The 55,674-nt window shown below is 73.4% G+C and carries 53 protein-coding genes and 4 pseudogenes (1 of these 57 only partly in view); 27 read left to right on the forward strand and 30 right to left on the reverse strand.

The window, feature by feature from the left end; translation table 11 throughout:
• From FXF50_RS27415 to FXF50_RS27430, 4 genes are all read right to left on the reverse strand, one after another.
• A partial coding sequence (locus tag FXF50_RS27415) for an ABC transporter ATP-binding protein (RefSeq protein WP_148431820.1) occupies positions 1 to 828 on the reverse strand: 828 nt, incomplete at its 3' end.
• 14 nt (positions 829 to 842) lie between these two features.
• Positions 843 to 1,832: an ABC transporter permease gene (locus FXF50_RS27420; RefSeq protein ID WP_148431821.1), complete on the reverse strand. Its 990-nt coding sequence runs from the start codon at positions 1,830 to 1,832 to the stop codon at positions 843 to 845.
• A 62-nt stretch (positions 1,833 to 1,894) separates the two neighbouring features.
• Positions 1,895 to 3,640, reverse strand: a complete 1,746-nt coding sequence (locus FXF50_RS27425) for an ABC transporter substrate-binding protein (protein WP_148431822.1) — start codon at positions 3,638 to 3,640, stop codon at positions 1,895 to 1,897.
• A 61-nt stretch (positions 3,641 to 3,701) separates the two neighbouring features.
• On the reverse strand, positions 3,702 to 4,733 hold the full coding sequence (locus FXF50_RS27430; RefSeq protein ID WP_255510218.1) for an ABC transporter permease: 1,032 nt from the start codon (positions 4,731 to 4,733) through the stop codon (positions 3,702 to 3,704).
• 407 nt (positions 4,734 to 5,140) lie between these two features.
• Here FXF50_RS27430 and FXF50_RS27435 point away from each other — a divergent pair, with 407 nt between their 5' ends.
• Entirely contained in the window at positions 5,141 to 5,551 is a 411-nt protein-coding gene (locus FXF50_RS27435) for an SSI family serine proteinase inhibitor (protein WP_148431823.1), read from the forward strand.
• 45 nt (positions 5,552 to 5,596) lie between these two features.
• On the opposite strand, the gene FXF50_RS27440 is transcribed toward FXF50_RS27435, so the two are convergent.
• A complete protein-coding gene (locus tag FXF50_RS27440) occupies positions 5,597 to 6,205 on the reverse strand; it encodes a hypothetical protein (RefSeq protein ID WP_148431824.1) in 609 nt (202 codons plus the stop codon).
• Between the two features lie 179 nt (positions 6,206 to 6,384).
• On the opposite strand from FXF50_RS27440, the gene FXF50_RS27445 reads away from it, so the two are divergent.
• From FXF50_RS27445 to FXF50_RS27455, 3 genes are all read left to right on the forward strand, one after another.
• Positions 6,385 to 7,353, forward strand: a complete 969-nt coding sequence (locus FXF50_RS27445; RefSeq protein WP_370464165.1) for a pentapeptide repeat-containing protein — start codon at positions 6,385 to 6,387, stop codon at positions 7,351 to 7,353.
• 86 nt (positions 7,354 to 7,439) lie between these two features.
• Positions 7,440 to 7,676, forward strand: a complete 237-nt coding sequence (locus FXF50_RS27450; RefSeq protein WP_148431826.1) for a preprotein translocase YidC — start codon at positions 7,440 to 7,442, stop codon at positions 7,674 to 7,676.
• Positions 7,677 to 7,712: 36 nt separating this feature from the next.
• Positions 7,713 to 7,973 carry a hypothetical protein gene (locus FXF50_RS27455; RefSeq protein ID WP_148431827.1) on the forward strand — a complete coding sequence of 87 codons (261 nt, stop codon included), beginning with the start codon at positions 7,713 to 7,715 and terminating at the stop codon, positions 7,971 to 7,973.
• Between the two features lie 12 nt (positions 7,974 to 7,985).
• Here the strand turns inward: FXF50_RS27455 and FXF50_RS29485 are convergent, their stop codons facing one another.
• From FXF50_RS29485 to FXF50_RS27460, 4 genes and pseudogenes are all read right to left on the reverse strand, one after another.
• Positions 7,986 to 8,228 carry a ferredoxin gene (locus FXF50_RS29485; protein ID WP_187399855.1) on the reverse strand — a complete coding sequence of 81 codons (243 nt, stop codon included), beginning with the start codon at positions 8,226 to 8,228 and terminating at the stop codon, positions 7,986 to 7,988.
• A complete protein-coding gene (locus tag FXF50_RS29490; RefSeq protein WP_222866117.1) occupies positions 8,186 to 8,398 on the reverse strand; it encodes a cytochrome P450 in 213 nt (70 codons plus the stop codon). The genes FXF50_RS29485 and FXF50_RS29490 overlap by 43 nt, the downstream gene beginning before the upstream one ends.
• 136 nt (positions 8,399 to 8,534) lie before the next feature.
• A pseudogene (locus tag FXF50_RS30330) lies at positions 8,535 to 8,660 on the reverse strand (zinc ribbon domain-containing protein); the annotation flags it as partial.
• Between the two features lie 17 nt (positions 8,661 to 8,677).
• A pseudogene (locus tag FXF50_RS27460) lies at positions 8,678 to 9,625 on the reverse strand (RNA-guided endonuclease InsQ/TnpB family protein); the annotation flags it as partial.
• Here FXF50_RS27460 and FXF50_RS27465 point away from each other — a divergent pair.
• Positions 9,624 to 9,755 (forward strand): annotated as a pseudogene (locus tag FXF50_RS27465) (transposase); the annotation flags it as partial. The pseudogenes FXF50_RS27460 and FXF50_RS27465 overlap by 2 nt on opposite strands.
• A gap of 20 nt (positions 9,756 to 9,775) precedes the next feature.
• Here FXF50_RS27465 and FXF50_RS27470 read toward each other — a convergent pair.
• Both FXF50_RS27470 and rnhA read right to left on the reverse strand, forming a co-directional pair.
• Positions 9,776 to 10,051 carry a hypothetical protein gene (locus FXF50_RS27470; protein ID WP_187399849.1) on the reverse strand — a complete coding sequence of 92 codons (276 nt, stop codon included), beginning with the start codon at positions 10,049 to 10,051 and terminating at the stop codon, positions 9,776 to 9,778.
• Positions 10,052 to 10,139: 88 nt separating this feature from the next.
• Positions 10,140 to 10,616 (reverse strand): ribonuclease HI, encoded by a 477-nt coding sequence (rnhA, locus tag FXF50_RS27475; RefSeq protein ID WP_148431828.1) that lies wholly within the window; start codon positions 10,614 to 10,616, stop codon positions 10,140 to 10,142.
• Positions 10,617 to 11,428: 812 nt separating this feature from the next.
• Here rnhA and FXF50_RS27480 point away from each other — a divergent pair.
• The 7 genes from FXF50_RS27480 to FXF50_RS27510 all read left to right on the forward strand — a co-directional run bounded on the left by FXF50_RS27480 (position 11,429) and on the right by FXF50_RS27510 (position 24,137).
• A complete protein-coding gene (locus tag FXF50_RS27480; protein WP_187399850.1) occupies positions 11,429 to 13,939 on the forward strand; it encodes a glycosyltransferase in 2,511 nt (836 codons plus the stop codon).
• A gap of 83 nt (positions 13,940 to 14,022) precedes the next feature.
• Positions 14,023 to 15,591: a glycosyltransferase family 39 protein gene (locus tag FXF50_RS27485; RefSeq protein ID WP_187399851.1), complete on the forward strand. Its 1,569-nt coding sequence runs from the start codon at positions 14,023 to 14,025 to the stop codon at positions 15,589 to 15,591.
• Positions 15,588 to 16,961, forward strand: coding sequence for an alkaline phosphatase family protein (locus tag FXF50_RS27490; protein ID WP_187399852.1), 1,374 nt, complete (start codon positions 15,588 to 15,590; stop codon positions 16,959 to 16,961). Before FXF50_RS27485 ends, FXF50_RS27490 begins: the two co-directional genes overlap by 4 nt.
• Positions 16,958 to 19,222 (forward strand): hypothetical protein, encoded by a 2,265-nt coding sequence (locus tag FXF50_RS27495; protein WP_187399853.1) that lies wholly within the window; start codon positions 16,958 to 16,960, stop codon positions 19,220 to 19,222. Before FXF50_RS27490 ends, FXF50_RS27495 begins: the two co-directional genes overlap by 4 nt.
• Before the next feature lie 159 nt (positions 19,223 to 19,381).
• Positions 19,382 to 22,222 carry a DNRLRE domain-containing protein gene (locus FXF50_RS27500; RefSeq protein WP_148431833.1) on the forward strand — a complete coding sequence of 947 codons (2,841 nt, stop codon included), beginning with the start codon at positions 19,382 to 19,384 and terminating at the stop codon, positions 22,220 to 22,222.
• 138 nt (positions 22,223 to 22,360) lie between these two features.
• Complete coding sequence (locus tag FXF50_RS27505) at positions 22,361 to 23,473, forward strand: serine hydrolase domain-containing protein (protein WP_148431834.1); 1,113 nt, start codon at positions 22,361 to 22,363, stop codon at positions 23,471 to 23,473.
• An 82-nt stretch (positions 23,474 to 23,555) separates the two neighbouring features.
• Positions 23,556 to 24,137 carry a dihydrofolate reductase family protein gene (locus tag FXF50_RS27510; protein WP_148431835.1) on the forward strand — a complete coding sequence of 194 codons (582 nt, stop codon included), beginning with the start codon at positions 23,556 to 23,558 and terminating at the stop codon, positions 24,135 to 24,137.
• On the opposite strand, the gene FXF50_RS27515 is transcribed toward FXF50_RS27510, so the two are convergent.
• Complete coding sequence (locus FXF50_RS27515) at positions 24,122 to 25,381, reverse strand: lycopene cyclase family protein (protein ID WP_148431867.1); 1,260 nt, start codon at positions 25,379 to 25,381, stop codon at positions 24,122 to 24,124. The genes FXF50_RS27510 and FXF50_RS27515 overlap by 16 nt on opposite strands.
• A gap of 91 nt (positions 25,382 to 25,472) precedes the next feature.
• Here FXF50_RS27515 and FXF50_RS27520 point away from each other — a divergent pair, with 91 nt between their 5' ends.
• A complete protein-coding gene (locus tag FXF50_RS27520; RefSeq protein ID WP_148431836.1) occupies positions 25,473 to 26,540 on the forward strand; it encodes a Gfo/Idh/MocA family oxidoreductase in 1,068 nt (355 codons plus the stop codon).
• Positions 26,541 to 26,546: 6 nt separating this feature from the next.
• Here FXF50_RS27520 and FXF50_RS27525 read toward each other — a convergent pair whose 3' ends face one another.
• Positions 26,547 to 27,812, reverse strand: a complete 1,266-nt coding sequence (locus FXF50_RS27525) for an MFS transporter (RefSeq protein ID WP_255510219.1) — start codon at positions 27,810 to 27,812, stop codon at positions 26,547 to 26,549.
• Positions 27,813 to 27,890: 78 nt separating this feature from the next.
• On the opposite strand from FXF50_RS27525, the gene FXF50_RS27530 reads away from it, so the two are divergent.
• Both FXF50_RS27530 and FXF50_RS27535 read left to right on the forward strand, forming a co-directional pair.
• Positions 27,891 to 28,412: a pyridoxamine 5'-phosphate oxidase family protein gene (locus FXF50_RS27530; protein WP_148431838.1), complete on the forward strand. Its 522-nt coding sequence runs from the start codon at positions 27,891 to 27,893 to the stop codon at positions 28,410 to 28,412.
• A 90-nt stretch (positions 28,413 to 28,502) separates the two neighbouring features.
• On the forward strand, positions 28,503 to 29,843 hold the full coding sequence (locus FXF50_RS27535; RefSeq protein WP_148431839.1) for a nicotinate phosphoribosyltransferase: 1,341 nt from the start codon (positions 28,503 to 28,505) through the stop codon (positions 29,841 to 29,843).
• Positions 29,844 to 29,846: 3 nt separating this feature from the next.
• Here the strand turns inward: FXF50_RS27535 and FXF50_RS27540 are convergent, their stop codons facing one another.
• Both FXF50_RS27540 and FXF50_RS27545 read right to left on the reverse strand, forming a co-directional pair.
• Entirely contained in the window at positions 29,847 to 31,454 is a 1,608-nt protein-coding gene (locus FXF50_RS27540; protein ID WP_148431840.1) for an AMP-binding protein, read from the reverse strand.
• Entirely contained in the window at positions 31,451 to 33,142 is a 1,692-nt protein-coding gene (locus FXF50_RS27545) for an AMP-binding protein (RefSeq protein ID WP_148431841.1), read from the reverse strand. The genes FXF50_RS27540 and FXF50_RS27545 overlap by 4 nt, the downstream gene beginning before the upstream one ends.
• A 129-nt stretch (positions 33,143 to 33,271) precedes the next feature.
• On the opposite strand from FXF50_RS27545, the gene FXF50_RS27550 reads away from it, so the two are divergent.
• Positions 33,272 to 34,126 carry a helix-turn-helix transcriptional regulator gene (locus FXF50_RS27550; RefSeq protein WP_148431842.1) on the forward strand — a complete coding sequence of 285 codons (855 nt, stop codon included), beginning with the start codon at positions 33,272 to 33,274 and terminating at the stop codon, positions 34,124 to 34,126.
• 120 nt (positions 34,127 to 34,246) lie between these two features.
• A pseudogene (locus tag FXF50_RS27555) lies at positions 34,247 to 34,451 on the forward strand (response regulator transcription factor); the annotation flags it as partial.
• Here FXF50_RS27555 and FXF50_RS27560 read toward each other — a convergent pair.
• The gene (locus FXF50_RS27560) at positions 34,409 to 34,633 is read right to left on the reverse strand and encodes a DUF6767 domain-containing protein (RefSeq protein ID WP_148431843.1); all 225 of its coding nucleotides are present in this window, start codon (positions 34,631 to 34,633) and stop codon (positions 34,409 to 34,411) included. The pseudogene FXF50_RS27555 and the gene FXF50_RS27560 sit on opposite strands and share 43 nt — an antisense overlap.
• Positions 34,634 to 34,999: 366 nt before the next feature.
• Between FXF50_RS27560 and FXF50_RS27565 the strand changes: the two genes are divergently transcribed.
• The 3 genes from FXF50_RS27565 (at position 35,000) to FXF50_RS27575 (ending at position 37,411) form a co-directional block, all read left to right on the forward strand.
• Entirely contained in the window at positions 35,000 to 35,488 is a 489-nt protein-coding gene (locus FXF50_RS27565) for a hypothetical protein (RefSeq protein ID WP_148431844.1), read from the forward strand.
• An 85-nt stretch (positions 35,489 to 35,573) separates the two neighbouring features.
• Positions 35,574 to 36,224 carry a class F sortase gene (locus FXF50_RS27570; RefSeq protein WP_148431845.1) on the forward strand — a complete coding sequence of 217 codons (651 nt, stop codon included), beginning with the start codon at positions 35,574 to 35,576 and terminating at the stop codon, positions 36,222 to 36,224.
• Between the two features lie 74 nt (positions 36,225 to 36,298).
• The gene (locus FXF50_RS27575) at positions 36,299 to 37,411 is read left to right on the forward strand and encodes a magnesium and cobalt transport protein CorA (protein WP_148431846.1); all 1,113 of its coding nucleotides are present in this window, start codon (positions 36,299 to 36,301) and stop codon (positions 37,409 to 37,411) included.
• 4 nt (positions 37,412 to 37,415) lie between these two features.
• Here FXF50_RS27575 and FXF50_RS27580 read toward each other — a convergent pair whose 3' ends face one another.
• On the reverse strand, positions 37,416 to 38,414 hold the full coding sequence (locus FXF50_RS27580) for a phosphotransferase family protein (protein WP_148431847.1): 999 nt from the start codon (positions 38,412 to 38,414) through the stop codon (positions 37,416 to 37,418).
• A 78-nt stretch (positions 38,415 to 38,492) separates the two neighbouring features.
• Here FXF50_RS27580 and FXF50_RS27585 point away from each other — a divergent pair, with 78 nt between their 5' ends.
• Both FXF50_RS27585 and FXF50_RS27590 read left to right on the forward strand, forming a co-directional pair.
• Complete coding sequence (locus tag FXF50_RS27585; RefSeq protein ID WP_148431848.1) at positions 38,493 to 39,269, forward strand: SGNH/GDSL hydrolase family protein; 777 nt, start codon at positions 38,493 to 38,495, stop codon at positions 39,267 to 39,269.
• A gap of 146 nt (positions 39,270 to 39,415) precedes the next feature.
• Positions 39,416 to 40,891 (forward strand): PhoX family phosphatase, encoded by a 1,476-nt coding sequence (locus FXF50_RS27590; protein WP_148431849.1) that lies wholly within the window; start codon positions 39,416 to 39,418, stop codon positions 40,889 to 40,891.
• A 51-nt stretch (positions 40,892 to 40,942) separates the two neighbouring features.
• Here the strand turns inward: FXF50_RS27590 and FXF50_RS27595 are convergent, their stop codons facing one another.
• Together FXF50_RS27595 and FXF50_RS27600 are read right to left on the reverse strand one after the other, a co-directional pair.
• Positions 40,943 to 41,563, reverse strand: a complete 621-nt coding sequence (locus FXF50_RS27595) for a disulfide bond formation protein DsbA (RefSeq protein ID WP_148431850.1) — start codon at positions 41,561 to 41,563, stop codon at positions 40,943 to 40,945.
• A gap of 110 nt (positions 41,564 to 41,673) precedes the next feature.
• On the reverse strand, positions 41,674 to 42,618 hold the full coding sequence (locus tag FXF50_RS27600; RefSeq protein WP_148431851.1) for a hypothetical protein: 945 nt from the start codon (positions 42,616 to 42,618) through the stop codon (positions 41,674 to 41,676).
• A gap of 165 nt (positions 42,619 to 42,783) precedes the next feature.
• Between FXF50_RS27600 and FXF50_RS29495 the strand changes: the two genes are divergently transcribed.
• Both FXF50_RS29495 and FXF50_RS27610 read left to right on the forward strand, forming a co-directional pair.
• Positions 42,784 to 43,335, forward strand: a complete 552-nt coding sequence (locus FXF50_RS29495; protein ID WP_187399854.1) for a histone — start codon at positions 42,784 to 42,786, stop codon at positions 43,333 to 43,335.
• A gap of 21 nt (positions 43,336 to 43,356) precedes the next feature.
• Positions 43,357 to 43,776, forward strand: coding sequence for a YchJ family protein (locus FXF50_RS27610; RefSeq protein WP_148431852.1), 420 nt, complete (start codon positions 43,357 to 43,359; stop codon positions 43,774 to 43,776).
• A gap of 43 nt (positions 43,777 to 43,819) precedes the next feature.
• Here the strand turns inward: FXF50_RS27610 and FXF50_RS27615 are convergent, their stop codons facing one another.
• The 8 genes from FXF50_RS27615 to FXF50_RS27650 form a co-directional block, all read right to left on the reverse strand.
• Entirely contained in the window at positions 43,820 to 44,365 is a 546-nt protein-coding gene (locus FXF50_RS27615) for a gluconokinase (RefSeq protein ID WP_148431853.1), read from the reverse strand.
• On the reverse strand, positions 44,355 to 45,584 hold the full coding sequence (gene manD / locus FXF50_RS27620) for a D-mannonate dehydratase ManD (protein WP_148431854.1): 1,230 nt from the start codon (positions 45,582 to 45,584) through the stop codon (positions 44,355 to 44,357). Before manD ends, FXF50_RS27615 begins: the two co-directional genes overlap by 11 nt.
• A gap of 22 nt (positions 45,585 to 45,606) precedes the next feature.
• The gene (locus tag FXF50_RS27625) at positions 45,607 to 46,560 is read right to left on the reverse strand and encodes a sugar kinase (RefSeq protein WP_148431855.1); all 954 of its coding nucleotides are present in this window, start codon (positions 46,558 to 46,560) and stop codon (positions 45,607 to 45,609) included.
• 34 nt (positions 46,561 to 46,594) lie between these two features.
• Complete coding sequence (locus tag FXF50_RS27630; protein ID WP_255510220.1) at positions 46,595 to 47,218, reverse strand: bifunctional 4-hydroxy-2-oxoglutarate aldolase/2-dehydro-3-deoxy-phosphogluconate aldolase; 624 nt, start codon at positions 47,216 to 47,218, stop codon at positions 46,595 to 46,597.
• Between the two features lie 2 nt (positions 47,219 to 47,220).
• Entirely contained in the window at positions 47,221 to 48,369 is a 1,149-nt protein-coding gene (dgoD, locus tag FXF50_RS27635) for a galactonate dehydratase (protein WP_148431857.1), read from the reverse strand.
• A gap of 5 nt (positions 48,370 to 48,374) precedes the next feature.
• On the reverse strand, positions 48,375 to 49,190 hold the full coding sequence (locus FXF50_RS27640; protein ID WP_148431858.1) for a carbohydrate ABC transporter permease: 816 nt from the start codon (positions 49,188 to 49,190) through the stop codon (positions 48,375 to 48,377).
• Positions 49,187 to 50,134 (reverse strand): carbohydrate ABC transporter permease, encoded by a 948-nt coding sequence (locus FXF50_RS27645; RefSeq protein ID WP_255510221.1) that lies wholly within the window; start codon positions 50,132 to 50,134, stop codon positions 49,187 to 49,189. Before FXF50_RS27645 ends, FXF50_RS27640 begins: the two co-directional genes overlap by 4 nt.
• A 74-nt stretch (positions 50,135 to 50,208) precedes the next feature.
• Positions 50,209 to 51,462: a sugar ABC transporter substrate-binding protein gene (locus tag FXF50_RS27650; protein WP_222866115.1), complete on the reverse strand. Its 1,254-nt coding sequence runs from the start codon at positions 51,460 to 51,462 to the stop codon at positions 50,209 to 50,211.
• A 173-nt stretch (positions 51,463 to 51,635) separates the two neighbouring features.
• Here FXF50_RS27650 and FXF50_RS27655 point away from each other — a divergent pair, with 173 nt between their 5' ends.
• The 3 genes from FXF50_RS27655 to FXF50_RS27665 all read left to right on the forward strand — a co-directional run bounded on the left by FXF50_RS27655 (position 51,636) and on the right by FXF50_RS27665 (position 53,673).
• Positions 51,636 to 52,361, forward strand: a complete 726-nt coding sequence (locus FXF50_RS27655; RefSeq protein ID WP_255510222.1) for a FadR/GntR family transcriptional regulator — start codon at positions 51,636 to 51,638, stop codon at positions 52,359 to 52,361.
• A 224-nt stretch (positions 52,362 to 52,585) separates the two neighbouring features.
• Positions 52,586 to 53,287 carry a hypothetical protein gene (locus FXF50_RS27660; RefSeq protein WP_255510223.1) on the forward strand — a complete coding sequence of 234 codons (702 nt, stop codon included), beginning with the start codon at positions 52,586 to 52,588 and terminating at the stop codon, positions 53,285 to 53,287.
• On the forward strand, positions 53,284 to 53,673 hold the full coding sequence (locus FXF50_RS27665) for a VOC family protein (RefSeq protein WP_148431860.1): 390 nt from the start codon (positions 53,284 to 53,286) through the stop codon (positions 53,671 to 53,673). Before FXF50_RS27660 ends, FXF50_RS27665 begins: the two co-directional genes overlap by 4 nt.
• A 43-nt stretch (positions 53,674 to 53,716) precedes the next feature.
• Here the strand turns inward: FXF50_RS27665 and FXF50_RS27670 are convergent, their stop codons facing one another.
• The 3 genes from FXF50_RS27670 to FXF50_RS27680 form a co-directional block, all read right to left on the reverse strand.
• Positions 53,717 to 54,511 (reverse strand): maleylpyruvate isomerase family mycothiol-dependent enzyme, encoded by a 795-nt coding sequence (locus FXF50_RS27670; protein WP_148431861.1) that lies wholly within the window; start codon positions 54,509 to 54,511, stop codon positions 53,717 to 53,719.
• A gap of 75 nt (positions 54,512 to 54,586) precedes the next feature.
• Positions 54,587 to 54,976 carry a DUF2267 domain-containing protein gene (locus FXF50_RS27675; protein WP_148431862.1) on the reverse strand — a complete coding sequence of 130 codons (390 nt, stop codon included), beginning with the start codon at positions 54,974 to 54,976 and terminating at the stop codon, positions 54,587 to 54,589.
• 124 nt (positions 54,977 to 55,100) lie between these two features.
• Positions 55,101 to 55,674 carry the 3' portion of an anti-sigma factor RsbA family regulatory protein gene (locus tag FXF50_RS27680; protein ID WP_148431863.1) on the reverse strand. 365 nt of this gene lie beyond the right edge of the window, so the window shows 574 of its 939 coding nt (coding positions 366-939); its start codon lies off the right edge, out of view; its stop codon occupies positions 55,101 to 55,103.

Here is a 55,674-nt window from a genome sequence, read left to right on the forward strand (position 1 = left end):
CGCGTCACCGTGCAACGACGGCACACTCGACAACAACCCCCACGTGTACGGATGCTGCGGCCGCCGCAACACCTGCTCCACACTCCCGTGCTCGACCCCCCGCCCCCCATACATCACCAGCACGTCATCAGCCACCTGGCTGACCACACCCAGGTCATGGGTGATCAGGATGATCGCCGACCGGAACTCCGCCTGAAGATCACTGAGCAGATCCAGGATCTGCGCCTGCACCGTCACATCCAACGCCGTGGTCGGCTCGTCCGCGATCAACAGATCCGGATCGTTCACCAGCGCCATCGCGATCATCGCCCGCTGCCGCATACCCCCGGAGAACTCATGCGGATACTGGTCGAACCGCTTCCCCGGCTGCGGGATCCCCACCCGACCCAACATGTCCACCGCCCGGGTCCGCGCCTCCCGCTTCCCCGCCCGCGGATGATGCACCCGGTACGCCTCGGCGATCTGCTTCCCCACCGTGTAGTACGGGTGCAGGGCCGACAACGGGTCCTGGAAGATCATCGCCATGTCCCGACCCCGCAGCCGCCGCACCTCCTCCTCCGACAACCCCACCACCTGACGACCACCCACCGAGATCTCCCCCGAGATCGTGGTCCGCTTCGCGTTGTGCAAACCCAGGATCGCCAGCGACGTGACGCTCTTGCCCGACCCCGACTCCCCCACGATCCCCAGCGTTCGACCCCGCTCGACGGCGAACGACACCCCGTCCACCGCGCGGACCACGCCGTCCTCGGTGTCGAACCGCACCCGCAGGTCCATGACCTCGAGATAGGGGCCCTCGCCTCGGCGCGGCGCCGGAAGCTCCACCATGTCGATACCTCCCGTCAACTCAGCCGGACCCGCGGGTCGATGACCGCGTAGAGCACGTCGACCACGATGTTGGCGACCACGATGAACACCGCCGCCAGCAGCACGGTCGCCATGACCACCGGCAGGTTGAGGAACTGCACCGCCTCCACGGTGGCCTTGCCCAGCCCCTGGAGGCCGAAGATCGTCTCGGTGATGAAGGTGCCGCCGAGGCTCGTGCCGATGTCCAGGCCGGCGATCGTGACGATCGGCGTGACCGCGGCGCGCAGCGCGTGCCGGGTGTGCACCTGCCGGGCGGACAGCCCCTTGGCCCGGGCGGTCCGGACGAAATCCTCGGACAGGGTCTCCAGCATCTGGGCCCGGGCCAGCCGGGCGTAGAGCGCCGAGTTGAGGAAGCCGAGCGTCATCCAGGGCAGCAACAGCCCCACCGCCCAGCGGGCCGGGTTCTCGGTCAACGGGGTGTAGCTGGGGAACGGCAGCAGCCCGGTGGCGTAGACCAGCAGGTAGAGCAGGATCAGGCCGAAGAAGTAGACCTGCATGGACGCCCCGGCCAGGGTCACCCCGATGGCGGCCCGGTCGAGGGCCGTGCCCCGGCGCAACGCCGACACCATGCCCAGCGAGACGCCCAGGGTCAGCCACAGCACCGCGCCGCCGAGGACGATGCTGAAGGTCACCGGGGCGCGCTGGACGATGATCTCGGTGACCGGCTGGTTGTTGCGGAACGAGTAGCCCAGGCAGGGCGCCGGGCAGTCCTGGCGGAAGTCCCCCTCGCCGTACGTGCGGCCGGCGAAGACGCCCTTGACGAATTCCGTGTACTGGCGCGGCAGCGGCTGGTCGATGCCGAGGCGCCGCTCGACCTGGGCGATGTCCGCGGCTGTGCAGTTCTTGCCGCACATCACCTTGGCCGGGCTGCTCGGCACCGCGAAGAAGAGACCGAAGGTGACGAGGCTGATCACGGCGAGGGTCACCGCGGCGACGAGCAGCCGCCGGACGACGAATCGGAGCACGGGAGCACCTCCCCCGGTGGACGGGTGGGGGCGGTCCGGAGTGGACCGCCCCCACGGGACGGTCACTGCTTCACGTGGATGCCGTTGAGCGAGATGATGCCGAAGGCGTCGCTGAGGAACGCGTTGCCGACCTTCGAGCCGTGCAGCTCGTAGGTGGCGTCGTAGTAGCAGGGCACGACCGGGGCGTACTCCCGCATGATCTTCTCGTCCAGGGCCATCCAGGCGGCGTCCTGCTGGGCGGCGGGCAGGTTGCGGACCCGGTCGACCTCCGCGCTGACCGACGGCTCGTTGAGGTACGAGACGTTGTTGTTGCCCTCGTCGACGATCTCCCGGCCGTCGTAGACCGGCGGGATGATGGTGGAGCCGGTCGGCCAGTCCGAGCCCCAGCCGCTGAGGTAGAGGTCGTACGGGTTGTTCTTGCGGCCGATCTCGTCGTAGTAGCTGGTGCTGTCGATGGGCTTCATGACGATGTCGAAGCCCATGTCGGTGAGGTTCTTCCGGATCGCCTCGGCCTGCTGGGTGCGCAGTTCGGTGTTGGAGTGGGCGAGCACCAGCTTCGGCTTCTTCCCGGCCAGCAGCTCGGTGACCTTCGCCTTGTCCCCGGTGACCGGGGCGTTGAACACGTCGTACTTCTGCCAGCCGGCGGTGGTCGGCGACATGAGCGTGGTGGCCGGGCTGCCGGCGGCCTGCCCGCCGATCGCCTTCAGCGCCGCGTCCTTGTCCACGGCGTAGTTCAGCGCCCGGCGGACGGTCAGGTCGGTGACCCGCTGGGTGTTGATGCTGAGCACCCAGGTGTACTGGGTCGGGCCCTTGACCACCCGCTCGGCCACCCCGGCCGTGGTGGTCCGGGGCAGCACGGCCGGCGGCACGTCGGTCCAGCTCAGCGCCGCCTGGTCGGCCGGGGCGTCGGCGACCAGCCGCTCGGCGATCTGCGCCTGCTCCAGGCCGAAGGTGACCCGGATGGCGTCCGGGTACGCGTTGCGGATCGGGTCGGTCTTCGGGTCCCAGTTGGGGTTGCGCGTAAGCTCCAGCGCCACGTCCCGCTCGTACGACTTCACCTTGTACGGGCCGGACGAGAACGGCCGCAGGTCGTAGTTGGCCCGGGTGTCCTTGGCGGCGGGCACCGGGGCGGTGGTGGGCAGCGCCGCGGCGTACGGCAGGTCGCAGTGCGGCTGCGGGAAGGTGAACCGGATGGTCCGGTCGTCGGGCGTCTCGACGCCGTCCGGCGTCGCCTTGCCACCGTCGTACGGCCCCTTGTAGGTGGCGTTGTACGCGCCGTCCGGGTAGAGCCACTGCTGGATGTAGTGCGGCCCCTCGTTGAGGTTCGCGGCGAACGAGCGGGCCAGGCCGTACGCGACGTCCTTGCTGGTCACCGGGGAGCCGTCCTCGTACTTCACCCCGTCGCGCAGGGTGAACTCCCAGACCTTGCAGTCGTTGTTGACGTCCTTGCCGGGATTGGTGGCCAGGTCGCCGACGAGCAGCAGCTTGCCGCTGCCGTCCTCCTTGTAGCCGTTGAGCGCCCGGTAGAGCAGCCCGCCGGTCACCTGCTGCGTGTTGACGTAGTTGCGGGCCGGGTCGAGGTGCTCGAAGTCGGTGTTCTGCATGACGGTGAGCGTGCCGCCGGCCTTGGCGCCGTCGACCGCCTTCGCCGGCCCCTGGTTGTCGGCCGCCTCGTAGGAGATCGAGCCGGTCTGGGTCTTCGCCTTCTCGTCGCTGCCGCCTCCGCCGTCGGTGGTGGGGCTGCAACCGGCGGCGACGAGCGCCGCCGCGGCCAGGACACCGGTCAGTGTCCGGGTTCGTGTACGCACGGGTGTACTCCCTTCCCGCCCGGCGGCCCCCGCCGGCCGGGCGTGTCGATGGCCGTGGGGGTTACCGGGTGGAGCGGGGATCCAGCGAGTCGCGCAGCGCGTCACCGAAGAGGTTGAACGCCAGGACCAGCAGGAAGATCGTCAACCCGGGGAACAGGGTGTACCAGGGGTCGCTCGCGACGTAGCCGATGCTGTTGTAGATCATGCGGCCGAGGTCGGGCGTGGGTTCGGTGACGCCGATGTTGACGAAGGCCAGCGCCGCCTCGATGGCGATGAACTGCGGCACGTTGAGCGAGACGGTGACCAGGATGGGCGCCCAGATGTTCGGCAGCAGTTGCCGGAACAGCAGGTGCCCGGTGCCGGCGCCGGCGGCCCGGGCGGCCTCGACGAACTCCCGCTCGCGCAGCGAGATCACCTGGCCCCGGACCAGCCGCGCCGTGTAGGTCCAGCTGAACAGGCCGAACGTGGCGATGATCAGGGCGACCCGGAAGGCCGGCGGCGGCGCCTCCCGTTCGGTGTAGAAGCGGTCCTGGAGGATCGGGATCACGGCGAGGGCGAAAATGAGGAACGGGAACGCCAGGGTGAGGTCGATCAACCAGTTGACCGCGCTGTCCAGCCAGCCCCGTGCCCAGCCGGCCAGCACGCCGACCGCGACCCCGATGAACGACGCCAGCAGAGCCGAGGCGAAGGCGATGAACAATGACGTGCGCAGGCCGTACACCAACTGGAGCAGGATGTCCCGGCCGCTGCCGGGTTCGAGCCCGAGCCAGTGGTCGGCGCTGATGCCGCCGGCGTAGCCGATCGGCATTCCGAAATCGTTGAGCCGGCCGACGAACTTGTCGGTGGGGTCGATTCCGGTGAGCCGGCCGAGCAGCGGCGCGCCGAGCGCCACGAGGCCGGCGACGGCCAGCGTCAGGGCGCTGACCCGGGCCGTCCGGTCCCGCTTGAGACGCAGCCAGGCGAGCTGGTTGGGCGATCGGCCGACGATCTCCCGGCGATCGTCGCCGGGCGGCGCGGTGGCGCTGACGGCCGGGTCCGGCGCGGCCGGATCGCCGGGTGCGGTCAACGACGGTGGGTGGGACAGGTCGCTCATGAGGAGTCCTCCCGACGGCGACGAGAAACGTCCTGCCACTCGACGGTAAACCGCTTCGGAACAGCACTTCGAATCGTTCCGGTAACGGCCGGATCGGTTGTCAGGAATCGACAACGATACGGTTTACGGAAAGCGTCGTCGCAATAACGGCCGACTTCGGTTGTCATCCGTTCGGCCATTCGCCGCGACAGTTCGCAATCGTGTTCCGCGAGGCCCGACACCGGTTGTCAACCGATCGGACATTTCCCGGCGCCGATGTCACCCGCGCCGTCGGCGAACGCCGGGGGGTGTAACACTTCGTGACGCTTCGCGTTCACACCGTCCACCTAGGGTTCTCGTCGGCCCGGTCGCACGACGCCCGGGCCGACACCCGGCCCCGACCCGGGGCCCCGACGGAAGGACGACCCATGCCCTTCGCCCGACGTACCGCGGCCCTGGCCCTGGCCGCCGCGCTCGGCTGCCTCGCCGCGACGGCCGCACCGGCGGCCGTCGGCGCGGCGCCGCGCTCCGGCCCGGAGACCCCCTCGGCGCTGCTGCTCACCGTCGAGGGCGGCGGCGACGACCCCCGCGCCACCGTGCTGGTCTGCGGCCCCGCCGGCGGGCTGCACCCCGACCCGACGACCGCGTGCCGGCTCGTCGCCCGCGTCGACGGCCGCCTCGACGCGCTCGACGTGCGGCCGGGCCCGTGCACCCGCGAGTACGCCCCGGTCACCGCCCGCGCGGTGGGCTTCTGGCAGGGCCGGCCGGTCGCGTACACCCGGACCTTCGACAACCGGTGCGAGCTGCGCCGCGGCACCGACGCGCTGTTCGACTTCTGAGCAGGACCCGGGCGGCGCCCGCCGTGCGCGGGCGCCGCGCCCCGCTCAGTGGGTCATCGAGATCGAGGCCCGGTTGATGTACGCGAACTGTGCCGCGAAGGCCACCAGCGCGACCGGCACGCCCACCAGCACGGCCGGGCCGGTCGACAGGCCGGCCAGCCCGGCCAGCAGGGCGGCGCCGAGGCCGAGCAGCAGCGCGTTGACCGCGCCGACCAGCGCGGCGGCGGTCAGCAGCAGCTGCCACCGGCCGGGCCGGGCGCCCACCGCCGTCCAGGCGGACCGCATCTCGCCCCCGGACGTCGCCGCGTCGGCGAAGAAGTCCTGGTCGCCGGCGAGCCGCTGGTGGTACCAGGCCCGGATCCGCTGCATCCGTTGCAGGTCCAGGGAGTTCTCCACCATGTTCTGCACCAGCCGGCCGAAGGTGAGCAGCCCGGTGACCACCAGGGTGGGCAGCACCGCACCCAGGTACGGCCGGAGCAGCGAGCCGTTGCCGGAGACGAAGCCCAGCCCGATGAGCGCGGCGGAGAGCAGCGACAGGAAGACGGTGGTCCGGCCCACCGACTCGGCGACCGTGGCGCTGCGGCCGGTCTGGAGCACGAAGTGCTCGGTGGTGAGGGCGGTGAGCAGCGCCTGCTCCCGCGCGTCGTCGTCCATCCCTCCGCCCTCCGGTGCCGGTCACCGCCACCATACGAAGAGCCACCGCGCTGCCGGGCCGGAACCGGGCGGCCCCGTCACACTCCCGCGGCCCGCCGGCCGTTCCGGGTGGTCCGGGCGGAGAATGGCGGCGGGCGCGACGGTCGCGGCCGATGGTGACGGGCGGGAGGCCGGGCGGCGTGTCCGAGACGGAGGACCAGCGGCGCGGGCCCGCGGCTCAGCCCGACGCGGCTCGCCGCGCGGGCGGCGGCGACCGGGAGCTGCGCGCCGACTGCGCACGCTGCTTCGGCATCTGCTGCGTCGCGCCGGCGTTCGCCGCCTCTGCCGACTTCGCGCTCGACAAGCCCGCCGGGCAGCCCTGCCCGAACCTGCGCGCCGACTCCCGCTGCGGCATCCACCGGGACCTGCGGCAGCGCGGCTTCCCCGGCTGCACCGTCTTCGACTGCTTCGGGGCCGGCCAGCACGTCGCGCAGGGCACCTTCGGCGGGCGCGACTGGCGGGCCGACCCGGCGACCGCGCGGCGGATGTTCGACACCTTCGCCGTCATGCGGCCCCTGCACGAGCTGCTCTGGTATCTGACCGAGGCACTGGCGCTGACCCCGGCCGGGCCGCTGCGGGACGGGCTGGCCACCGCCCTCACCGAGACCGGGCGGCTCACCGACGGCACCCCGGAGGAGCTGCTCGCCGTCGACGTCGACGCGCAGCGGGACCGGGTCAACCGGCTGCTGTCCCGGGCCGGCGAGCAGGCGCGGGCCGGCCGGGCCGGTGTGGACCGGCGCGGCGCCGTCCTGATCGGCGTGGACCTGCGCCGGGCCGACCTGGCGGGCGCGAACCTGCGCGGCGCCTGCCTCATCGGCGCGGACCTGCGCGGGGTGGACCTCGGCGCGGCCGACCTGACCGGGGCGGACCTGCGCGGCGCGGACCTGCGCGGGACCGATCTCGGTGACTGCCTGTTCGTGCACCAGTCCCAGCTCGACGCGGCCCGCGGCGACCACCGGACGGTCCTGCCCGGGGGCCTGCGCCGGCCGGCGCACTGGTCTCTGACCGTCACCCCGGCCCGGTCGCCGGGCGGCCCACGCCCCTCCGGTGGGCGGTCGGCGGACCGGCGCCCGAGCGGCGGACCAGCCGGGGGCCGACGCCGCCGCTGACCGCAGGGCGCCGCGAGTGGCCGGGGTTTCGCCGGGAACGGGCCGGGTAGGCGGCGTCACCGTGGCGACGGACGGGAGGCGGACCGGTGAAGTACGAGACACGGCAGGGCAGGCAGCCGGTCGATCCGGAGCACGCGGAGGACGAGGCGGGCCAGGCCCGGCTGGTCCAGGTCGAGGCGGACACCGAGGTGCCGGCGCCGGAGCCGGGCGCGCCGAAACCGGACGAGGTGACCGAGGACGACGGTTCCGGCGTGGCGGGCGGCTCCTCGGGCAGCAGTTCCGGCGGCTCCTCGATGCCGACGCACCCGGACGCGACCCGCTGAGCGTTTGCCTCCGGACGGGAGGGGCAGGAGTGCCACATGACGAGTGAAGAGTCCTTCGGCCGCGCCACCACCGACGAGCCCGACGGCGCGACCGCGTACGAGGCGTCGCTGCGCCCGCCGGGCCAGTCCCTGCACAGCACCGACGACACCGGCGACGACTTCGCCGACCTGCCGGCCGAGGAGCGCCGCTCCGCCCGGGAGGTCAGCCGGGCCGGCTACGACGTGGCCGAGGTCTCCGGCACCGCGGACCCGGCGAACGAGCCGGAGGAGATCGAGGAGGGCCGCCCGGAGCGGTGAGCGGCCCGGCGGTCACGGCGTCGCCGACGTCTCCGGCGCCGGGGCGCCGGCCGCCGCGCGGTGCTCCGGCCGGGGCGGCGCGACGCTGATCGCCCCGGCCGGGCAGAGCTCGACGGCGAGCCGCACCCGGTCGACCGCGTCGGCCGGCGGCTCGGCCCGGCGCAGCAGCACGAGGCCGTCCTCGTCGTCCTGGTCGAAGACGTCCGGCGCGGTCACCACGCAGTTGCCCGCGCCGCAGCAGCGGTCCCGATGCACTGGTGCACCCCGAAGCCGAACGCCACGTGCTGCTGCGCCGCCCGGTACCGGTCGAACTCGTCGGGCCGGTCGAAGGCGGCCCGGTCCCGGTTGGCCAGGGAGAGCACCGCGATGGCCCCCTCCCCGGCCCGGATCAGCCGCCCGCCGATCTCGACATCCTCGGTGGCCAGGCGGGGTCGGCGCCGCCGGCACGAGTGCCGGTCCTACGTGCGCTCCACGGGCGTTGAGGTCCGCCTGTCCAGCGGCCCTGACGTTCCTGGCGGCGTTCACGTCCCGGTCGTGGGCTGCTCCGCACGGGCAGTCCCACGATCGGACGTTGAGCGCCATCTTCTCGTTGATCCGGCCACACGCCGAGCACATGCGGGTGGACGGGAAGAACCGGTCCACCCGGCCGAAGGTGCGCCCGTACCGGGCGGCCTTGTACTCCAGCATGCCGTGAACGACGCCCAACCGGCATCGTGTACCGACTTGGCGAGCCGGGTCCGGCCGAGACCGACGACGCACAGATCCTCGACGTATACCGCTTGGTTCTCGCGGATGATCTGCGTCGAGAGCTTGTGCTGCCAGTCCCGCCGGGTGTCGGCCACCCGGGCGTGCGCCCGCGCGACCTTGACGACGGCCGTCTTGCGCCTGTTCGAGCCCTTCTGCTTGCGCGAGAGGTCCTGCTGCAACCACTTGAGCTTGCGGGCGGCGCGGCGCAGAAACTTCGGCGCGGCTACCTTCGTACCGTCCGACAGCACCGCGAAATGCGTCAGGCCCAGGTCGATGCCAACCTCGGAATCGACCGGCGGCAACGTCTCGTCCGTGCCGAGGGTGACGACGAACGAGGCGAAATACCGCCCGGCCGCGTCCCGAATGATCGCCACGGACGACGGGTCCGACGGCAGTGCCCGGGACCAGCGCACCTCCAGGTCGCCGATCTTCGGCAGCCGCAGCCGGCCGTTGTCGAGGACCTTGAAACGGCTGTTCTTGGTGAACCGGATGCTCTGCCGGTTGTCCTTGCGGGACCGGAACCGGGGCGGGGCGACCTTGCGGCCCTTGCGCTTACCCGTGACCGAGGCGAAGAAGTTGCGGTACGCGGTGTTCAGGTCCGCCAGGGCTTGTTGCAGCACGACCGCCGACACCTCGCCCAGCCAGGCGCGGGTCTCGGTCTTCTTCGCCTCCGTGATAACCCGTTTGGACAACTCGCCGTCGGAGACATACGGCTGTCCGGCCTCGCGGGCTTCCTGCCGTGCGCGCAGCCCGTCGTTGAACACCACCCGCGCGCACCCGAACGCCCGAGCCAGTTCGATCTGCTGGCCTGGCGTCGGATAGACGCGGAACTGGTAACGGAGCTGCACGAAGTTCCGACACAAGGTGTTCGGCGACCGGCACCTGTCCCGGATGGAACAGATCATGCGAGACGTACGCCGCGACTCCGAGGGCGAGCTGGTCGGGTTCAACGGCGAGAACAACCACCTGCACCTGCTGGTCAACCACCCGCCCAAGGTGGCCGTGGCCCGGCCGGTCAACAGCCTCAAGGGCGTGTCGTCGCGCCGCCTGCGCCACTACCACCGGGCCAACAAACCCTGGACGGGCTCGTACTTGCGCAGCAGCGGGAAGCCCGGTCGGGTCAGGTCGGCGCTGAAGGCCGGGTGGCGCAGCATCTGCTTGACGTCGGCGTGCCGGGTGACGAGCCAGGCCGTCGCGTCGGTGGGGAGCCGGACCCGGGTGACCGGGCCGGCGAACCGCCGCCGCTCCCCCGCGTCGAGCGGGACGAGCGGGTCACGGTCGAGGTTGGTCGGGGGCCAGAGCGGCAGGTCGGTGAGGGGCGCAACGGTCACGCGGACACCTCCGGGAGGGCGACTGTCCGTGACGGCATCGATCCGCTACGTTACCCATCGACAGGGGTCGACACAACCCGCCCAGGGCTCAGCGGCCGGCCGGCGCCGCCGCCCGCGCCTCGGCCATCCCCCGGTTGGCCAGGGCGTCGGCCCGCTCGTTCTCCGGGTGCCCGTTGTGGCCCTTCACCCAGAGCCAGGTCACGTCGTGCCGGGCGCAGGCCGACTCCAGCCGCTGCCACAGATCGGCGTTCTTCACCGGCTGCTTCGCCGCGGTCAGCCAGCCGTTGCGCTTCCACGAGGCCAGCCAGCCGGTGATGCCGTTGCGCACGTACGTGCTGTCGGTGTGCAGCCGCACGGTCACCGGGCGGGTCAGGCTCTCCAGCGCCCGGATCGCGGCGGTCAACTCCATCCGGTTGTTCGTGGTCGGAGTGGCCTCGCCGCCGCACAGCTCGCGCTCGTGCCCGCCCCAGCGCAGCAGCACGCCCCAGCCGCCGGGGCCGGGATTGCCGCTGCACGCTCCGTCGGTCCAGATCTCCACGACCCCGCCGGTCGTCGCCTCCGCCATGCCGGCAACCTACCCGGTACGCCCCCGCGGGCGACCACCCGACCCGGACCGCGGCGCCACCATCCCGATCAGGGAACCGCCACCCGGCCCGACCCCCGTCCCGCACCGGCACACGGGCCCGGATGCAGGCTTCCGTCGTCGACACGGACGGGTCGGCACGCCGGACAAGGCGGCCTGTCCCACCAATCAGGTGCCACGAGCCCTCCGATTGGTCCGGCCGGTGCTGGTCTGCTCGGCCATCACGGCCGACGGCGAACCGGTAAACCCGCGACTCCGTTCGGAGAATTCCCCGGTGGCCCGGTGGACACCGGCCGATACTTTACGAAGCAAACACTCAGCCGAATGGTCACCGCAACGTCATCCTAAACAATTCAGGTTGGTAGCTGTAGGTGAAGTCCAATCGCGACCCCGCCGCATCGACCCTCCATTTGCGACGCCGCCGATCGCCGCTACGGCAGGCGGTTCCCGGCCCGTCGTGCGCCCGTCACGCCGCCCGACACCGCCCCCGTTGAGCAATCACTCAGCGCGACGAGAGGATTGCCTAACCATATTCAGTGCAGGTGGGAGCCGTGATTCGGGGGAACTCCGCCCGGGCGAGCAACTGTCACTTTCACGACTGTTCAGCTGTTAGACACCTCGTCTTCGCTCTTCGTAATCTCTGACGACACCGCGGCCATCCCCTTGAACGCCTATCGCGTCGGGACCGGAACAGAGCCGGTTCCGCGCATATTTCCGACCGGCTTCTGCGCTGTTTCCGAGCGGCAATTGCGACGGCTCGGCGCTGCCTGGAAGCGCATCTGATGGAGGGTGGAATGACCGAAGTTGCGCACGCGTCCTCGCTCGCGAAGGACGACGAGGAGGCCGGAGAATCCGACGGCGAGATCCGGCGGCGCCGGAACTCCCGCGCCTCCGAGCCGGTGCCGCACGACCTGCACCGGCCGGCGTCCGACCAGCAGGTACGCCTGACTGTCGTGGTCCCGACCCGCAACGAGGCGGAGAACATTCCCACGCTGCTGTCCCGCCTGGGCGGGGCGGTCGCGGCGCTGGGCGCGGAGATCATCTTCGTCGACGACAGTGACGACGACACGGTGGACGTCCTGGCCCGACACGCGACCGACGCCCCGCTCACCGTACGCCTGCTGCACCGACCGCCGGGTGCGCGGGCCGGCGGCCTGAGCGGCGCCGTGCTGCTCGGCGCGCGGCACGCCCGCGGCGAGTGGGTCATGGTGATGGACGCGGACCTCCAGCACCCGCCGGAGTCGGCCGGCAGGCTGGCGGACATCGCGATGCGGCACGACGTCGACGTGGTGATCGGCACCCGCTACGCCGGAGAGGGCTCCACCGAAGGGTTGGGCGGCGCGGCCCGTGAGGCGACCTCGTCGTGGGCCACCCGCCTGGCGAAGAGCCTCTTCCCGCGCCGCCTGACCACCATCAGCGATCCGATGAGCGGCCTGTTCGCCTTCCGCCGGGCGGCCGTCGACCTGGACCGGATGAACCCCATCGGCTTCAAGGTGCTGCTGGAACTGGTCGTCCGCCACCCGGGTGCCCGCGTCGCCGAGGTCGCCTACGAGATGGCGCACCGGCACGCCGGCCGGTCCAAGGCGTCGGTGCGGGAGGGGCTGACCTTCCTCCGGCACCTGGGGCGGCTGCGCAGCCAGCGGCTGGTTGGCCAGATGAGGGAGCGCCCCGCCGGCGCCCGCGACCGCCTGACGGAGCTGATCAGGATGGTCGCCTTCGGGCTGGTCGGGTTGAGCGGCATGGTGGTGAACACGGCGGCGCTGTGGTTCTTCTACGAGCCGGCCAACCTGCACCACCTGCTGGGCGCCGCGCTGGCGACCCAGCTGTCGACGGCGTGGAACTTCGTCCTCATCGACCTGCTCATCTACCGGCGAACCCGGCAGGGCTCGCGGGCCGGCCGGGCCAGCCGTTTCTTCCTGCTGAACAACGTGCTGCTGCTGGTACGCCTGCCGGTGCTGCAGGCCCTGGTCTGGGCCGGCGTCGGGATCCTGACGGCGAACGCGCTCACGCTGGCCGCGCTCTTCCTCGTCCGGTTCCTGATCAACGATCGGGTCATCTACTCCCCGGGCAGCACCGGCCGGCGCGATCCGGTCCGCATGCTGGTCAACCTCCGGGCCCCCGAGGCCGCCGCGACCCCCTCCCGCAAGCGGTACCAGTACCTGGCGTACCGGTACGACGTGGCCGGGGTGGTCACCATCGGCTCCCAGATCATGCTGCCGGAGCTGGAGTTCTTCCGCGCCCAGTGGGTCGCGGACTCGGACGTCGACATCGCGGTGCGGGTCAGTGACGTGGGCGGCCGGGGGCCGCAGCGCCGGGCCGCCATGACCGAGTACGCGAACGAGTCGGTCCTGCGGTACGAAGAGCATCTGGGCCGGTTGGGCGCGAACTTCCGGATCCAGCTCGGTTCGCCGATCGACATCCAGGTCGGACCGCTGCTCGCCCGGTCACCGCACGTCGTCTACACCAACATCATCGAGGCGCTGCTGCGGTTCGTGCTGGTTTCCCGGGGGCACATGCTCCTGCACTCCGCGTGCGTCAACCTCAACGGCGTCGGGGTGATGCTCTCCGCCCTCACCGACACGGGCAAGACCGCCACCGTGCTGCGCCTGCTGCGCGACCACGGCGGGCACTTCCTCTCCGACGACATGACCCTGATCGGTCCGGACGGCGTCGCGACGTGCTTCCCCAAGCCGTTGACCATCAGCGCGCACACCCTGCGCGCCGTGCAGGCCCAGGACCTGACCCCCGCCGAGTGGCGCCGACTGCAGTTCCAGAGCCGGCTGCACTCGAAGGGCGGCCGGTCGCTGGCCCTGACCCTGAGCCGGTTCAACGTGCCGATCATGGGCATCAACGCCATCACCCAACGGCTCATCCCGCCGCCGAAGTACAGCGTCGACCGCCTGGTCCCCTGCCGCATCGGCACCAGCACCCGGGTGGAGGAGCTGTTCATCATCGAACGCGGCACGCCGCGGATCAGTGAGCTCGGCGCCGACGAGACGTTGGAGCGGATGATCCAGAACACCGACGACGCGTACGGTTTCCCGCCGTTCCGCTACCTGGCGCCGGCGATCACCATCGACGGGCAGGGATACGCGCAGCTGCGCCAGCGGGAGCGGGAGATCCTCGCCGCGTTCCTGTCCCACGTGCGCAGCCGGGTACTGGCCTCGGACCGGTTCGGCTGGGCCGACGAGATCCCGAACCTGCTGCGGACGGAGCGCCGCGACCTGCCGGCCGAGCAGCAGGTGCTCCTGCCGACCTGGCCGAGTTGGCCCGGGGCGCTGGCCCCGAGCGGAGCTCGTGCGTGAGCGTGACCCGATCCTCCGTCGAGGAGATGGAGCACGACCGTTGCGCCGCAACGGTCGTGCTCCCTCCCGTCGCGCCTTCGTCGGTGTCGCGCCCCGGGGACACCGGCCAGGGCCGCGGGCGGCGCCGCTGGGCCACGCCGTCCGCTCTCGTCGCCATCGCGGCGTTGGCGCTGTCCCTGCGGGTGTGGCAACTGGACGCCCTCGGCTTCAACAGCGACGAGGCGGTCTACGCCGGGCAGGCCGCCTCGCTCGCCGGCAACCCGAACTACACGCCGTTCTTCCCGGTGTTCCGCGCCCACCCCATGCTCTTCCAGACCCTCCTGTCGCCGTTCTTCCGGTTCGGCGAGGTGGACGTGGCCGGGCGGGTGGTCGTGGCGGTGCTGGGGGTGGCGACGGTGCTCGCCGTCCACCTGCTCGGCGCCCGGCTCTACGGCCGGCGGGTCGGGCTGGTCGCGGCACTGCTCGTCGCCGTCATGCCGTACCACGTGATCGTCACCCGGCAGGTCCTCCTCGACGGTCCGATGGTGCTGTTCGCGACGCTCACGCTGTACTGCCTGGTGCGCTTCGTGCAGAGCCAGCAGGCGCTCTGGTACGTCGCGGCCGGGGGCATGCTCGGCCTGACGATGCTGACGAAGGAGACGAGCGTCGTCCTGGCCGGTGGGGTCTACGCGTTCCTGGCGCTGACCCCGACGGTGCGTCGTCCGGTGCGGCTGTCGCTGCTGGCCGTCGCCGCGATGGCGGCGGTCTTCGCGACCCATCCGGTCTCGCAGGCGATGGCCGGGCGCACCCAGACCGGCAAGAGCTACCTGGTGTGGCAGTTGTTCCGGCGGCCCAACCACTCCATGGGGTTCTACCTGGAGACGGTGCCGCCGGCGATGGGGCTGCTCGTGGTGGCCGCGGCCGCCGGCGGCCTGTGGTGGCTGCGGCGGCGCCGGTCCTGGCGGGAGACACTGCTGCTGTCGTGGATCGCCGCGCCGGTGCTGTTCTTCCAACTGTGGCCGGTCAAGGGTTTCCAGTACCTGCTGCCCGCCGTGGCACCCGTCGCGGTGCTCGCCGCGCGGGCGTTGACCGGGATGCCGGTGCCCGCACGGATCCGCCGCCTGCTCCGCCCGGTCGACCGGGTGGGCGTCGGGCCGTCCCGCGCGGTCCGGACCGTGCGAACCGCGGTGCTCGCGGTGGTCGTCCTGAGCCTGCTCGTGCCCAGCTGGCACGCGGTCAACCGGGCGGACAACGCCACCTTCCTCGCCGGGTCCGGCGGGGTGCCCGGCGGCCGGGAGGCCGGGCGGTGGTTGGCCGGGAACACGCCGCAGGGGTCCGTGGTGCTGACCCTGGGCCCGTCGATGGCCAACATCATCCAGTACTACGGCCACCGTCGCAGCTACGGCCTCTCCGTGAGCCCGAACCCGCTGCGGCGCAACCCGTCGTACGAGCCGCTGCCCAACCCCGACTGGTGGCTGCGCCACAACGACCTGCACTACGTCGTCTGGGACTCGTTCTCCGCCGGACGCTCGGCGTTCTTCTCCGAGCGGTTGATGGTCCTGATCCGCCGATACCACGGCCGCGTCGTGCACACCGAGTTCGTCGACGGGACCGACTCCACGGGGGCTCGCGTCCCGGTTCCCGTGATCATCATCTACGAGGTGCGTCCATGACCGATCCCCACCCCGCGCGTCACCGGCACGTCGGGCGCCTGCTCCGTCGCGCGCTGCTGATCGCCGGCCTGCTTGTGCTCGCGAACCCGCCCGCGGCCGCGCACGCCGCCGGGGCGGCTGCCGCACCGAGCCCCACCACGCCGATCGACCACTTCGTCTTCCTCATGCAGGAGAACCACACCTTCGACAACTACTTCGGCACGCGGCCCGGCGTTGACGGGATCCCCCCGGGCACCTGCATGCCGGTCAGCCGGGGCCGGGCCGAGCCCTGCGTCAAGCCCTTCCACCTGGGCGAGCTGGGCAGCCTCGACCTCGACCACACGGCCGAGGCATTCCGGGTGCAGTACAACAAGGGACGCATGGACGGCTTCGTCGAGGGGGTGAGCACGCAGGGCAAGGACGGCAAGCTCGCGATGGCCTACTACGACGACCGGGACCTGCCGTACTACTGGAACATCGCCGACGAGTACGTCCTCTTCGACCGCTTCTTCAGCTCGTCCAATTCGGGCAGCATCCGCAACCACATGTTCCGGGTGACCGGGGGCCCGGGCGCCACCGGGCCGTCGGAGTCGATCCCGGCGGACGGCTGGGGCGACATCCCGACCATCTTCGACCGGCTGGAGGCCGCGGGGATCAGCTGGAAGTTCTACGTGGAGAACTACGACCCGACGATCACCTTCCGCTCGCGCACGAGCGCGGAGGACGTGGACCGGGGCGCGCAGGTCATCTGGGTGCCGCTGCTCGGGTACGCGCGTTACGTCGACGACCCCCGACTGTTCAGCAAGATCGTCGACCTGGACCAGTACTACGACGACGCCGCCAAGGGTCAGCTGCCCGCCGTCTCCTTCATCGCTCCGGCCGGGGACAGCGAGCACCCGCCCGGCAGCATCCGGGCCGGCCAGAACCTCGTCCGGACGCTGGTGACCCAGCTGATGCGCTCGCCGGACTGGGGCTCGTCGGCCTTCCTGTGGTCGTACGACGACTGGGGCGGCTGGTACGACCACGTGCCGCCGCCGCAGGTCGACGCCTACGGATACGGCTTCCGCGTGCCCGCCCTGCTGGTCAGTCCGTACGCCCGACGCGGGTACGTGGACTCGACCACCCTCGACTTCACCTCGGCCCTGAAGTTCATCGAGGTCAACTGGCGACTGAAGCCGTTGGCCGAACGCGACCGGAAGGCGAAGACGTTCCTCGACGCCTTCGACTTCGACCGACCACCACGACCGGCCGTCTTCCTCGGCACCGAACGCACGCCCCCCGTCGTGACGAGACCGAACCCGGTGCCGGTCTTCGCCTCGTACGCCGTCACGGGCAGCCTGGTGGCGACGCTGGTCGGTGTCGCGGCGCTGCGGCGGCGGCGATGGTCGTGACCCGGCGCATCGTGCGGGCCGCCCTGCTGTCGCTGGTCGCGGCCGTGTTGACGGTGGTCGTCCTGCCGGCCGCCGCGAGCGCCCGACCCTCGTCGGCGCGGCCGGGAACGCTGCACCTGCAGACGGTGCCCCCGCTGCCCGGCGTGGTGGTCAAGGTGGACGGGCAGGTCGCGAGGTCCGACGCCAGGGGCCAGCTCCGGATCCGCGTCCGCGACTTCGTCGGCCTGGAGAAACGCCTCGTCGTCCCGGAGACCCGGATCAGCCCCGATCGCAAGGTCATCTTCGACCGGTTCCGGGGAAACCCCGACGCCGGGGCGCGCGGCAGGGCCGTGGAGCTCGGTCTGCGCACCGCGCGACTGGTGTCGTGGAGCTTCCTCGACCGGTTCGGCAACGTCGTGCCGGCGGACCGCGTCTCCGCCATGCGGTTGCGCAGCAACACCGGTGAGATCCACGATCTGACCGGCGCCGGGGTGGCCCAGCCACGCTGGGTCTCCGAGAGCCGGACCCAGCAGGGCCCGCAGGGGCTGGTGTCCAAGCAGCTCTACTACGTGGTCGACAGCGCGATGGTCGACGGCACCTCGGTGGTCAACCGGGCGGGACAGAAGTTCGTGCCGTGGGAGCAGCAGGCGTGGGTGGTGCAACTGCTCTTCTTCCGCGTCGCGTTCACGGCCACCGACATGTTCTTCACCCGTCAGGTCGGCGACGGCATCGAACTCACGCGCGCCGACGGCGGCGTCGAGCGGCTGCCGTTCGGCCGGGACGGCACGGCCGTGGTGCCCGACCTGCCGCGCGGCACGTACACGATCACCGTGTTCGGCGGCGGCGTGTCGTTCGGGCGTCCGGTCAGCATCAGCAAGGACCAGGAGGTGACCCTCACCGTGATCAGCGTGGCCGACATGACCCTGGTGACCCTCGCGGTCCTCGTCGTCGCGGTGGGCCTGATCCTGCTCGGACGGCCGCACCTGCTGGCCCGGCTGCGCCGCGCCGGCCCGGCCGTGACGGCCGACGGGGAACGACGCCCCCGGTCGAGGCACCGCCGGCGGTGGCGGAGACCGCGGGCCGGCGCACCCCCGAGGCTCCCGGCCGAGGACGACCGGTCCGCGCCGCTGCGGGCCGGGGTCACCCTGGCGCTGCTCGCCGCGTTGGCCGTCCCGCTGCTGCCACCCGCGCCCGCCCGGGCCGACGTCGGCCGTCGAGGGGACGCCACCCCGCCGGCGACGGCTCCCGTCCCGGTCCTCGCCTACTACTACATCTGGTTCAACCCGACGTCCTGGAACCGCGCGAAGATCGACTACCCGCTGCTCGGTCGCTACTCCAGCGACGACGTCGAGATCATGCGGCGGCACGTGCGGATGGCCAAGTCCGCCGGCATCAACGGGTTCCTGGTGTCGTGGAAGCACACCCCGCAACTCGACGAGCGGCTGGCCAAACTGGTCGAGGTGGCCCGGGAGGAGCACTTCCGCCTGGGCATCGTGTACCAGGGGCTCGACTTCGCCCGTACCCCGCTGGCCTTCGACACCGTCCGCACGGACCTCACGTACTTCGCGACCCGGTACGCCACCGACCCGGTCTTCGACATCTTCGGCCGGCCGGTGGTGGTCTGGACCGGCAGCGACCGCTTCACGGCGGCGCAGATCGGGGCCACGGTCGGCAGCGTACGGGGGAAGCTCCTGGTCCTCGGGAACGCGAAGAGCCTCGAGGACATCGAGTCGAGCCAGGGCGCGCTGGACGGCCAGGCCTACTACTGGTCCTCGGTGGACCCGACGGCCGGCACCAGCGGGAAGAAGCTGGCGGCGATGTCCCGGGCGGTGCACCAGCGGGGCGGGCTGTGGATCGCCCCCGTGACGCCCGGGTTCGACGCGCGCCTGGTCGGCGGCAAGCGGGAGGTGCCGCGCCGCGCGGGTGACACCCTGCGGGCCTCGTTCGCCGCGGCACGCCTGTCCGACCCGGACGCGATCGGCGTGATCAGCTGGAACGAGTTCAGCGAGAACACCCACATCGAGCCGAGCGAACGCTTCAGCGCCGCGGACATCAACGTGCTCGCCGACCTGCTCGGCGTCCGCGTCGACATCGCGGTGCCGACGGACAGCAGCGAGCCGGGCGACGGGGACCACTGGGGGCTGAGCGCCTGGAGCGCACTCCTGGTCGCCGGGGCGGCGGCGGTGCTGTTACCGCTCGGGGTGCTCCTCCAGCGCCGTCGCTCAGCACCGCCCCCACCGGGCCGGCCCCTGGGGACGGAGGTTGGTACCGACGATCAGTGACGACGATTCGCTCCTGGGGAGGCGCGCACGGTCGCGCGGGCGGCACGCTCCACACCCGCAACGTCTTCACCAGGAGGGATTGCCATGTCACGACAACACCACCGGGCCAGACCGGGCAGCGCGGCCCCGGCACCGTCTACCCGTAGAGGACTGACTCTGATGAAGCTTCGCAGCGCGACCCGGCCCCGGGCCGCCGTGGCCGTCGTCGCCGTGTTCGTCGCCGCCGGGCTCACCCTGACCCTGACCGGCCCCGCCGAGAGCGCCTCCCCCACCTGCCGTACGTCGAGCCCGCCGAGCGGGGCGTACACCGTGCTGGTCTGCGTCAGCCAACCAGCCAACGGTGGCACCATCGGGGGCGACGCCGTCGCCACCGCGACCGTCAACGTGACGGTCGGCACCAGCCCCGGCGTCGCCAAGACCGAATGGTCCCTGGACGGGCAGTACCTGCTCACGGACTTCCAGTCGCCGCACCAGTTCACCCTCTCCTCCGCCGACTTCGCCGACGGCGTGCACGTGCTCGGCGTCTCCGCGAAGATGCGCGACGGATACGCCAGCCCGGAAACCCTCATCACGGTCACCTTCGCCAACGGCAACGTCACCGCCCCGGAGAACACCCGGCAGTGGTCGGTCCCACCGATTCGCGCGCGCGGTCCCCAGGAACCGTTCGTCGTGGCCGCCGTGGGCGACGGCGCCGGCGGCGAGACCAACGCCGTGAACGTCACCAACTCGCTGGTCGGGTGGGACCCGGACCTGTTCCTGTACCTGGGCGACGTCTACGACGAGGGCACGCTCACCGAGTTCAAGAACTGGTACGGCGGCGCCGACGCCTTCTTCGGGCGGCTGCGCGGCGTCACCACCCCGGTCGTCGGCAACCACGAGTACACCGGCAACAGGGCGGACGGCTACTTCCACTTCTGGGACAACATCCCGCACTACTACAGCTACGACGCCAACGGATGGCACTTCGTCGCCATCGACTCGACCAGCAACTACAACCGCGTCGCCCCGGGCACCCCGCAGTACGAGTGGCTGGCGGCGGACCTGGCCGCCAACCGCAGCCCGTGCACGATGGTGTTCTGGCACCACCCGCTGTTCAGCATCGGCTCGGAGGACCCCGCGCCGCGGATGCAGGCCATGTGGGATCTCATGGCCGCGCATCACGTCACGCTGCTGCTCAGCGCTCACGACCACAACTACCAGCGCTGGACGCCGATGGGCGCGGGTGGCGTGCCCGCCGCCGACGGCATCGTCGAGCTGGTGGTGGGCGGGGGCGGCCACTCGAGCCAGGGCTTCCTGAGCTCCGACGCCCGGGTGGTCAAGACGAACAAGAGCTACGGCGCGATGCGGATGGAGCTCTTCGGCAACCGCGCTGACCTGCGCTACCACGCGGCCGGTGCCGGGGGAACGACCCTGGTCGACTCGTCGACCGTCTCCTGCAAGGGCGCCGACGGCATCGCCCCGACCGCGCCCACCGGGCTGACCGCGAGCCCGACCCCGATCCCGTCGGTGAGTCTCAGCTGGACCGGGTCGACCGACAACTACGGCGTGACCGGCTACCGCGTCCACCGCGACGGCGCCGTCGTGGCCGACCTGCCCGCCACCGCGACCGCCTGGACGGACACCGCCGTCGCCGGGGCGACCCGGTACGAGTACACCGTCGACGCGGTCGACGCGGCCGGGAACCGCTCCGACGCCGCCGCACCGGTGGCCGTGACGACCCCCGGCCCGGACACCACGCCGCCGACCGCTCCGGCCGGGCTCGCCGCCGTTACCTCACCGGAGACGGTGAGCCTCACCTGGTCGGCCGCGACCGACAACGTCGGCGTCACCGGATACCAGGTGCTCCGGGACGGCGCGCCGGTGGCGACCGTGCCGGCCACGGCGTACGCCGACAGTCAGGTGCCGGCGAACGAACCGCACCACTGGACCGTCCGCGCCCTGGACGCCGCCGGGAACACCAGCGCCGAGTCGAACCCGGTGACCGCCGTACGCGACACGCTGGCGCCGACGGCCCCGGCGAACCTGCGGGTCACCGGCGTGGCGCCCGGCGCGGTCAGCCTCGCCTGGGACGCGGCCACCGACAACGTCGACGTCGCACGGTACCGGGTCTTCCGCGACGGCAGCCTGCTGGCGGAGACGTCGTCCGGCGAGACGTTCGTCGACGAGACGGTCAGCACCGCCCGCACCTCGTACACGTACCTCGTGGTGGCGGTCGACGGCGCGGGGAACGTGTCCGGGCCGAGCCAGCCGGTGTCGGTCACCACCCCGGACGCCACCCCACCCACGCTCCCCACCGACCTTCAGGCCACGGCCGCCGGGCCGAACCGCGTCGAGCTGTCGTGGGGGGCCGCCACGGACGACTCCGGCGTGGCCGGGTACCGCGTCCATCGCGACGGCACGGCCATCGCGACCACGACGGGCCAGACCTTCACCGACACCACCGCCCTGTCGGAGACGTCCTACTCGTACACGGTCTCCGCCTTCGACGCCGCCGGGAACTCGTCGGGCCCGGGCGCGCCGGCCACGGTCACCACGCCGGCGCTCACCCCGATCGCGGCGGTGGCGGACACCTACGTCAAGGCGTCCAGTCCCACCAGCAGGTACGGGACCGCCACGCTTCTGCGGGTCGACGGCGACCCGGTCACCAACGCCTACCTGAAGTTCGCGGTGTCCGGGCAGACCGGGGTGGTGCGCCGCGCACGGCTGAAGATCTGGGTCGCGGCCGGCTCGTCCAGCGGCTTCGTGGTCCGTCCGGTCGCCGACTCCACCTGGTCGGAGACCCAGACCAGCTGGAACACCGCACCGCCCATCGGCAGCACCGCGGTCGCGGCCAGCGGCCGGACGACCAGCGGCTCCTGGGTCACCCTGGACATCACTCCGATGGTGGGCGGCAACGGCACGTTCACCGTCGGCCTGACCTCGAGCGGCGCCTCGTCGAGCAGCTACGGCAGCCGGGAGTCCGACACTCCACCGGTGTTGCTGCTGGACGTGACGTCATGAGGTAGGCGCCCACCCGGATGAACCCGCCCCGGCGATCGCCGAACGACGCCGGGGCGGGCTCCGGCGCGGCCACCCGCTGCCGACCGGCGACGGAAAACCGCACGACACCCGCCAGGCGGTCTGGCAGGGTCACCGATCATGGACGGACGGTGGGACGGCCTCCGGGCCGAGGTACGCGCCACGATCGACGACCTCGTGACCTCCGGCCGGGAGGCCGGCGTGCAGGTGGCCGCGTACCTGGACGGGGCGCCCATCGTCGAGGCGCAGGCCGGCCCGGCCGACACCACCACCGGCCGGCCGCTGACCGCCGACACCCCGGTGCACGCCGTCTCCACCGGCAAGGGGCTCACCGCCACCGTCGTGCACACGCTGGCCGAGCACGGGCGGCTCGACTACGACCTGCGCATCGCCGACGTGTGGCCGGAGTTCGCCCGGCACGGCAAGGACGGCGTCACCCTGCGGCACGCGCTCACCCACACGGCCGGGCTGCCCGCCCTTCCCGCCGACGTCACGCCGGCGGACTTCGCCGACTGGGGCCGGATGTGCGGGCTGCTCGCCGACGCCGAGCCGCTCTGGGCGCCCGGCGAGCGGCTGGCGTACCACGCCTGGACGTGGGGCTGGCTGGTCGGCGAGGCGGTCCGCCGGGTGACCGGGAAACCGGTGTCGCAGGTGCTGGCCGAGGAGGTGGCCGGGCCGCTCGGGGTGACCCGCGAGCTGTTCCTCGGCGTGCCGGAGGCCGACCTGCCGCGGCTGGCCCGGCTGGAGGACGCCGGCCTGTCCGCCCTCATGACGTACGCCAGCGCGAACCTGCCGAACTTCGACGCGGTGGCGCCGCCGCACGTCCGCCCGGACGCCACCACCGGCAGCCGCCCCGAGGTGCTGCGCGCCGACGTGCCGGCGGTCGGCACGATGTCGGCCCGCGCGGTCGCCCGGATGTACGCGGCGCTGCTCGGCCCCGTCGACGGGGTGCGGCTGATCTCGCCGGACCGCCTCGCCGAGGTGTCGGCGGTGGCGGTGCGGGGCGAGGACTGGGTGTTCGGCGCGGAGGTGACCTTCGGCCTCGGCTACGCGGTCGAGGCGGACGGCTCGTTCGGCACCGCGGGCAGCGGCGGCAGCCTGGCGTTCGCGTACCCCGATCTGGGGCTGACGGTGGCGGCGCTGCGCAACCGGCTCGGCGCGGGCGACGGCGACCCGATGGAGCGGCTGCGGGTGCTGGTCCGCGACCGGGTGGCCGCGGAACTGGGCCGCTGACGCTGTCGAAAACGGCCGTCGCCGAACGTGTCAGGGGTGAAGGGCCGGTAGCGGGCCGGCCCCGAACCCCCGAAGGAGCGGCATGCCGAAGATCATCGTCACCGAGCACGTCAGCCTGGACGGCGTCATGCAGGCCCCGGGACGTCCCGACGAGGACACCCGGGACGGCTTCACGCGGGGCGGCTGGGCGGTGCCCTACAACGACCCGGTCCTGGGGCGGAAGATGGGTGAGGGCATGGCCTCGACCGGGGCGCTGCTGCTCGGCCGCCGCACCTGGGCCGACTTCGCCGGCTACTGGCCCCGGCAGACCGGCAACCCGTTCACGCCGGTGCTCGACGCGCTGCCCAAGTACGTCGCCTCGACCACGCTGGACGAGCCGCTGCCGTGGGTGAACTCGCACCTGCTGAAGGGCGACGCGATCGAGGCGGTGCGGGAACTGAAGGCGCAGCCAGGGCCGGACATCGCGGTCCTGGGCAGCGGTGAGCTGGTCCGGTCGCTGAGGCGGCACGGGCTGGTCGACGCGTACGTGCTGCTGGTCCACCCGGTGGTGCTGGGCGGCGGGCGGCGGCTGTTCGACCCGGGCGACGAGCCGGGCGAGCTGCGGCTCACCGACAGCGTCACCACGACGACCGGCGTGGTGATCGCCCGCTACGAGCCGGCCTGACCGGCGGTCCGCGGCCCGGCCTCCGGCACGGGGGCGGGGGCCGGGCCGCGGCGCACCCGGGCGCGCAGCCGGTCGACGGCGTCGCCGAGGACCGCGCCGGTCATCGGCAGCATCGGGCTGGACCGCATCACGGCCAGGTCCTCGGCCGGCGCGGTGGCGCCGTCGAGGAAGCGCAGCACCCGCTCCGGCGGGTTGCGGTCGAAGAGCCGCTCGAAGAACTCCACCCCGCCGACGTGCCCCCGGTCCAGGGCGCGCAGCGCCACGGCGTCCATCCACAGGTGGCGCCGGGGGTACGCGGGCGCCGGCACCGGCGGCCGCCCCGCCGCGAGGGCCGCGGCGACCTGCTCGGCCTGGCGGAGCATCGCGGAGAAGGTGAACCCGGTGGACGGGCGGGTGGCGCCGCCGGCGGTGCCGAGCCGCACCACCCGCGGCGAGGGGCGGGTGACGAACGGGCCGTCGGTCATCGGGATCACCCCGTTCTCCACCTCCCGCACCCGCAGCCGGCCGAGGTCGAGGCCGAGCAGGCCGGCGTACCCGCGCAGCGCCGCGTCGTATTCCGCGTCGGTGAGCACGGCGGGACCGAACTCGGTGTACTCGACCAGCGCGTGCCGGTCGTCGACCGGCAGCACGTAGCCGAAGGAGACGCCCCGGTCGGGCTGCGGGGTGCGGAAGTCCATGAGCACGGCCCGGCCCGGGTCGAAGGTGGGCCGGTCGGCGGCCAGCCACCAGCCGCGGAAGTGCTGCAGCCAGCTGGTCCGCCCCGGCCGGGCCGGCGGGCGGGGCCGGGAGTCGAGCACCCAGCCGGCCCGGACCAGCGGCCGCCCCTCGGGGTCGTGCACGGTCACCCGGTCGCCGTCGGCGGCGAGCGCGCCGGCCGACGCGCCGATCCGCACCGCGCCCAGCCGCTGCTCGGCCGCGGCAGCCCGGTCGTAGACCGGGCCGGAGCGGAGCATGGCGTACCGCAGCGGGGTGAGCGGCAGGACCCGGCGGCCGGCGGGCGTGACCACGTCGACCTGCGACCAGCTCGCGCTCAGCAGCGGGTCGAGGTCGCCGCCGGGTGCGCCCCAGAACGCCCAGGTGCGGTCCTGGCCGCGCTTGCGCACCGGGTCGACCACGGCGACCCGCAGGCCGGTCAGGTCGTGCCGGTCCAGGGCGGCCAGGACCAGGGAGGCGGCCCCGCCGCCGCCCACCAGCGCGAGGTCGACCTCGACCGGGGTTGGGTGCACCCGCCCACGCTGCCACACCCCGGAAACGGCCGCCGTCCGGGACCCGCCGTCCCGCCCCGGGTGGGCCGCGTAGATTCGCAGGTGGATCACCGACGACGGGGGGACGGACATGGGGCGGGCGCCGCTGCGGGTGGGGTTGCTGGGGTACGGGATCGCCGGGCGGGTGTTCCACGCGCCGCTGGTCGCCGCCACGCCCGGCCTCCGGCTGGACGCGGTGGTCACCCGGGACCCGGAGCGCCAGGCGCAGGTCCACGCCGAGCACCCGGACGCCCGGGTCCTCGACGACGCCGACCAGCTCTGGCAGGCCGCAGACACCCTCGACCTGGTCGTGGTGGCCACGCCCAACCGGCAGCACGTGCCCATGGCCCGGGCCGCGGTGGCGGCCGGGCTGCCGGTCGTGGTGGACAAGCCGCTCGCGCCGACCGCCGCCGAGGGGCGGGCGCTGGTCGCGGAGGCGGCCGCCGCCGGGGTGCCGCTCACCGTGTTCCAGAACCGCCGCTGGGACGGCGACTTCCTGACCGTGCGGCGGCTGGTCGAGGCCGGCGAGCTGGGCCGGGTGGCCCGCTTCGAGTCCCGGTTCGAGCGGTGGCGGCCGGCGATCAAGCCGGGCTGGCGGGAGAGCGCCGCGCCCGGCGAGGCCGGCGGCGCGCTGTTCGACCTGGGCGCCCACCTCGTCGACCAGGCGGTACAGCTGTTCGGGCCGGTGCAGCGGGTCTACGCCGAGGTGGACCGGCGCCGGCCGGGCGCCGAGGTCGACGACGACGCGTTCGTGGCGCTCACCCACGCCGGCGGGGTCCGCTCCCACCTCTGGATGAGCGCGGTCACCGCGCAGCTCGGCCCGCGCTTCCGGGTGCTCGGCGACCGGGCCGCCTACACCACCTACGGGCTGGACCCGCAGGAGGCGGCGCTGCGCGACGGCGGCCGGCCCGGCACCCCGGGCTGGGGCGAGGTCGACCCCGACCGGTACGGCCGGCTCGGCGCCGACGGCGAGCTGCGGGCGGTGCCCACCGAGGCGGGCCGCTACCAGGACTTCTACGCGCAACTGGCGGCCGCGCTGCGGGACGGCGCGCCGCTGCCCGTGGACCCGGCGGACTCGGTCGGCGTGGTCGAGCTGATCGAGCTGGCGCACCAGGCGGCGGCGCAGGGCGTCACCCTGCCGGTGCCGCCGCTGCCCTGACCCCGCTCAGGCGACCGACGCCGGGGTCTCCCGGCCGTCCGGGGCCGGGTCGGCGTACGCGGCGGCCACGGTGGCCCGGTCGAACACCCGCCAGGTCGCGGCGATCACCGCCACGGCCACCACGAACCCCACCCAGTAGGGCGCGGTGATCCCGTACCGGTCGGCGACCAGGCCGCCCAGCAGCGCGCCGACGCAGTTGCCGCCGGCGGCGATGAACAGGGTGGTGCTGCCCACCCGGCCCATCAGCGCGGGTGGGGTGAGCCGCTGGCGCAGCGAGTTGGCGACCATGTTCCACAGCGCGCCGTGCACCCCGAAGGCGAACAGCGCCAGGCCGACCACCACGGCGCTGCGCGAGGCGGCCAGGGCCAGGTGCAGGCCGGCCTCGACGAGCAGGCCGACCCGGACGGTCCAGGTCGCGGTGATGGCGGCGACCAGCCGGTCACCGACCGCCGAGCCGAGCAGCCCGCCCACGGCCATGCAGGTGAACAGCGCGCCGTAGCCGACGGAGCCGAGGCCCAGCCGGTCGGTGGCGAGCAGCACGAGCACCGCGAGGGCGGCGGTCAGGGTGACGTTGAGCAGCCCGATGAGCAGGGTCATGGTGCGCAGCAGCCGCTGGGACAGCAGCCAGCGGAACCCCTCGGCGACGTCCGCGCGCACCGAGCGGCGCCCGCCCGCCCCGGGCGCGCCGCGGTACGACCCGGCGAGCAGGCCGACGAGGACGGCGCTGAGCGCGTACGTGCCGGCGTTGACGGCGAACGGGATGGCCGCGGCCACCACGAAGAGGAAGCCGCCGAGCGGGCCGGCGACCATGTTCTGCATGATCTGGGTGCCGCCGCCGAGCCAGCCGTTGGCCCGTTCCAGCCGGGACCGGGGCACCACGGCGGGCACGACCGCCTGGGCGGCCGTGCGGAACACCACCTCGCCGGTGTTGACCACGAACAGCACCGCGTAGAGCAGCGGCACCCCGGCCCGGTCGGTGACCATCGCGGCGGCCAGCACGCCCAGCACGGCCACCCGCAGCCAGTCGATGACCACCATGAGCCGACGCCGGTCGACCCGGTCCACCAGCACCCCGCCGGGCAGCGCGAACAGCAGCCAGGGCAGCCAGGCCACCGCGGCGCCCGCCGAGACGGTCAGCGGGTCGTCGGTCTGCGAGGCGACGTAGAGCGGGGCGGCCACCGTGGCCATGCCGCTGCCCAGCGCCGACAGCGTGCTGGCCGTCCAGAGCCGGGCGAAACGCCCGTCGAGCCGATCCCCCGTGGTCCCCGTCACGGCGAGCGAACCTACCAGCATCCGGGGGCCGCTCCGACCGGGTTTCCCCCGTCGCGCCGCCGGATGGAATGATCAACCATGCCCGTCACCAACCCCTGGCTCGCCGGCCCCTCCCCCACCGCCCGCCTCGACCGCGACCGGCTGGAGGAGCGCATCCTCCACCTGCTCTCCACGCAGAACATGTGCGTGCTGGCCACCACCGGCCCGGGCGGCCCGCTCGCCACCCCGGTGCGCTACTTCCACCTCGACTTCACCCTGATGTTCACCGCGGTCGCCGACTCACCGAAGATGCGCAACCTGGCCGCCGACCCCCGCGTCTCGATCGGGATCTTCGCGCCCCTGGTCGGCCAGGCCAGCAGCCGCGGCGCCCAGGTCTTCGGCCGGGCCCGGGTGCTGCGACCCGACGAGCCGGAGTTCGCGCACCACTGGCCGGCGTACCGGTGGCAGTCCGACCATGTGGAGCGGTCCCGGTCGCTGGACGAGCCGCCGACCGGGCCGCTCGTGGTGGTGCCGGCGGAGCGGATCGTCTACACCGAACACTGGCTGCGCCGCGAGGGGTACGCGCCGCGCCAGTTCTGGCGGGCCGCCGGACCCCGCTGAGCCGCGGAGCGCCGCCCGGGGCGGATCTCCCGTTTCCCGTACGCCTCGCACCCGGACGGATCACAGTGGTGACGTGGCGGAGGTGACGGCATGACGGGACTGCGTACCGACCTGTACGAGCTGCGGATGGCGGCCAGCTACCTGCGCCGGGGCATGACGGAGCGCGCCACGTTCAGCCTCTTCGTCCGCCGGCTGCCGCCCCGGCGCGGCTTCCTGGTCGCCGCCGGGTTGGCCGAGGCGCTGGCGTTCCTGGAGGGCTTCGGCTTCGACCACGCCGAGCTGGGCTACCTGCGCGACGTCGTCGGGTTCGACGAGCCGGCCCTGGCGGCGCTGGCCGGGCTGCGGTTCACCGGGGACGTGTGGGCCGTGCCGGAGGGTCGCGTGGTGTTCGCCGACGAGCCGCTGCTGGAGGTCACCGCGCCGATCGCGGAGGCGCAGCTCGTGGAGACCGGCGTGCTGAACCTGATCACCTTCCACACCACGGTGGCCACCAAGGCGGCCCGCTGCCGGCTCGCCGCCGGCGGCGCGCAGCTGATCGACTTCGCGTTCCGCCGCACCCACGGCATCGAGGCCGGCGCGGGGGTGGCGCGGGCGTCGGCCATCGCCGGCTTCGCCGCGACCAGCGACGTCGAAGCCGCCATGCGGTACGGGATCGCCCCGTCCGGGACGATGGCCCACTCGTACGTGGAGGCGTTCCCCGACGAGCGGGCGGCGTTCCGCGCGTTCGCCGCCGACTTCCCCACGAACCCGATCTTCCTGGTCGACACCTACGACACGCCGGCGGGAGTCCGGGCCGCCGTCGACGTCGTCACCGAACTGGGGTTGACCGGCCCGCTCGGCGTACGGCTCGACTCCGGCGACCTCGGGGCGCTGGCCCGGCAGGCCCGGGCGATCCTGGACGACGCCGGCCTGCGGCAGGCCAAGATCATCGCCAGCGGCAGCCTCGACGAGAACGTCATCGCGGCGCTCGTGGCGCAGGGCGCACCGATCGACGGGTACGGCGTCGGCACGAAGATGGGCGTCTCCTACGACGCGCCGTCGCTGGACAGCGCCTACAAGCTGGTCGCCTACGGCGACCGGCCGGTGCTGAAGCTGTCCCCGGGCAAGGCCACCCTGCCCGCCGCCAAGCAGGTCTTCCGCGATCCGACCGGCGCGACCGGGGACGTGGTGGGGTTGCGCGACGAGCCACCACCGGGTGGCCGGGAGCCGCTGCTGGCGCCGGTCATGCGCGGCGGCCGCCGCCTCGACCCCGCCGACCCCGCCGAGGCGGTTCGCGCCGCCCGGGGCCGCTTCGACGCCGATCTCGCCTGGCTGCCCGAGCCGGCCACCCGGCTGGCCGATCCGACGCCGCCGGCCGTGACGGTCAGTCCGGCGTTGGCGGCGCTGCACGAGCGGGTGGCCGCGCGGCTCGGGGGCGGCCGGGCGACGTGACGGTCAGGCGGGGCCGGCGTGGCGCAGCTCGACCTTGCGCACCTTGCCGCTGACCGTCATGGGGAAGGCCTCCATCACCCGTACGTGCCGCGGGATCTTGTAGTGCGCCAGCCGGTCCCGGCAGAACTCGGCGACCTCCTCCACGGTGAGCGTGTCGTGCCCGTCGCGCAGGATCACGCAGGCCAGGATCTCCTCGCCGTAGCGTTCGTCGGGGACGCCGACCACCTGCACGTCCGAGATCTTCGGGTGCCGGTAGAGGAACTCCTCGATCTCGCGCGGGTAGACGTTCTCCCCACCCCGGATGATCATGTCCTTGATCCGGCCGACGATGGTCAGGTAGCCGTCCTCGCGCATCACCGCCAGGTCGCCGGTGTGCATCCAGCGCGCCGGGTCGATGGCCTCGGCCGTGCGCTCCGGCTCGTCCCAGTAGCCGAGCATCACCGAGTACCCCCGGGTGCACAGCTCCCCCGGCTCGCCCCGCGGCACCGTCACCCCGGTCGCCGGGTCGACCACCTTCACCTCGACGTGCGGCAGCACCCGCCCCACCGTGGCGGTCCGCCGGTCCAGGTCGTCGTCGTGCCGGGTCTGGGTGGACACCGGCGACGTCTCCGTCATCCCGTAGCAGATCGCCACCTCCGCCATGTGCATCCCGTCGATGACCCGCTTCATCACCTCCACCGGGCACGGCGAGCCGGCCATGATGCCGGTACGCAGGCTGGACAGGTCGTGATCGGCGAAGTCGGGCAGGGCCAGCTCGGCGATGAACATGGTCGGCACCCCGTACAGCGAGGTGGCCCGCTCGGCGGCGACCGCGCGCAGCGTCGCGGCCGGGTCGAACGTCGGCGCCGGGATGATCACGCAGGCGCCGTGGCTGGTGGCCGCCAGGTTGCCCATCACCATGCCGAAGCAGTGGTAGAACGGCACCGGCAGGCAGATCCGGTCCCGCTCGGTGTAGCGGACCAGCTCGCCCACGAAGTAGCCGTTGTTGAGGATGTTGTGGTGCGACAGCGTCGCGCCCTTCGGGAACCCCGTGGTGCCCGAGGTGTACTGGATGTTGATCGGGTCGTTGCAGCTCAGCTCCGCCGCCCGCGCGGCCAGCCGCTCGACCGGCACCGACGCGCCGGCGGCCACCAGGTCGTCCCAGCTCGACTCGCCGAGCCACACCACCGTGCCCAGCGCCGGGCAGACGTCGCGGACCTGGGCGACCATGCCGCGGTAGTCGCTGCTCCGGTATCCGGGCGAGGACACCAGCAGGCTCACCCCCGACTGGTTCAGCACGTACTCCAGCTCGTGCCGCCGGTAGGCCGGGTTGATGTTCACCATGATCGCGCCGACGGTTGCGGTGGCGTACTGCACGAGGACCCACTCCGCGCAGTTCGGCGCCCAGATGCCGACCCGGTCGCCCTTGGCCACCCCGGCCGCCAGCAGGCCGCGGGCCAGGTCACCCACCGCGCGGCCGAGTTCGGCGTACGTCCACCGCCGGCCGCTCGGGCAGTCGACCAGGGCCTCCCGGTCCGGGTACGCCTCGACCGCGCGGGCCAGGTTCGCGCCGATGGTGTCCCCGAGCAGCGGCGCGTCGGAGGTCCCGCTGGCGTAGGAGGGCAGGCTCATCGGAAGTCCTCCTCGCGGTACTCGCCGGCCGGCCGCGCCACGGCGTCGGCGTGCTTGTCCCGCTCGGCGGCGCGCAGCTCGGTCCGGCGGATCTTGCCGGAGATGGTCTTCGGCAGGTCGGCGAACTCCAACCGCCGCACCCGCAGGTACGGGGCCAACCGGTCCCGCGAGTGCGCGAACAGCGCCGCCGCGGTCTCCGGCCCCGGCGCCCAGCCCGGCGCGAGCACCACGTACGCCTTCGGCACGGCCAGCCGCACCGGGTCCGGTGACGGCACCACCGCGGCCTCCGCCACCGCCTCGTGCTCCAGCAGCACGCTCTCCAGCTCGAACGGCGACACCCGGTAGTCCGACGCCTTGAACACGTCGTCGGTGCGGCCCACGTAGGTGAGGTAGCCGTCGGCGTCCCGGGAGGCGAGGTCCCCGGTGTGGTACCAGCCGTCCCGCATCGCCGTGGCGGTCAACTCCTCGTCGCCGTGGTAGCCCACCATGAGCGCGGTGGGTCGGTGCGCCAGGTCCAGGCAGACCTCCCCGTCGTCCCCGACCTCCCCGGTGACCGGGTCGACGAGGCGCACCACGTAGCCGGGCAGCGGACGCCCCATCGAGCCGGGCTTCACGGGCGCGCCGGGCGGGTTGCCGATCTGCGCGGTGGTCTCGGTCTGCCCGTACCCGTCCCGGACGGTCACCCCCCAGGCCGCCTCGACCTGCTCGATCACCTCGGGGTTCAGCGGCTCCCCCGCCCCGACCACGCTGCGCGGCGGGCGGGCGAGCTGGGTCAGGTCGGCCTGGATCAGCATCCGCCACACCGTCGGCGGCGCGCAGAAGCTGGTCACCCCGCACCGGTCCATGGCGGCCATCAGCCCGACCGGGTCGAAGCGCGAGTAGTTGTAGACGAACACCTGGGCGCCGGCGTTCCACGGCGCGAACACGTTGCTCCAGGCGTGCTTCGCCCAGCCCGGCGAGGAGATGTTCAGGTGCACGTCGCCGGGGCGCAGGCCGATCCAGTACATGGTGGACAGGTGCCCCACGGGGTACGACGCGTGGGTGTGCTCGACCAGCTTCGGCCGGGCCGTGGTGCCGGAGGTGAAGTAGAGCAGCAGCGGGTCGTCGGCCCGGGTCGGCCCGTCCGGGGTGAGGACCTGGTCCGCGCCGTACGCGTCGGCGTAGTCGTGCCAGCCGTCGACCGGGGCGCCCACCGCTATCCGGGTGTAGTCGCCGGCCACCTCGGCGAACTTGCCGGCGTGCTCCGCGCCGACCACCACGTGCCGGGCCGCGCCGCGCGCCAGCCGGTCGGCCAGGTCCGCGGGGCCGAGCAGCGGCGTGGCCGGAATGATCACCGCGCGCAGCTTGATCGCGGCGAGGATGGTCTCCCAGAGTTCCAGCTGGTTGCCGAGCATGAGAATGAGCCGGTCCCCGGCCCGGACGCCGCGGGCGCGCAGCCAGTTCGCCACCTGGTTGGAGCGGCGGGACAGCTCGGCGTACGACCAGCTCCCCTCGCCCCCGTCCGCCTCGACGATCCGCAGCGCGGTGTCGTCGTTGCCCTCGGCGAGCACGTCGAACCAGTCCAGCGCCCAGTTGAACTCGTCGAGCCGGGGCCAGCGGAACTTCTCGTACGCGGTCTCGTGGTCCGTCCGGTGCGCGAGCAGGAAGTCGCGCGCCTCGCGGAAGGCCTCGGTGCCGGCGGTGGCCATGGGGGTGTCCTTCCTGTCCCGGGCGCGCGGCCGGGAGGGGACGGCGCCGCGCGCAGTACGCTGATCCTCGATCGGGTGACGCAGGTCTCACCACCCCCGGACGGGGGTGGCCGGCGGGGAGGTGGCCAATTGGAGAGGCTCTACCCGCGCGACGACGCCGACGAGGTCCGGCACGGCCTGCTGACCCTGCGCCGCGGCACCGGCCTGCCGGTCGCCTTCGGCGGGCTGGTCGCGCCGGGGGGCCCGCCCCGGATGACCATCACGGAGCTGGCCGGCACCAGCACGACCGCGCTGCGCGGCCTCGCCATCCAGGCCGGCGCCGGCCTCGGCGGCAAGGCGCTCGCGCTCGGGCTGCCGCTGCGGGTCGACGACTACCCGGTGGCCCGCTCGATCAGCCACGAGTACGACGCCCCGGTCTCCGCCGAAGGGCTGCGCTCGGTGGTCGCCGTGCCCGTGGTGGTGTGCCGCGAGGTCCGCGCGGTCCTCTACGGCGCGGTACGCCAGCGCCTGCCCCTCGGCGACCGCCTGGTCGCCGCCGCCGTCGACGCCGGCCGGGACCTGGAACGCCGGCTCGCGGACCGGGACGCCGCCCGCACGGCACTGGCCGCCCTGCCGACCGTGCCGTCCCGCCCCGACCCGACCGGGCCGGAGTGGGAGCAGGTCCGGCAGGCGCACGCCGAGCTGCGCGGCCTGCTCACCCGGATCGCCGACCCCGAGTTGCGCGACCGCCTCGACGCCGTGGCCGACCGGCTCGCCGGCGCGGCACGCCGCCCCGGGCCGCCGACGGCGGCGGCCCTGTCGCCCCGGGAGACCGATGTGCTGGCCTGCGTCGCCCTGGGCTGCACGAACGCGGACGTGGCCGGACAGCTCGGGCTGCGTCCCGAGACGGTGAAGAGCTACCTGCGCTCGGCCATGCGCAAGCTCGGCGCGCACACCCGGCTCGAGGTCGTGGTGGCCGCCCGCCGCGCCGGCCTCCTTCCCTGACGCCGTCCGCCCGGTTGCACCCGGCTGTCGTTGCTGCGCTGTGTCGACCCGCACACCGCGTAGGGCATCCTAGGAGGCTAGTTCCCAGGTTGCCGCAGGTGCCTGGACAGGCTGGCGTACACCGCCCGCGAGGTCGAGGTGCTGACGCTCGGCCGCGCGGGCACTGTCCAATGCGGAGATCGCCGAACGGCTGTTCCTGAGCACCGCCACCGTGAAGACGCACGTCTCCGCCGTGCTCACCAAACTCGGCCTGCGCGACCGGATCCAGGCGGTGGTCTTCGCCTACGAGGTGGGGCTGGTCCGCCCCGAACCGCCGCCCCGCTGACCCGCCTGCCGGTCGAGCCGGGTGCGGTGCACGCCGTCCCGCAGCTCGTCGTCCCCCATCACGAGCCACACCAGGCCGCAGTCCTGCGGGCCGGTGACGTCGACCTGGCAGAGGGTGCACGGTTCGCCGGGGCGGATCGGGCAGCTCGCCGCCGGCCGGCTCGTACGCGTCGCGGTGCTCACGCCTCCAGCATGCCGCGCCCGCCAGGGCGCCGTTCAGGGCCGTTGGTCCCCACCCGGGACCGCCCGGGAGCCGACCCGGACGGGACGGCCTCCGCCGGGCCGAACCGGACAGACGCGCCGGGACCGTCCGGACGGGACGTCGCACGCGCGGCGGGACGCCCGTCCGGCCCGACCGTCCGGCCTGGGCGGGCATGTCCGCCGCACCCGGGAGCGACCGGGAACACGTGACGGCGACGAAGATTTCTCAATTACGCCTAGTGACCGTCGCAACCCTCCTAGTGTTGGCCACACCGGTGCTAGTCACGGAGTTGGCCACCCGAACGACGTCCCACGCAGACAGCGGACGAAAAGTGAGGGAAGACGCGGATGAAGGCAAAGACAGTTCTCGGATCGGCGGCGGTCGGCGTGGGCCTCGGCACACTGCTGCTCCCGGCCGCCGCCCTCGCGGACACCACCGTCTCACCGGCCACCACTCCGGTCGGCGGGACCGTCGTGCTCACCACGACGTCGTGCAACCCGAAGGCGGGTGACGCGCTCTTCCGCGTCACCGGTCCCAACCGGGACCAGAACGTCAGATCCACCACCGCCGCGGCGGGCGGCGGCCTGAGCGCCGAACTCTTTACCGCCGGGTTCACCCTCGGCACGTACACGGTCACCGCCACCTGCGGCGACGGCACCAACGGCGGCACGGCCAGCTTCACGGTCACCCCGATCGGCGGCGCGCAGGCCGGCGCCGGCGGCCGGGACGGCGACACGGGCGTGCTGGTAGCGGGCGGCGCGCTGGCCGCCGCGGCGGTCGCCGGCGGAACGTACGTGCTGGTGCGCCGCCGCCGACGGGCCACCACCGTCGCCTGACGGCCCGCCACACCATCCCTGAGCGGGTGCCCGCGCCGGTCGGACCGGCGCGGGCACCGCGTCCACGACGGACGGAGGTGGAACCCTGTCGTCGCAGCGCCACCCCGCGGGCGGGCCGTCGCGAGCCCGCACGGCCGCCGTCGTCGCCGCGCTCACCCTGGCCGGCGCCACCGGCGCCGGGTTGCTCGCCGCCGGCCTCGGCACCACCGCCCACCCACCGCCCCAGCCGGGCGCCTCGGCCGCGCCGACCGTCGAACCCTCGGGCTCGCCCGGCCCGGTGCTCCCCCGCTCGGAGCCGGTCCGCGTCACCATCCCCCGCATCCGCGTCGACGCCGACATCGTCCCGGTCGCCACGGACACCAGCGGCGCGCTGGAGGTGCCGCCGCTGGACCACCCGGAGATCGCCGGCTGGTACCGCCGCGGCCCCACCCCTGGCGAGGCCGGCAACGCCGTGCTGGTGGGACACGTCGACTCGCTGCGCGGCCCGGCGGTCTTCTTCGACCTCGGCCGGCTGCGCCCCGGGGACACCGTCGAGGTCACCCGGGCCGACGGCCGGGTCGCGGTGTTCATCGTGGACGGCGTCGGGGCGTACCCGAAGGAGCGCTTCCCCACCGAGCGGGTGTACGGCGGCGGCGCCGAGGCCCGGCTCCGGCTGATCACCTGCGGCGGCCGGTTCGACCCGCGCACCGGCAGCTACCCGGACAACATCGTGGTCTTCGCCACCGCCGCCCGCTGACGCGGGCCGGACACCGCCGGGGCGCCGGCAGGCCGTACGGTGGGCCGTCAGTTCCTCGGCGGTGGAGGTGCGCGGTGGACCGGTCGGCGGTACGGACCCGGCGGCGCGGGCGGCTGTTGCCCGGTCTCGTCGCCCGCCTGCTCGGGCGCGCCGACGAGCCGGCCGGGCCCACGCCGCGCCGGGCCAACCCGGACGCCGTCGTCGACTGCGCGGTCTACGTGGCCGGTCGGCGGGAGCCGGGCCGGCCGCACTACGCCGACGCGTACGACCGGGCCCGGCGCACCCGGCGGGCGTTCGTCTGGCTCGGCCTGCACGAGCCGGGCCCCGCCGTGATGGCCGCGGTCGGGCGGACCTTCGGGCTGGACGAGCTGGCCGTGGCGCAGGCCCTCGCCGACGGGCACCGGCCCACCGTGCAGCGGCACGGCGAGGTGACGCTGCTGGTGCTGCGTACGGCCGGCTATGTGGAGCACACCGAGCTGACCGCCACCTCCGAGGTGATCGACACGGGGGACGTGATGGTGTTCCTCGGCGACCGGTTCGCGCTCACCGTCCGGCACGGCGCGACGGGCGCGCTGACCCCGGTGCGGGAGGACGTGCAGCGCCGGCCGGGCGTGCTGGCCGAGGGGCCGTGGGCGGTGGCGTACGCGGTCTGCGCCCGGATGGTGGACCTCTACCTGGAGGTCGCCGGTCATCTGGAACGGGACCTGGAACGGGTCGAGGAGAGCGTCTTCGCCCGTGACCGGGACGCCGACATCCAGCACATCTACCAGCTCAAGCGGGAGGTGGTGGAGTTCAAGCGGGCGGTGCTGCCGTTGCAGGCGCCGCTGCGCGCGCTGCTGGAGCAGCGGGGCGAGGGCCCGCCGCCGGCGCTGCACCGCTGGTTCGCCGACGTGGAGAGCCGGCTCACCCGGGCCGCGGACCGGATCGGCGCGTACGACGAGCTGCTCAACTCGATCCTCCAGTCCCGGCTGGCGCAGCTCGCCGTGGAGCAGAACAACGACATGCGCAAGATCGCGGCCTGGGCGGCCATCGCGGCCACGCAGACCGCGGTGGCCGGGGTCTACGGGATGAACTTCGCGCACATGCCGGAGCTGGGCTGGCGGTACGGCTACGCGGGCGCCCTGCTGCTCATGGCGACCGCCGCGGTCACCCTGCACCGGCTGTTCCGGCGCTCCGGCTGGCTCTGAGGCGTCACGAGCCGGCCAGATCGGACAGTTCGGCGTCGAGCAGCTCGGCGAGGCGGTCCACCCGCCACGCGTCGGACTCGGCCGTGATGCCCCGGCTGGGCATCTCCACCGTCATGAGCAGGTAGAGGTGCAGCCGGTAGAGCCCGAGCCGGCGGCGCGCCCCGGCGTCCAGCGGGAACGGCGCGACCGCCCGGTACGCCCGCACGAGCGGGTCGTCCGGCTCGTCCTCGGCGCGCCGGAACAGCAGCGGCGACACGAGGTCCAGCAGCCGGTCGCCCCAGAGGTGGCGCTCGCCGTCGACGAGCCCGCTGAGCCGGGGCGTCCCGCCGGGACCGTCGACCGCCAGGATGTTGCCGGCCCAGCCGTCGAAGTGCAGCAGCGCCGGGCGGCGTACCGCGTCGAGGACGTGGGCGTGCCGGTCGACCAGCTCGCGGATGCGGGCCGCCGGCACGGGCAGCGGCACCGCCCAGTCCGCCGCGTCGGCGAGCAGGTCGTCCAGCATGGCCGTGTACGCGCCCCGCCACGTGGACGCGCCGGTCCGGCCACCGTCGTAGCCGTAGCGGTCGCCGGTGACGGCGTGCAGCGTGGCGAGCGCGCGGCCGAACTCGGCCCGGACCGGGCCCACCTCGGCGCCGGCCCGGGTCAGGTCCCACAGGGTGCGGCCGGGCAGCAGGCCGGTGAGCAGCCAGTCGCCGAGCACCGGGTCGTGGCCGTGGTGCAGCAGCGGCGGCACCGGCACGGCGGGCGCCCGCGCGGCGACCAGCCGCAGGTAGCGGGCCTCCGCCCCGATCATGTCGCGCTCGTAGCGCAGCAGCGGCACCTGCGGCGGCGGTCCCACCTTGAGCACCACGGCCCGCCCGTCGTCGAGGGCGACCGACCAGACGGCGGCGAACCCGCCGCCGGCCAGCGGCCCGCAGTCGGCCACCCCGGGATTGGGGTCGAGCGACGCGGCCAGGTAGCGCCGGACCTGGTCGGGGTCGAGGCGGCGTTGGGTCGGGCTCATGTTCCGCACCAGGCTAGCGGCCGGGCCGTGCGGGCGCTGTCCCGGAACGGCCGGGCGGGGTTCCGTAGGCTGGCCCGCATGATGTGGCGGCGATATGTGGCGATCGGCGACAGCACCACCGAGGGGCTGGACGACCCGGACGAGGCGGGCGGCTACCGGGGCTGGGCCGACCGGTTCGCCCTCGCGGTGGCCCGCGCCCAGGGCGGCCTGGAGTACGCCAACCTCGCCATCCGCGGCCGCACCACCGCGCGGATCCGCGCCGAGCAGTTGCCGGTGGCGCTGGAGCTGGCCCCGGACCTGGCGACCGTGGTGGCCGGCATGAACGACGTGCTGCGACCCTCCTTCGACGCCGACCGGGTGGTCGAGGACGTGCGCGCCATGCAGCGGGCGCTGGTCGGCCAGGGTGCCACCGTGCTCACCTTCACCCTGCCCGACCCGGCGCCGGTGATGCCGCTGGCCCGTCCGTTGCGGGGCCGGGTGCTGGCGCTGAACGAGGCGGTCCGCGCGGCCACCGCCGAGACCGGCGCCACCCTGCTCGACCTGGGCGCGCATCCGGTGGCCTCCGACCCGCGGCTGTGGAGCGACGACCGGCTGCACGCCAACTCGGCGGGCCACGAGCGGATCGCCGCGGCGCTCGCCCACACCGCCGGCCTGCCCGGGTACGACGACTCCTGGTCGCGCCCCCTGCCGCCGGCCGCCCGCCGGCCCCGCCACGAGGCGGTCCGGGCCGAGCTGGCCTGGATGCGGCGGCACCTGCTGCCCTGGCTGGGCCGGCACGTGCGCGGGCGTTCGTCCGGCGACGACCGGGTGGCGAAGCGGCCGGTGCCCCTGCCGGTGGACCTTCCGGCGGACTGAACAGTCCGCTTAGGCCGACCTGAGGTACCGAACCCGGCCGGGTTGCGGCCGGGAGGTTGCCATGCGGTGAACCGGTGACGAGGATCACTCGGAGGATCGGTCCCCGGCCTTCATGGACGGAGACCTGGCGACAAAGGAGTCCCCCGATGCCTGATCTCCACCGGCGCACCCTGCTGCGCGGCGCCGCCGCCGTGGCGGGCGGCGCCGTCCTGGGCGGCCCGTTCATCGGGTTCGTGGCGCGTGGCGAGGCCGGCGCGGTCGGCCTACGTCCGGCACCCGACCCGACCCTGGGGCCCGTGCCGGACCTGCGCGACGGCACGGTCCGCCTGCACCTGCCCGACGGCTTCCAGTACCGCTCGTTCCACGACACCGAGTTCCCCGTGACCCTGGACGACGGCACGCGGCTGCCCGGCCGGCACGACGGCATGGGCGCCTTCCGCGGGCCGGACGGCACCGTCCGGCTGGTCCGGAACCACGAGGTGAACAACCCCGGCCCCGCCTTCGGCGACGCCGCCGCGGCGTACGACCCGATGGCGCAGGGCGGCACCACCACGGTCGAGGTCACCCGCCACGGCGAGGTCCGGCGCTCGTGGACCAGCCTGAACGGCACCATGATGAACTGCTCCGGCGGCCGGATGCCCTGGGGCAGCTGGATCACCTGCGAGGAGACGGTCAACGGGCCGGACGTCGGCCCGGACTTCACCGGCACGTCCAACGTGCCGCTCACCCAGCCGCACGGCTTCATCTACGAGGTGCCCGCGGACGGGCAGTCGGACCGGGCGCCGATCACCGCCGCCGGCCGGTTCGCGCACGAGTCGGTGGCCTACGACCCGCGCGGCGGGCACCTGTACCTGACCGAGGACAACTTCGGCTTCCCGTCCGGCTTCTACCGGTACACGCCCCCGGTGGACCCCATGAAGTGCGGACGGCTGGCCGACGGGGGCCGGCTGCAGATGCTCGCGGTGCGCGGTCGCCGCAACCTGAACCTGGCCGCGGCGCAGCGGCGGCACGCGACGTACCCGGTGCAGTGGGTGGACATCGACGACCCGGCGCCGCGGTTCCCGTACACCCCGGGCCAGGCCGCGCCGACGACGAACGACCAGGCGCTGACGTACGTCTCCCGGCAGGGCTGGGACCGGGGCGCCGCGTACTTCTCCCGGCTGGAGGGGTCGGCGTACGACGACGGCGTCGTCTACTTCACGGCCACGCAGGGCGGTGGCCCGGCCGAGACGTCGACCGGCCCCGTCGCCGACGGGTTCGGCAACGGGCACGGCCAGGTGTGGGCGTACGACTGCCGGGCGCAGGTGCTCCGGTTGGTGTACGAGTCGCCCGGGCCCGACGTGCTCGATTTCCCGGACAACGTGACCACCAGCCCGCGCGGCACGCTGGTCGTCTGCGAGGACAACGTGAACGACAACTACGTGCGCGGGCTCACCCCGCGCGGCGAGTTGTTCGACATCGCGTTGAACCGGCTGGTCAGCAGCACCGGAGCGGACCGGTCCAACGACGAGTTCGCCGGCTCCACCTTCAGCCCGGACGGACACACGCTGTTCGTCAACATCCAGGCGAGCCGGGGGATGACGTTCGCGATCTGGGGTGACTGGTCCCGGATCGGGGTCTGAGCCGCCGGCCGCGGCGGGTGGGGCAGACCACCCGCCGCGGCCCGGTCAGGCTCAGGCGTGCTCGATCGGCCGGCGGGTACGCCCCCGCTTCAGTTCGAAGAACCCGTCGGTGCCGGAGACCAGCAGCACCCCGTCCCAGAGCCGGCCGGCGTCCTCGCCGCGCGGGATCGGCGCGACCACCGGCCCGAAGAACGCGTGCGTCCGCCCGTCGGCGCCGGTGACGTGGATGGTCGGTGTGCCGAGGTCCTCGCCGACCGGCGCCAGCCCGGCCCGGTGGCTGGCCAGCAGGGCCTCGTCGTGGTCGGTGGTGTCGGCGGCGTCGGCCAGGTCGACGGAGAGGCCGACCTCGCCCAGCGCCGCCGTGTACAGCTCCCGGCCGATGGGGGCGCGCCCGTGGTGGATCCGCTCGCCGAGCGCGGTGTAGAGGTCGCCCAGCACCTCGGGGCCGTACTTCTGCGCGGCGGCCACGCAGACCCGGACCGGGCCGAGGCCGGGCTTCAGCCATTCCCGGTACCACTCCTCCAGGTCCTCGCGGCCCTCGTTGAGCAGGGACAGGCTCATCACGTGGAACCGGACGCGAACCTCGCGGACCCGCTCCACCTCCAGCAGCCAGCGGGAGGCGTTCCACGCCCACGGGCAGCGCGGGTCGAACCACATGTCGGCGGTGGTCATCGTCGTCTCGGTCCCTTCGCGAGTGTCGCTTGCCGAGTCGACGGTATGCCGCGAAGTGGCCCATCAGGAGAGCCAATACATGCCGTGATTGTTGGGCCAATCTGCTGCCGTCAGGCGCGCTTCAGCAGCTCCCCGCGTTCGGTCTCGACGGCGGCCAGCCGGGCGCCCAGTTCGGCGGCCCGCAGCTCGAGCACCCGGCGCAGGGCCGCCACCTCCCCCTGCGACCGGGCGGTCTGGTCCCGGGACCGCTCGACGCGGCGCAGCACGACCACGTCGGTGAACGGGTTGTCCAGCCAGATGTCGGTGAACCGGGTCAGCTCGTCCATCCTTTCGGTGGCCGGGTCGAGGGCCGGCCCGGGCAGGTCGGCAAGTTCTGTCCGGAGCGCCGCGAGCGCCCGGTCGACCCGCGCGGACGCGTCGGCCGCCTCGTCGAGGATGTCGTGCTTGACCAGGCCGGTGACCAGGCCGCCGCCCAGCGCGTCGTACGTCGACCAGTCCGCCGCGCGGCTCAGCAGCTCCCCCAGGTGGTGCAGGGCCGACTCCGCGTTCCGCGCCTCGCCGACGGCCTCGGTCAGTTCCCGGTGCTCCGCCGTCAGCCGGCCGCGTTGTTCGGCCAGCTCCAGCAGCCGCGGGCGGCGCGGATCGTCGGAGGCGGTGAGCAGGCGCTCCCGCTCGTCGAGCAGCGCCGCGTACTCCCCCGGCGCCGTGGCCAGCCGCCGCCGGCGGGCCTGGGTCCGCGCCGACTGGTCCCGCAGGGCCGCGAGCAGCCGCTCCGCCTCGGCGAGCCGCAGCCGGGCCGCGTCCGCCTCGGCGCGTTCCCGTGCCAGCACGTCGTCGCGACCGCCGCGGACCGCGGCCAGCACCCGGCTCAGGGTGAGGCCCTCCAGGCGCTCGACGTCGGCCTGCTCGGCGTCGAGCCGCTCGCGCAGGGCGGAGACGGCGGCGCGCGCCGCGCCGATCCGCACGGACAGCTCCCGCAGCCGCTGCCCGGCCAGGTCGTACTCCCGGATCGCCGCCGCGGCCGCCGCGAGCCGCCGGTCGATGTCGTCGTCCATGCCGTCATTGCACTACCGGCCCGCAACCGCCGGCGGCCCGCTGGTGTTCGCCCGCGCCGGGTTTGACCACCGGCGCGGTGGGAAGACACGCGCGCCGCGCGGGCCGGCCGGCCCGACGTCGCCGGACGCACCCGTCCGGGCCGCGGCGGACCGCGAGGAGGACCGATGGCCCAGGCGGCCACCAGACCGAGAAGCGCCAGGAAAGCCACCGGGGCCCGCAAGGCCCCGATGCCGAACAAGGCGGCGGCGAAGAAGGCCGCGACCGCCACCAGGCGGGCGACGGGGGCGACCGCCGCCAAGACTCCCGGCGAGAAGCCGACCCCGACCACCGCGCGGGTGGCGCGGAAGAAGGGCACCTCGGCCACCACCGCGACGCCCACCCGGAGGCCCACCGCCAAGGCGGTCGCCGCGAAGAAGGCCACCACGGCGGCGAAGAAGGCCCCCGCCACGAAGGCCACGGCGAAGAAGGCGCCCGCCAAGAAGGCCGTGGGCAAGAAGGCGCCCGGCACCAGGGCGGCGGCGAAGAAGGCGCCGGCCACGCGGACCACGGCGAAGAAGGCGCCGGCCGCCAAGGGCACGGCCCGCGCGGCCACCGCCAAGAAGGCCGCGGCCGGCGCCAAGGCCCAGCGGGTCGCGGCGACACGGACGCCGGCGAGGAAGGCGACGACCATGGAGTCGTACGGCAGCCGGCGGACGGCCCGGACGAGCGGCCGGTGAGCCGTCGGCGAGAATGACCCGGTGGCGAAACGCGGTGCCCGCCGGAGCGCGGCCGACCCGACCGAGGGGCCCTGTCCCTGCGGCTCCGGCCTGCCGTACGCGGACTGCTGCGGGCCGATCCACCGGGGCGTCACGGCGGCGGCCACCGCCGAGGCGCTGATGCGTTCCCGGTACAGCGCCTTCGCCGTGGGTGACGCCGGCTACCTGCTGCGCAGCTGGCACTCCACCACCCGCCCGCCCCGGCTGGGGCTGGACCCGGGCACCCGGTGGACCCGGCTGGAGGTCCTCGACACGGACCGGGGCGGCCTGTTCGACACCGAGGGCACCGTCGCGTTCCGCGCGCACTACCGGGAGGCCGGCCGGCCCGGCACGGTGGCCGAGCACAGCCGGTTCGTCCGGGAGGACGGCCGCTGGGTCTACCTGGACGCCCTACCCGGCTGACCGCCGGCCGGCGGTGATCCGCCCACCGGCCGGCGTACGCCCGTCAGGGTCCGGCGACCGCGGCCCGCGACCGCAGGCCGAGCAGGTCGACCGCCCTCTGGACCAGTTGCTCCGGGGGCGCCGCCACCTCCAGCACCACGCCGGATTCGTCCGGCCCCAGGGGCTCCAGGATCGCCCGCTGCGAGTCGAACAGGCTGGCCGGCATGTAGTGCCCGACCCGCCGGTCCAACCGGTCCCGGATCAGCTGGGCGGCCCCGTCGAGGTGCAGGAACTCCACGTCCGCCGGCCCCTGCCGCAGCACGTCCCGGTACGCGCGCTTCAGCGCCGAGCAGGTCAGCACGGTGGACACCCCCTCGGCGTGCCGGTCGGCCATCCACCCGGCCAGGGCGCGCAGCCAGGGCCACCGGTCCGCGTCGGTCAGCGGAATGCCGGCCCGCATCTGGGCCACGTGCGCCTCGGTGTGGAACTCGTCGGCCTCGGCGAACCGCAGTCCGGTCAGCTCGCTGATCCCCCGGGCCACCGTCGTCTTGCCCGCGCCGGACACGCCCATCACCACGACGTGCCGGGTGGGCGGCCGCTCACCAGTCATGGACGGTGCCGTCCTTGAGCCGGTTGAACGGCAGGTACGCCGGCTGGTACGGGAACCGGGCCGCCGCCTCGTCGTCGAGTTCCACGCCGAGGCCGGGCTGCTCGCCCGGGTGCAGGTAGCCGTCGGTGAAGGTGAACGACTGCCGGAACACCTCGTTGGTGAGTGGGCCGTGCTGCATGTACTCCTGGATGCCGAAGTTGTGGATGGCCAGGTCCAGGTGGAGCGCGGCGGCCATGCCGACCGGCGAGATGTCGGTCGGGCCGTGGATGCCGGACTTGATCTGGTACTGGGCGGCGTAGTCCAAGAGCTTGCGCATGGCGGTGATGCCCCCGGTGTGGGTGACGGCCGACCGGACGTAGTCGATCAGCTGTTCCCGGATCAGCGTCTGGTAGTCCCACACCGTGTTGAAGACCTCGCCGATGGCCAGCGGGGTGGTGGTGTGCTGGCGGACCAGCCGCAGCGCCTCCTGGTTCTCCGCCGGGGTGCAGTCCTCCAGCCAGAACAGGTCGTACGGTTCGAGCGCCTTGCCGAGCTTCGCGGCCTGGATCGGGGTCATCCGGTGGTGGCCGTCGTGCAGCAGCGGCAGCTCGGGGCCGAACTCGGTGCGGACCGCCTCGAACACCGCGGGCAGGTGGCGCAGGTAGGCGCGGGTGTCCCAGTCCTCCTCGGCGGGCAGCGGGATGCGCTGGGCGGGCTCGTAGTCGTACCGCTTGCCGTCGATGCTGGGCTGGGCGGCGACGCCGTACACGGCGTTGATGCCGGGCACCGCGGTCTGCACCCGGATCGACCGGTAGCCCAGCTCCAGGTGCGCGCGGATGGAGTCGAACAGCTCGGGCAGGTCCCGGCCGGAGGCGTGCCCGTACGCCATGATCCCGGTGCGGGACGCGCCGCCGAGGAGCTGGTAGAGCGGCATCCCGGCGGCCTTGGCCTTGATGTCCCAGAGCGCGACGTCGACGGCGGCGATGGCGGCCATGGTCACCGGGCCGCGCCGCCAGTAGGCCGACCGGTACAGGAACTGCCAGGTGTCCTCGATGCGGTGCGGGTCGCGCCCGATCAGCAGGGGGACGACGTGGTCGGCCAGGTAGGACGCGACGGGCAGCTCTCGGCCGTTGAGGGTGCCGTCGCCCAGCCCGGTGACGCCCTCGTCGGTGGTGATCCGGAGGGTGACGAAGTTGCGGTCGGGGCTGGAGACGATCACGTCCGCTGCGACGATCTTCACGCGGGTGCCTTTCTCGGGGTGGTCAGCGAAGGGTGTCGCCGGGTTGCCGGGAGTCCAGGAGGGACAGCTCGTTCCGGCGCGGCAGCGTCTCCCAGTCGCCGTGTCCGGCGACGGCGAAGGCGCCGAGGGTGACCGCGCGGCGCAGCCGCCCGGCCAGGTCGAGCCCGTCGAGGTGACCGGAGAGGTAGCCGGCCGTGAAGGCGTCCCCCGCGCCGACGGTGTCGACCGCCGTCACGGGCAGCGCCGCCGCGTGCCGGCGACCCTCCCGGGTGTACGCACGCGCGCCGTCGCCGCCGAGCTTCACCAGCACGGTCGACACGCCCCGGGCCAGCAGCCCGGCCGCCAGCGTCTCCTCGTCGTCGCCGGGCGCGCCGACCAGGTCCAGTTCGTCGGCCGAGGCGACCACCACCGAGGCGTGCCCGGCGAGCGGGGTGAGCACGGCCCGCGCGTCGTCCCGGGACCACAGCTTGGCCCGGTGGTTGACGTCGAGGCAGACCAGCGTCCCGGCCCGGGCGGCCGTCTCGGCGGCCCAGGCGGCGGCCTCCCGGGCGCGGTCCGAGAGCGCCGGGGTGATCCCGGTCAGGTGCAGCACCCGGGCGCCGGCCGCCAGGGCGGGCCGCAGGTCGTCGACGCCGAGCGCCGACCCGGCCGAGCCGGCCCGCTGGTAGAGCACCCGGGTCAGGTCGGCGGTGCGCCGCTCCAGGAACATGAGCCCGGCGGGGCGCTCGGGGTCGCGGAGCACGTGCGTCACGTCGACGCCCTCGGCGCGCAGCTGGCGCAGCAGGAAGGCGCCCAGCTCGTCGTCGCTGACCCGGCCGGCGAAGGCCGCCCGGTGGCCGAGCCGGGCCAGGCCGATGGCCACGTTGGCCTCCGCCCCGGCCAGGTGCGGGGTGAGCGCGCCGCCGGCCGTGAGCGGCCCGGTCGAGCGCAGCGAGACCAGCGCCTCCCCGAAGGTGAGCAGGTCAAGGCCGCTCATGCGACGACCCCGCGGAAGGCGTGCGGTCCCGTCCTCATGCGACGGCGGCCAGGTAGGCGCGGGCCCGCTCGCGGAGGGCGTCGAGGTCACCGCCGGAGGCGGCGTCGCCGACCAGCGGGCCGCCGACGCCGACGGCGATCGCCCCGGCCGCGAGGTAGCCGGGCAGCTCGGCCAGCCCCACCCCGCCGACCGCGACGAACGGGATGTCCGGGAACGGGTCGCGCAGCGCCTTCAGGTACGCCGGGCCGCCCAGCGAGGCCGGGAAGAGCTTCACGGCGGCGGCTCCCGCCCGGACGGCCGCGTACGCCTCGGTGGGGGTCAGCGCGCCCGCGGCCACCGGCAGCCCGCGGCGGGCCGCCTCGCCGATGGAGTCGACGACGGCCGGGGTGACGACGAACTGCGCGCCGGCCGCGGCCACGTCGGCGACGGCGGCCGGGGTGAGCACGGTGCCCGCGCCGACCAGGGAGCCGGGCGGGGCGGCGGCCCGGATCGCGGCGATGGCGTCCAGGGCGCCGGGCGTGGTCAGGGCCACCTCGACCACGCGGACGCCCTCGGCGAGCAGGGCGGTGCCGGTGGCGATGGCGGCGGTCGGGTCGGTGCCGCGGATGACCGCCAGCAGGCGGGTGGCAGCGAGTTCGGCGGTGAGGTCGAGGGTCATGGTCACCATTCCGCGTAGGAGCCGTCCCGGTGCCGCCACATGGGGCTGCGCCAGGCGTGGCCGCGCTTGTCGGCGGCACGCACCGCCGCCTCGTCGATCTCGATGCCCAGGCCGGGCGCCGTGAGCCGCTCGACGTACCCGTCCACGAAGGTCAGCGGCGTCTTGTCGAGGCAGTAGTCGAGCACCTCGGCGCCGAGGTTGTAGTGGATGCCGATGCTCTGCTCCTGGATCAGGTAGTTCGGCGTGGCGAAGCCGACCTGCAGGCAGGCCGCCAGGGCGATCGGGCCGAGCGGGCAGTGCGGGGCGAGCTGGACGTCGTACACCTCGGCCAGCGCGGCGATCTTGCGGACCTCGGTGATGCCGCCGGCGTGCGAGAGATCCGGCTGGGCGACCGCGATGCCGGCCTGGAGGACGGGCAGGAACTCCTGCCGGCTGTAGAGCCGCTCCCCCGTCGACACCGGCGTGGTGGTGGAGCGGACGAACTCGCCGATCAGGTGCGAGTTCTCCGGCACCACCGGCTCCTCCAGGAAGAAGGGCCGGTAGGGCTCCAGCAGCGGGGCGACCCGGCGGGCGCTGGCCAGGCTGAACCGGCCGTGGAAGTCGACCGCGACGTCCCGGTGGTCGCCGAGCACCTCGCGGGCGGCGGCCACCCGCTGGACCACGCCGTCGAGTTCGGCCACCGAGGCCACCGCGCTCATCCGGCCGGCGGCGTTCATCTTGACCGCCGTCAGGCCCGTGTCGAGGGCGGCGCTGATCTGGTCGCGGACCTCGCCGGGCTCGTCGCCGCCGACCCAGCCGTACACCCGGATCCGGTCCCGGACCGGGCCGCCGAGCAACTGGTGCACGGGCGCGCCCCAGTGCTTGCCGGCGATGTCCCAGAGCGCCTGGTCGAGGCCGGCCACGGCGCTGGCCAGGATCGGGCCGCCCCGGTAGAACGACCCCTTGGTGAGCACCTGCCAGTGGTCCTCGATGCGCAGCGCGTCCCGGCCGATCAGCAGCTCGGCGAGCTGGTCGACGGCGGCGCGGACGGTCTCCGAGCGGCCCTCGCAGGTGGCCTCGCCCCAGCCGACGATGCCGGATTCGGTCTCCACCCGGACGAACAGCCAGCGGGGCGCGACCAGGAAGGTCTCGATGCGCGCGATGGTGGTCACGGTGCTCAGCCCTTCGTCGCGCCGGCGGTCAGGCCGGAGACCACGTACTTCTGCACGAACAGGGCGATCACCATGATCGGCAGTGTCACCACGGTGGCCGCGGCCATGAGGCCGCCCCAGTCGATGCTGGCGTACCCGACGAAGTCGAAGATCGCCACCGGGAGGGTCTTGGTGTCCGCGCCGGAGAGCACCAGGGCGAACATGAAGTTGTTCCAGGAGAAGATGAAGGACAGGATGCCGGCGGTGGCGATGCCCGGCACCGACAGCGGCAGGGTGATCCGGCGGAACGCGCCGATGTGAGTGAGACCGTCGACCAGCGCCGCCTCCTCCAACTCCTCGGGCAGGCCGTCGAAGAAGCCCATCATGATGTAGACGATCAACGGCAGCGAGACGAACATGTGGCTGAGGATCAGCACGGTGAAGCCGCCGACCAGCTGCAGGTTGGAGAAGACGTAGTACCAGGGCACCAGCAGCGAGACGCCGGGGATGACCCGGGCCATCAGCACGACGAGGGCCGACTTCTTCATGTTGAACCGGCTCATCGAGTACGCGGCCGGCACGCCGAGGATCAGCGACAGCACGGTGGCGGCGAACGCCACCCAGAGGCTGTTCCCGATGAACTGGACGTAGTGCGACTGCTGCAGGACCTTGGCGTAGTTGTCCAGGGTGGGCGAGAAGACCAGCGCCTTGCCGGTGTCGTAGATGTCGACGTTGGTCTTGAAGGACGCGGCGATCATCCAGAGCAGCGGCGTGACCAGCGACAGCACCACGACGACGAGCGCCACCACCCGGAACACCCGGTACGCGGGACCGGCCTTCATCGCTTGGCCTCCTTACGACGCGCGGTCAGGGCCCACATCGACCCGATGATGATCAGGAAGAAGAGGATGAGGACGGTGGAGGAGACGCCGTACTCGTTGTAGTCGAAGCTCAGCCCGTAGGCGTACACGTTGAGGGTCTCCACCTCGTGGAAGGAACCGCCGCCCTTGCCCTTGGTGGCATAGAGGATGTCGAAGGTCTTCAGCGCGTCGATGCCGCGCAGCAGGATCGCGACGATCACCGTGGGCATCAGCAGCGGCAGGGTGACGTGCCGAAACCGCTGCCAGGTGCTGGCGCCGTCGATCCGCGCCGCCTCCTGGGGTTCCTCGGACAGCGAGGTCAGCCCGGCGAGCAGGATCAGCACCACCATCGGGGTCCACTGCCAGACGTCGATGAAGATCGTGGTCGGCAGGGCGGAGTGCTGGCCGGCGAGCCACGGCTGCGGGCCGATGCCGAACCAGCCGAGCACCTGGTTGGCCAGGCCGATGTTCGGGTCGAAGATGAGCCGCCACATCATGCCGACCGCGACCGGGGTGGCGACCAGCGGCATGAGGATGGCGACCCGGACCCACTTCTGGCCCTTGAACGGCCGCCACAGCAGCAGCGCGATGGCCATGCCGAGGACCACCTCGAACAGCAGCGCGACGAGGGTGAAGCCGGCGGTACGGCCGACCGCCGGCCAGAACCGGTCGGTGTCCGACAGGACGTCGAGGTAGTTCTGGAAGCCCACGAACTCGCTCTCGGCGCGGACGGACCCCTCGGCGTCGGTGAGGCTGAGCCAGGCGGTCCAGCCCAGCGGGATCACGATCAACGCGGCCACGAAGGCCATCGCGGGCGCGGCGAACAGCCACTTGCGGTGGTCGTTGGCCCAGCGCGCCCAGCCGGGCGTGTCGGGCATGACGCCGGCGCCGCCGGGCGCGCGGCGGGGGGTGGTGACGGTTGCCATGGGATCTCCGGGGTGGGCGGACCGACAGGGGTACGCGGGTGGTGGGGCGAGCCGCCCCACCACCCGCGCGCGTGCTACTTGGCCTCGTCGTCCAGGAACTTCTGGAAGGCCTCGTTGGCGGTGTCGGCCGCGGCCGCCGGGTCCTTGCCGGTGATCGCGTCGACGATCGGCTGGCCGACCAGCTCGCGGGCCTGGCCGACCTTCACGACCACGGGCCGGTCGTGGGCGACGCCGCCCTGCGTGCTGGCGTTGATGGCCTCGACCAGGTCCTTCGGGTAGTTCGCGGTGCCCTCCGGGTTGGCCCAGACCGAGGTACGGGCGCTCGGCACACCGGCCTTCTGCTGGGCGAGGGTCTGCTCCTTGCCGGTGGCCCACTCGATGAACTTCCAGGCGTTGCTCTTGTTCTTCGAGGCGTCGTTGACGCCCAGCGCCCACGACGGGATGTTGTACGGCTTGGAGCCGGCCGGGCCCGCCGGGAACGGCGCGAAGCCGACGGTGTCGGACACCTTGGACTTGGCCGGGTCGGTGGCGTTCTTGTAGAGCGAGTTGGCCTCGGTGTAGAAGGCGGCCTTGCCCTGGGTGAAGATGGCCATCGCCTCGGGCCAGCTCATGTCGGTGCTGACGTTGGCCGGGCCGGAGTCCTTGATGAGCCCGCCGTAGAAGGCGTACGCCTGCTTGGCGGCGTCGCTGTTGACGGTCGCCTTGCCGCTGCCGTCGACGAAGTCACCGCCGAAGCTGTAGAGGAAGCTGGAGAACTGGGTGACCGCCGGCGACTTGCCGGTGCGGGCCACGAAGCCCGCGGTGCCGGGGACGCTCGCCTTGATCTTCGCGGCGGCGGTCTTCAGCTCGTCGAGGGTCTTCGGCGGGGCGCTCAGGCCGGCCTTGGCCAGCAGGTCCTTGCGGTAGTACAGGACCTCCTGCTCGGTGATGATGGGGACGCCCACCGGCTTGTCCTTGTACGTGGTGGCCTCGACCGGGCCGGACTGGAAGTCGGAGTAGTCCCAGTCCTTGCTGGACTTCACGTGGTCCGAGAGGTCGGCCAGGTACTTGTTCTTGGCGAAGAGCTTCCCCTCCTGGAGGGGCCGGTACATCATCACGTCCAGGTCGGACGAGCCGGCGTTGAGCTTGACGTTGTACTGGTCGGAGAGCTGGTCCTCGCCGAGCTGGGTGATCTCGACCTTGAGCCCGGTCTGCTTCTCGAACTCGGGCAGGGCCGCCTTGATGTTCTCGGTCCAGACGTGGTTCGCCAGGGTCACGCGCACCGTCTTGGACGCGCCGCTGTCGTCGCCACCGCCGCCGCAGGCGGCCAGGCCCATGGCTGCGACCACGGCCAGAGACGTACCGAATATCGATCGACGTCGCACGTCATCTCTCCTTTTCTCGTGGTCGCCGCCCCGGGGGAAGAGCGCCACAACGCTGTAACGTCCGCTTAACGACCGGATGCTAGGCCGAAAAAGCTGACTTATTCAAGGGGTGATCGCCAACTGATATGCTCCGACCCGTGGATCACTCCTCCTCCGGGGGCGAGACCGGGCTGCACGCCCGCGTACTCGACGAACTCGGCACGGCCGTCTGTGGCGGCGAACTGGCCGCCGGCTCCGTGCTCAACATCGACGAGCTGGTCGACCGGCACGCGGTCTCCCGGTCGGTGGTCCGCGAGGTTCTCCGGGTGCTCGCGTCCATGGGCCTCATCGAGACGCGCCGCCGGGTCGGTGTGCTGATCCGACCCGCCGAGGCGTGGAACGTCTTCGATCCGCAGGTGATCCGCTGGCGGCTCGCCTCCGCCGGCCGGATGGCGCAGCTCCGCTCGATCACCGAGCTGCGGACCGCGGTCGAGCCGCACGCCGCCTGGCTGGCCGCCGGACGGATCTCCCCCGACGACGCCAGCGACCTGGTCGGGGTCGCGGCGAAGATGTGGGCCGCCGGGCAGGCCGGGGACGAGGACCGGTTCCTGCGCCTGGACATCGAGTTCCACCGCCGGGTCCTCGCCGCCTCCGGCAACGAGATGTTCGGCAAGCTCCAGGAACTCGTCGCCGAGGTGCTCACCGGCCGGCACCACTACCACCTCATGCCGCACCACCCGGACCAGCAGGCGTTGCAGCTGCACGCCGACGTGGCCGCGGCGATCCAGCGCCGCGACGGCGAAGCGGCCCGCCGCGCCATGGTGCAGATCATGGAGCAGGCGTTCGACGAGATGAAGTCGATGTGGGAGCAGACCACCGGCTGAGCCGGCCTTCCCACCGGGGACCGGATCGGGGCGTAGACTGGGCGCGGCGCAGTCCTGCGCCCCACCTCCATCCCGGTGCTCACGCCACCGGTCCCGCGGAGGCAAAGGGGGCCCCGAGCCCTCGGGACGCGGTGCCGACAGGCCCACCGACGCGCCACATGCCCTGGGCGGGGTCGACGGGAGCGTGAGTCCCTGCGACCACGCCCGTGGACAGGGAGCATGTGATGACGAGTCACAAGTCGTTCAAATCCCGGGTGCGCACCCGGATGGCCCGCACCGGCGAGAGCTACACGAGCGCCCGCCGGCAACTGCTGGCCCGGTCCGGAGCCGCCGTCGCGGCCCCGGAGCCCTCCTCCCCCGCCCGGACCCAGATGGACCGGATCTCCGCCGCGCTGCTGCGCGAGCGCACCGGCCACGACTGGGACGGGTGGTTCGGCCGGCTCGACGCCTGGGGCGCGATCGACCGGACCCACACCGAGACGGCGCGCTGGCTGGTCACCGCGCACGAGGTGCCGGGCTGGTGGGCGCAGACCATCACCGTTGGGTACGAGCAGGCGCGCGGGCTGCGCACCCCCGGCCAACGGCGCGGTGGCGGCTTCGAGGCCACCGGCACCCGCACCGTGGCCGTGCCGGTGACGGTGCTGTTCGAGGCGTTCGCCGACGAGGCGGTACGCCGCCGCTGGCTGCCCGACGTGGCAGTCCGGGTCCGCACGGCCACCGCACCGAAGAGCTTCCGGGCGGACTGGGCCGGCGGGCCGAGCCGGATCGCGGTCGGCTTCACCCCGGTGAGCGGGACGAAGGCCCGGGTGGCCGTGCAGCACGAGAAGCTCACCGACGCCGCGGAGGCCGACCGGCTCAAGGCGTACTGGCGGGACCGCCTCGCCGCCCTGAAGCAGCTGCTGGAGCAGCCGGAGGTGACCCGATGAGCACCGCCACGTTCGTCAACCTGCCGGTGGCCGATCTCGACCGGGCGGTGGAGTTCTTCACCGCCCTGGGCTTCACGGCCCGGCCCCGGCAACCCGGCGCGGACAGCGCCCAACTCAGCCTCGGCGACACCACCCACCTCATCCTGCACACCCCGGCGGCCTTCGCCGCGTTCGCCGGTGCCGGGGTATGCGACACCGCCACCAGCCGGGAGGTGATCGTCGGTCTCGGCGTCGACCGGCGGGAGCGGGTGGACACCCTGGTCGACGTGGCGGTCCTCGCGGGTGGCACGTCCCTCGGCCCCGGTCAGGACCTCGGGTTCGGATACATGCGCGGGTTCCGGGACCTCGACGGCCACCAGTGGTCGTTCCTGCACGCGCCCGGCTGAGCCGGCGGTGGGGCCGGCGGCCGGGCGGCTGCCGGCCCCACCGTCAGCCGAACGCGACCGCCGCCAGCCAGCGGTCCAGCAGCGTCGCGTCGCCGAGCACCTCGACCACGGCGGTGTCGACCGGGCGCCGCCGGTAGACCATCAGCAGCAGCTCGGTCACCGGGCCGCGGACCGCCACGGCGGCCTTCTCGTGCGCCCGCCGCCAGGCGAGGGTGTCCCCGGTGAGGTCCACGAGCCACTCTCCGCCCAGCTCGGCGGGCACGTCGGTGGCGTGGAGGTGCAGGGTGCGGTCGGGGCCGAGCAGGTCGCGCCGGTGCGGGAAGATGTCCAGCATCTGCGGCAGGGAGCCCAGTTCCATCCACTCGTCCAGCGCGTCGACCGCCACCGCCGGGTCGACGGCGAAGTCCACGCCCAGGGCGAGGGCGGCGTCGGCCCGGTGCAGCAGCGTCTCGTGGGCGAACCGGCGGGCCCAGAACACCCCGGCGGCCGGCACCGGCATCGGCGTCCAGGTCGCCACGTCGGGGCCGGCCTCGCCGAGCGCGTCGGCCAGCGCGGCGGCGCTCTCCACCAGCCAGGGGCCGACCACCGCCGGTTCCTCCCGGGCGTACGGCGACAGGTCGCGGAAGTGGGTGTCCGACGGCGGCTGCTCGGCCCGGGTGCGGACCACCTCGGCCGCCCAGCGCTGGCCGCCGCCGAGGTGCCGGGTCAGCTGGCCGACGTTCCACCCCGGGCAGGAGGCGACGGGCGTGGTCAGGTCGGCGCCGTCGAGGTGGGTGCGGAACAGGTCGCTCTGGGCGACGATCTCGGCGCGGTGGCGGTCGAAGCTCAGAGCGGTCATCAGCCCAACCTAGTGGCCGCCCGGCACCGCGGCGGGAGCCGTCGGCGGGTGTTCCGTCCCGGCCGGCGCCGCCGGTCAGGGGGTACGGGGCACGGGCTGGGCCAGCGCGCCGATCTCCCGTGGCAACTCCGACATGGCCTGCTCGAACTCGGCGTGCCCGACCACCCGGTGCAGGGTCTGCAGCACCGCCCGCGCGCCCTTCTCGGCGATGTCCGGCGCGGTGCCGGCGCGGTCGGCCACCCGGCGCAGGAACTCGTCGTACCCGAAGACCTGCGGCTCCTCGGGGCGGGCCCGGGCCAGCAGCGGGCGCAGCTCGTGCGCCACGTGGTCGGCCAGGTCGGCCGCCTCGCCGCCGCTGATCCGTTCGGCGAGGGTGCGCAGGGTGGCCTCGGTCAGGGATCGCGCGGTCTTCGCCGGGAGGCCCGCCCGTTCGGCCACCTTCGCCACGAACTCCAGCTCCGCCATTGCTCGGTCCTTCCGTCCCGGAGACCGGGTGGCTACCCGCCGACGACCACCACAAACGGCCGCCGTTCGGGCGGTGTCGGCGAACTCCGGCAGGCGGCCGGCACTCAAGCCCGGGCGGCGCGGTTCAGTGGGAGAAGTACAGCCGGATTCGGGTGCCCGCGCCGCCGGTGGCGACGGCAACGTCGTCCGCGAGGCTCCAGGCCAGCCACATCCCACGGCCGCCCTCCTGGTGGTGGGAGGGCGGGACGTAGCCGGCGGTCTCGTCGGGCAGCCCCGGTCCCCGGTCGGACACCTCGACGACCAGCGTGTCCGCCTCGGACCAGCAGGCCATCTCGGCGGACCCCGCGGCGCGCAGAGCGTTGATCACCAACTCGTGCGTGGCGAGAACGACGTCGTCGGCCCTGGCACCCCAGCCGTCGACCAACCAGGTCAGAGCGCCATGGCGGGCCTCCCTGGGTGTGCCGACCGACGTCACCGCGGCGCTCCGGGGACGCTCCCGCCACTCCGGCTGCACGGAGCGGATGAACTGCTGCGGATCCTCGTATGCCGGGGTGGGGACCGGTGTGTCTCCGCCCCAGGTGAGCGGATGGGTGCGGGCGACGGCCTGGAGCACCGCGTCGGGGAGCCGCTCGGCGTCGTGCAGGCACAGGCTGTAGTACGGCATGTCGGCGTAGCACCTGTTGGCGACGGCCTCGAAC

Origin of the sequence: Micromonospora sp. AP08, assembly GCF_008085935.1 — a bacterium.
GTDB classification, from domain to species: domain Bacteria; phylum Actinomycetota; class Actinomycetes; order Mycobacteriales; family Micromonosporaceae; genus Micromonospora; species Micromonospora chersina.

What these genes read in the sequence shown, in the direction of transcription:
- FXF50_RS27545 (WP_148431841.1), bottom strand. Translation starts at nt 33,142, where the DNA reads ATGGCCACCGCCGGCACCGAGGCCTTCCGCGAGGCGCGCGACTTCCTG.
- FXF50_RS27520 (WP_148431836.1), top strand. Translation starts at nt 25,473, where the DNA reads ATGGGGCGGGCGCCGCTGCGGGTGGGGTTGCTGGGGTACGGGATCGCC.
- FXF50_RS27625 (WP_148431855.1), bottom strand. Translation starts at nt 46,560, where the DNA reads ATGAGCGGCCTTGACCTGCTCACCTTCGGGGAGGCGCTGGTCTCGCTG.
- FXF50_RS27505 (WP_148431834.1), top strand. Translation starts at nt 22,361, where the DNA reads ATGGACGGACGGTGGGACGGCCTCCGGGCCGAGGTACGCGCCACGATC.
- FXF50_RS27430 (WP_255510218.1), bottom strand. Translation starts at nt 4,733, where the DNA reads ATGAGCGACCTGTCCCACCCACCGTCGTTGACCGCACCCGGCGATCCG.
- FXF50_RS27675 (WP_148431862.1), bottom strand. Translation starts at nt 54,976, where the DNA reads ATGGCGGAGCTGGAGTTCGTGGCGAAGGTGGCCGAACGGGCGGGCCTC.
- FXF50_RS27665 (WP_148431860.1), top strand. Translation starts at nt 53,284, where the DNA reads ATGAGCACCGCCACGTTCGTCAACCTGCCGGTGGCCGATCTCGACCGG.
- FXF50_RS27455 (WP_148431827.1), top strand. Translation starts at nt 7,713, where the DNA reads ATGACGAGTGAAGAGTCCTTCGGCCGCGCCACCACCGACGAGCCCGAC.
- FXF50_RS27580 (WP_148431847.1), bottom strand. Translation starts at nt 38,414, where the DNA reads ATGAGCCCGACCCAACGCCGCCTCGACCCCGACCAGGTCCGGCGCTAC.
- FXF50_RS27530 (WP_148431838.1), top strand. Translation starts at nt 27,891, where the DNA reads ATGCCCGTCACCAACCCCTGGCTCGCCGGCCCCTCCCCCACCGCCCGC.
- FXF50_RS27440 (WP_148431824.1), bottom strand. Translation starts at nt 6,205, where the DNA reads ATGGACGACGACGCGCGGGAGCAGGCGCTGCTCACCGCCCTCACCACC.
- FXF50_RS27640 (WP_148431858.1), bottom strand. Translation starts at nt 49,190, where the DNA reads ATGAAGGCCGGTCCCGCGTACCGGGTGTTCCGGGTGGTGGCGCTCGTC.
- FXF50_RS27670 (WP_148431861.1), bottom strand. Translation starts at nt 54,511, where the DNA reads ATGACCGCTCTGAGCTTCGACCGCCACCGCGCCGAGATCGTCGCCCAG.
- FXF50_RS27565 (WP_148431844.1), top strand. Translation starts at nt 35,000, where the DNA reads ATGAAGGCAAAGACAGTTCTCGGATCGGCGGCGGTCGGCGTGGGCCTC.
- FXF50_RS27490 (WP_187399852.1), top strand. Translation starts at nt 15,588, where the DNA reads ATGACCGATCCCCACCCCGCGCGTCACCGGCACGTCGGGCGCCTGCTC.
- FXF50_RS27435 (WP_148431823.1), top strand. Translation starts at nt 5,141, where the DNA reads ATGCCCTTCGCCCGACGTACCGCGGCCCTGGCCCTGGCCGCCGCGCTC.
- FXF50_RS27500 (WP_148431833.1), top strand. Translation starts at nt 19,382, where the DNA reads ATGAAGCTTCGCAGCGCGACCCGGCCCCGGGCCGCCGTGGCCGTCGTC.
- FXF50_RS27540 (WP_148431840.1), bottom strand. Translation starts at nt 31,454, where the DNA reads ATGAGCCTGCCCTCCTACGCCAGCGGGACCTCCGACGCGCCGCTGCTC.
- rnhA (WP_148431828.1), bottom strand. Translation starts at nt 10,616, where the DNA reads ATGGCGGAGGCGACGACCGGCGGGGTCGTGGAGATCTGGACCGACGGA.
- FXF50_RS27660 (WP_255510223.1), top strand. Translation starts at nt 52,586, where the DNA reads ATGACGAGTCACAAGTCGTTCAAATCCCGGGTGCGCACCCGGATGGCC.
- FXF50_RS27590 (WP_148431849.1), top strand. Translation starts at nt 39,416, where the DNA reads ATGCCTGATCTCCACCGGCGCACCCTGCTGCGCGGCGCCGCCGCCGTG.
- FXF50_RS29495 (WP_187399854.1), top strand. Translation starts at nt 42,784, where the DNA reads ATGGCCCAGGCGGCCACCAGACCGAGAAGCGCCAGGAAAGCCACCGGG.
- FXF50_RS27535 (WP_148431839.1), top strand. Translation starts at nt 28,503, where the DNA reads ATGACGGGACTGCGTACCGACCTGTACGAGCTGCGGATGGCGGCCAGC.
- FXF50_RS27630 (WP_255510220.1), bottom strand. Translation starts at nt 47,218, where the DNA reads ATGACCCTCGACCTCACCGCCGAACTCGCTGCCACCCGCCTGCTGGCG.
- FXF50_RS27480 (WP_187399850.1), top strand. Translation starts at nt 11,429, where the DNA reads ATGACCGAAGTTGCGCACGCGTCCTCGCTCGCGAAGGACGACGAGGAG.
- FXF50_RS27615 (WP_148431853.1), bottom strand. Translation starts at nt 44,365, where the DNA reads ATGACTGGTGAGCGGCCGCCCACCCGGCACGTCGTGGTGATGGGCGTG.
- FXF50_RS27600 (WP_148431851.1), bottom strand. Translation starts at nt 42,618, where the DNA reads ATGGACGACGACATCGACCGGCGGCTCGCGGCGGCCGCGGCGGCGATC.
- FXF50_RS27510 (WP_148431835.1), top strand. Translation starts at nt 23,556, where the DNA reads ATGCCGAAGATCATCGTCACCGAGCACGTCAGCCTGGACGGCGTCATG.
- FXF50_RS27585 (WP_148431848.1), top strand. Translation starts at nt 38,493, where the DNA reads ATGATGTGGCGGCGATATGTGGCGATCGGCGACAGCACCACCGAGGGG.
- FXF50_RS27595 (WP_148431850.1), bottom strand. Translation starts at nt 41,563, where the DNA reads ATGACCACCGCCGACATGTGGTTCGACCCGCGCTGCCCGTGGGCGTGG.
- FXF50_RS27645 (WP_255510221.1), bottom strand. Translation starts at nt 50,134, where the DNA reads ATGGCAACCGTCACCACCCCCCGCCGCGCGCCCGGCGGCGCCGGCGTC.